Annotated in this window: 44 protein-coding genes, 1 tRNA gene and 1 pseudogene (2 of these 46 running past the window's edge); 22 read left to right on the forward strand and 24 right to left on the reverse strand. The window is 71.2% G+C overall.

All coding sequences use genetic code 11. From position 1 onward, the window contains the following. From ACIOJD_RS02165 to ACIOJD_RS02180, 4 genes are all read right to left on the reverse strand, one after another. Nucleotides 1–27 carry the start of a 7-carboxy-7-deazaguanine synthase QueE gene (locus ACIOJD_RS02165; RefSeq protein ID WP_401907762.1) on the reverse strand. It extends 645 nt beyond the left edge of the window, so only the first 27 of its 672 coding nucleotides appear in the window; the start codon lies at nucleotides 25–27; its stop codon lies off the left edge, out of view. 100 nt (nucleotides 28–127) lie between these two features. Beyond that, nucleotides 128–493 carry a 6-pyruvoyl trahydropterin synthase family protein gene (locus ACIOJD_RS02170; RefSeq protein ID WP_401907763.1) on the reverse strand — a complete coding sequence of 122 codons (366 nt, stop codon included), beginning with the start codon at nucleotides 491–493 and terminating at the stop codon, nucleotides 128–130. 241 nt (nucleotides 494–734) lie between these two features. Then, nucleotides 735–2,003: a helix-turn-helix domain-containing protein gene (locus ACIOJD_RS02175; protein WP_401907764.1), complete on the reverse strand. Its 1,269-nt coding sequence runs from the start codon at nucleotides 2,001–2,003 to the stop codon at nucleotides 735–737. Nucleotides 2,004–2,748: 745 nt separating this feature from the next. After that, nucleotides 2,749–3,135 carry a VOC family protein gene (locus ACIOJD_RS02180; protein ID WP_401907765.1) on the reverse strand — a complete coding sequence of 129 codons (387 nt, stop codon included), beginning with the start codon at nucleotides 3,133–3,135 and terminating at the stop codon, nucleotides 2,749–2,751. Nucleotides 3,136–3,240: 105 nt separating this feature from the next. Between ACIOJD_RS02180 and ACIOJD_RS02185 the strand changes: the two genes are divergently transcribed. Further along, on the forward strand, nucleotides 3,241–4,011 hold the full coding sequence (locus ACIOJD_RS02185; RefSeq protein WP_401907766.1) for a TetR/AcrR family transcriptional regulator: 771 nt from the start codon (nucleotides 3,241–3,243) through the stop codon (nucleotides 4,009–4,011). A 170-nt stretch (nucleotides 4,012–4,181) separates the two neighbouring features. Here ACIOJD_RS02185 and ACIOJD_RS02190 read toward each other — a convergent pair. Beyond that, nucleotides 4,182–4,253: transfer RNA gene (locus ACIOJD_RS02190), tRNA-Arg, on the reverse strand. A 212-nt stretch (nucleotides 4,254–4,465) separates the two neighbouring features. Next, the gene (locus ACIOJD_RS02195) at nucleotides 4,466–5,458 is read right to left on the reverse strand and encodes a Ku protein (RefSeq protein ID WP_401907767.1); all 993 of its coding nucleotides are present in this window, start codon (nucleotides 5,456–5,458) and stop codon (nucleotides 4,466–4,468) included. A 50-nt stretch (nucleotides 5,459–5,508) separates the two neighbouring features. On the opposite strand from ACIOJD_RS02195, the gene ligD reads away from it, so the two are divergent. From ligD to ACIOJD_RS02235, 8 genes are all read left to right on the forward strand, one after another. After that, nucleotides 5,509–6,393: a non-homologous end-joining DNA ligase gene (gene ligD, locus ACIOJD_RS02200; RefSeq protein WP_401907768.1), complete on the forward strand. Its 885-nt coding sequence runs from the start codon at nucleotides 5,509–5,511 to the stop codon at nucleotides 6,391–6,393. Nucleotides 6,394–6,585: 192 nt separating this feature from the next. Continuing rightward, nucleotides 6,586–6,927, forward strand: a complete 342-nt coding sequence (locus tag ACIOJD_RS02205) for a zinc-ribbon domain-containing protein (RefSeq protein ID WP_401907769.1) — start codon at nucleotides 6,586–6,588, stop codon at nucleotides 6,925–6,927. Between the two features lie 78 nt (nucleotides 6,928–7,005). Continuing rightward, nucleotides 7,006–7,815: a hypothetical protein gene (locus ACIOJD_RS02210; RefSeq protein ID WP_401907770.1), complete on the forward strand. Its 810-nt coding sequence runs from the start codon at nucleotides 7,006–7,008 to the stop codon at nucleotides 7,813–7,815. Next, nucleotides 7,812–9,257, forward strand: coding sequence for an ATP-binding protein (locus ACIOJD_RS02215; protein WP_401907771.1), 1,446 nt, complete (start codon nucleotides 7,812–7,814; stop codon nucleotides 9,255–9,257). Before ACIOJD_RS02210 ends, ACIOJD_RS02215 begins: the two co-directional genes overlap by 4 nt. Before the next feature lie 80 nt (nucleotides 9,258–9,337). Further along, a complete protein-coding gene (locus ACIOJD_RS02220; protein WP_401907772.1) occupies nucleotides 9,338–10,828 on the forward strand; it encodes an FtsW/RodA/SpoVE family cell cycle protein in 1,491 nt (496 codons plus the stop codon). Beyond that, nucleotides 10,825–12,282, forward strand: a complete 1,458-nt coding sequence (locus ACIOJD_RS02225) for a penicillin-binding transpeptidase domain-containing protein (RefSeq protein WP_401907773.1) — start codon at nucleotides 10,825–10,827, stop codon at nucleotides 12,280–12,282. Before ACIOJD_RS02220 ends, ACIOJD_RS02225 begins: the two co-directional genes overlap by 4 nt. 16 nt (nucleotides 12,283–12,298) lie before the next feature. After that, nucleotides 12,299–13,408 carry an amidase family protein gene (locus ACIOJD_RS02230; RefSeq protein ID WP_401907774.1) on the forward strand — a complete coding sequence of 370 codons (1,110 nt, stop codon included), beginning with the start codon at nucleotides 12,299–12,301 and terminating at the stop codon, nucleotides 13,406–13,408. A 169-nt stretch (nucleotides 13,409–13,577) separates the two neighbouring features. Then, entirely contained in the window at nucleotides 13,578–14,522 is a 945-nt protein-coding gene (locus tag ACIOJD_RS02235) for an alpha/beta fold hydrolase (RefSeq protein ID WP_401907775.1), read from the forward strand. A 55-nt stretch (nucleotides 14,523–14,577) separates the two neighbouring features. On the opposite strand, the gene ACIOJD_RS02240 is transcribed toward ACIOJD_RS02235, so the two are convergent. After that, nucleotides 14,578–15,210 (reverse strand): TetR/AcrR family transcriptional regulator, encoded by a 633-nt coding sequence (locus ACIOJD_RS02240; protein WP_401907776.1) that lies wholly within the window; start codon nucleotides 15,208–15,210, stop codon nucleotides 14,578–14,580. A gap of 314 nt (nucleotides 15,211–15,524) precedes the next feature. Here ACIOJD_RS02240 and ACIOJD_RS02245 point away from each other — a divergent pair, with 314 nt between their 5' ends. The 4 genes from ACIOJD_RS02245 to ACIOJD_RS02260 all read left to right on the forward strand — a co-directional run bounded on the left by ACIOJD_RS02245 (nucleotide 15,525) and on the right by ACIOJD_RS02260 (nucleotide 20,091). After that, nucleotides 15,525–16,922, forward strand: a complete 1,398-nt coding sequence (locus ACIOJD_RS02245) for an MFS transporter (protein ID WP_401907777.1) — start codon at nucleotides 15,525–15,527, stop codon at nucleotides 16,920–16,922. Further along, nucleotides 16,919–18,139 (forward strand): FAD-dependent monooxygenase, encoded by a 1,221-nt coding sequence (locus ACIOJD_RS02250; RefSeq protein WP_401907778.1) that lies wholly within the window; start codon nucleotides 16,919–16,921, stop codon nucleotides 18,137–18,139. The genes ACIOJD_RS02245 and ACIOJD_RS02250 overlap by 4 nt, the downstream gene beginning before the upstream one ends. A 132-nt stretch (nucleotides 18,140–18,271) precedes the next feature. Beyond that, complete coding sequence (locus ACIOJD_RS02255) at nucleotides 18,272–18,553, forward strand: hypothetical protein (RefSeq protein WP_401907779.1); 282 nt, start codon at nucleotides 18,272–18,274, stop codon at nucleotides 18,551–18,553. A 152-nt stretch (nucleotides 18,554–18,705) separates the two neighbouring features. Continuing rightward, nucleotides 18,706–20,091: an NlpC/P60 family protein gene (locus ACIOJD_RS02260; RefSeq protein WP_401907780.1), complete on the forward strand. Its 1,386-nt coding sequence runs from the start codon at nucleotides 18,706–18,708 to the stop codon at nucleotides 20,089–20,091. Nucleotides 20,092–20,217: 126 nt separating this feature from the next. Here ACIOJD_RS02260 and ACIOJD_RS02265 read toward each other — a convergent pair whose 3' ends face one another. The 5 genes from ACIOJD_RS02265 to ACIOJD_RS02285 all read right to left on the reverse strand — a co-directional run bounded on the left by ACIOJD_RS02265 (nucleotide 20,218) and on the right by ACIOJD_RS02285 (nucleotide 26,395). Then, nucleotides 20,218–21,468, reverse strand: coding sequence for a styrene monooxygenase/indole monooxygenase family protein (locus tag ACIOJD_RS02265; RefSeq protein ID WP_401907781.1), 1,251 nt, complete (start codon nucleotides 21,466–21,468; stop codon nucleotides 20,218–20,220). 101 nt (nucleotides 21,469–21,569) lie between these two features. Then, nucleotides 21,570–22,253 carry a GTP-binding protein gene (locus ACIOJD_RS02270; RefSeq protein ID WP_401908887.1) on the reverse strand — a complete coding sequence of 228 codons (684 nt, stop codon included), beginning with the start codon at nucleotides 22,251–22,253 and terminating at the stop codon, nucleotides 21,570–21,572. A gap of 118 nt (nucleotides 22,254–22,371) precedes the next feature. Then, nucleotides 22,372–22,788, reverse strand: coding sequence for a DUF742 domain-containing protein (locus tag ACIOJD_RS02275; RefSeq protein WP_401907782.1), 417 nt, complete (start codon nucleotides 22,786–22,788; stop codon nucleotides 22,372–22,374). Then, nucleotides 22,788–23,267 carry a roadblock/LC7 domain-containing protein gene (locus tag ACIOJD_RS02280; protein WP_401907783.1) on the reverse strand — a complete coding sequence of 160 codons (480 nt, stop codon included), beginning with the start codon at nucleotides 23,265–23,267 and terminating at the stop codon, nucleotides 22,788–22,790. Before ACIOJD_RS02280 ends, ACIOJD_RS02275 begins: the two co-directional genes overlap by 1 nt. Then, nucleotides 23,264–26,395: a nitrate- and nitrite sensing domain-containing protein gene (locus ACIOJD_RS02285; RefSeq protein WP_401907784.1), complete on the reverse strand. Its 3,132-nt coding sequence runs from the start codon at nucleotides 26,393–26,395 to the stop codon at nucleotides 23,264–23,266. Before ACIOJD_RS02285 ends, ACIOJD_RS02280 begins: the two co-directional genes overlap by 4 nt. A 426-nt stretch (nucleotides 26,396–26,821) precedes the next feature. Here ACIOJD_RS02285 and ACIOJD_RS02290 point away from each other — a divergent pair, with 426 nt between their 5' ends. Next, complete coding sequence (locus tag ACIOJD_RS02290) at nucleotides 26,822–27,604, forward strand: protein phosphatase 2C domain-containing protein (RefSeq protein WP_401907785.1); 783 nt, start codon at nucleotides 26,822–26,824, stop codon at nucleotides 27,602–27,604. 67 nt (nucleotides 27,605–27,671) lie between these two features. On the opposite strand, the gene ACIOJD_RS02295 is transcribed toward ACIOJD_RS02290, so the two are convergent. Continuing rightward, a complete protein-coding gene (locus tag ACIOJD_RS02295; RefSeq protein ID WP_401907786.1) occupies nucleotides 27,672–28,166 on the reverse strand; it encodes a MarR family winged helix-turn-helix transcriptional regulator in 495 nt (164 codons plus the stop codon). A gap of 207 nt (nucleotides 28,167–28,373) precedes the next feature. On the opposite strand from ACIOJD_RS02295, the gene ACIOJD_RS02300 reads away from it, so the two are divergent. Continuing rightward, nucleotides 28,374–29,258 carry a lysozyme gene (locus ACIOJD_RS02300; protein ID WP_401907787.1) on the forward strand — a complete coding sequence of 295 codons (885 nt, stop codon included), beginning with the start codon at nucleotides 28,374–28,376 and terminating at the stop codon, nucleotides 29,256–29,258. 58 nt (nucleotides 29,259–29,316) lie between these two features. On the opposite strand, the gene ACIOJD_RS02305 is transcribed toward ACIOJD_RS02300, so the two are convergent. Continuing rightward, nucleotides 29,317–30,510 carry a methyltransferase domain-containing protein gene (locus tag ACIOJD_RS02305; RefSeq protein WP_401907788.1) on the reverse strand — a complete coding sequence of 398 codons (1,194 nt, stop codon included), beginning with the start codon at nucleotides 30,508–30,510 and terminating at the stop codon, nucleotides 29,317–29,319. A 367-nt stretch (nucleotides 30,511–30,877) separates the two neighbouring features. Beyond that, nucleotides 30,878–33,301, reverse strand: a complete 2,424-nt coding sequence (gene lon, locus ACIOJD_RS02310; RefSeq protein WP_401907789.1) for an endopeptidase La — start codon at nucleotides 33,299–33,301, stop codon at nucleotides 30,878–30,880. 373 nt (nucleotides 33,302–33,674) lie between these two features. On the opposite strand from lon, the gene ACIOJD_RS02315 reads away from it, so the two are divergent. From ACIOJD_RS02315 to ACIOJD_RS02330, 4 genes are all read left to right on the forward strand, one after another. Further along, nucleotides 33,675–34,403, forward strand: a complete 729-nt coding sequence (locus ACIOJD_RS02315) for a spermidine synthase (protein WP_401907790.1) — start codon at nucleotides 33,675–33,677, stop codon at nucleotides 34,401–34,403. Nucleotides 34,404–34,507: 104 nt separating this feature from the next. Further along, on the forward strand, nucleotides 34,508–35,245 hold the full coding sequence (locus ACIOJD_RS02320; protein WP_401907791.1) for a response regulator transcription factor: 738 nt from the start codon (nucleotides 34,508–34,510) through the stop codon (nucleotides 35,243–35,245). A gap of 122 nt (nucleotides 35,246–35,367) precedes the next feature. Then, entirely contained in the window at nucleotides 35,368–36,423 is a 1,056-nt protein-coding gene (locus ACIOJD_RS02325; RefSeq protein ID WP_401908890.1) for an ATP-binding protein, read from the forward strand. Nucleotides 36,424–36,692: 269 nt separating this feature from the next. Further along, nucleotides 36,693–40,490: a multifunctional oxoglutarate decarboxylase/oxoglutarate dehydrogenase thiamine pyrophosphate-binding subunit/dihydrolipoyllysine-residue succinyltransferase subunit gene (locus tag ACIOJD_RS02330; RefSeq protein ID WP_401907792.1), complete on the forward strand. Its 3,798-nt coding sequence runs from the start codon at nucleotides 36,693–36,695 to the stop codon at nucleotides 40,488–40,490. A gap of 105 nt (nucleotides 40,491–40,595) precedes the next feature. On the opposite strand, the gene fxsT is transcribed toward ACIOJD_RS02330, so the two are convergent. The 8 genes and pseudogenes from fxsT to ACIOJD_RS02370 all read right to left on the reverse strand — a co-directional run bounded on the left by fxsT (nucleotide 40,596) and on the right by ACIOJD_RS02370 (nucleotide 55,141). After that, on the reverse strand, nucleotides 40,596–43,628 hold the full coding sequence (fxsT, locus tag ACIOJD_RS02335; RefSeq protein WP_401907793.1) for an FxSxx-COOH system tetratricopeptide repeat protein: 3,033 nt from the start codon (nucleotides 43,626–43,628) through the stop codon (nucleotides 40,596–40,598). 78 nt (nucleotides 43,629–43,706) lie between these two features. After that, nucleotides 43,707–45,146 (reverse strand): aKG-HExxH-type peptide beta-hydroxylase, encoded by a 1,440-nt coding sequence (locus ACIOJD_RS02340; RefSeq protein ID WP_401907794.1) that lies wholly within the window; start codon nucleotides 45,144–45,146, stop codon nucleotides 43,707–43,709. Between the two features lie 323 nt (nucleotides 45,147–45,469). Then, a pseudogene (locus ACIOJD_RS02345) lies at nucleotides 45,470–46,681 on the reverse strand (FxsB family cyclophane-forming radical SAM/SPASM peptide maturase); the annotation flags it as partial. Nucleotides 46,682–47,099: 418 nt separating this feature from the next. Beyond that, a complete protein-coding gene (gene fxsA, locus ACIOJD_RS02350; protein WP_401907795.1) occupies nucleotides 47,100–47,327 on the reverse strand; it encodes an FxSxx-COOH cyclophane-containing RiPP peptide in 228 nt (75 codons plus the stop codon). 127 nt (nucleotides 47,328–47,454) lie between these two features. Beyond that, nucleotides 47,455–51,180 (reverse strand): SAV_2336 N-terminal domain-related protein, encoded by a 3,726-nt coding sequence (locus tag ACIOJD_RS02355; protein ID WP_401907796.1) that lies wholly within the window; start codon nucleotides 51,178–51,180, stop codon nucleotides 47,455–47,457. A gap of 7 nt (nucleotides 51,181–51,187) precedes the next feature. Then, a complete protein-coding gene (locus ACIOJD_RS02360; protein WP_401907797.1) occupies nucleotides 51,188–52,261 on the reverse strand; it encodes an AAA family ATPase in 1,074 nt (357 codons plus the stop codon). Between the two features lie 127 nt (nucleotides 52,262–52,388). Continuing rightward, complete coding sequence (locus ACIOJD_RS02365; RefSeq protein ID WP_401907798.1) at nucleotides 52,389–54,590, reverse strand: serine protease; 2,202 nt, start codon at nucleotides 54,588–54,590, stop codon at nucleotides 52,389–52,391. Beyond that, nucleotides 54,587–55,141 carry a CU044_2847 family protein gene (locus ACIOJD_RS02370; protein WP_401907799.1) on the reverse strand — a complete coding sequence of 185 codons (555 nt, stop codon included), beginning with the start codon at nucleotides 55,139–55,141 and terminating at the stop codon, nucleotides 54,587–54,589. The genes ACIOJD_RS02365 and ACIOJD_RS02370 overlap by 4 nt, the downstream gene beginning before the upstream one ends. A gap of 164 nt (nucleotides 55,142–55,305) precedes the next feature. On the opposite strand from ACIOJD_RS02370, the gene ACIOJD_RS02375 reads away from it, so the two are divergent. Further along, nucleotides 55,306–55,488, forward strand: coding sequence for a DUF6104 family protein (locus tag ACIOJD_RS02375; RefSeq protein WP_266729752.1), 183 nt, complete (start codon nucleotides 55,306–55,308; stop codon nucleotides 55,486–55,488). Between the two features lie 37 nt (nucleotides 55,489–55,525). On the opposite strand, the gene ACIOJD_RS02380 is transcribed toward ACIOJD_RS02375, so the two are convergent. Beyond that, a complete protein-coding gene (locus ACIOJD_RS02380; RefSeq protein WP_401907800.1) occupies nucleotides 55,526–56,326 on the reverse strand; it encodes a hypothetical protein in 801 nt (266 codons plus the stop codon). A gap of 159 nt (nucleotides 56,327–56,485) precedes the next feature. On the opposite strand from ACIOJD_RS02380, the gene ACIOJD_RS02385 reads away from it, so the two are divergent. Together ACIOJD_RS02385 and ACIOJD_RS02390 are read left to right on the forward strand one after the other, a co-directional pair. Further along, nucleotides 56,486–57,391, forward strand: coding sequence for a DUF4097 family beta strand repeat-containing protein (locus tag ACIOJD_RS02385; RefSeq protein WP_401907801.1), 906 nt, complete (start codon nucleotides 56,486–56,488; stop codon nucleotides 57,389–57,391). Nucleotide 57,392: 1 nt separating this feature from the next. Continuing rightward, nucleotides 57,393–57,671 carry the 5' portion of a helix-turn-helix transcriptional regulator gene (locus ACIOJD_RS02390; RefSeq protein ID WP_401907802.1) on the forward strand. The gene runs 723 nt beyond the window's last position, so only the first 279 of its 1,002 coding nucleotides appear in the window; its start codon is at nucleotides 57,393–57,395; its stop codon lies beyond the right edge, outside the window.

A 57,671-nucleotide genomic window follows, 5' to 3' on the forward strand; every position in this document is an offset into this window, starting at 1 on the left:
GCCCGCGGACGGTCCTTCTCCCTGCACGGCCTTCAAGTGGGGCCGAAGATCTCGTTCACGACGAGCTTCGGACCCACTACGGCATCACCTCCCCGAATGCCGGCCTTCCCCGGGGTGGGGCTGGGCGTCACGGCCTGAACTCCGCCCACGTCTTGTTGGTCTCGGAGACCCGCACCGAACTCAGCTCCGGGAACTGCGGCAGCCACCGTTCGTACAGCCACTGCGACAGGTTCTCGGCCGACGGATTACGGTCGGTCAGCACATCGTTGAGGTGCCGGTGGTCGACCTCGGCGTCCAGCCACTGGCTGAACTGCTTGAGCTCGCCGTAGTCGCGTACGAAGCCGGTCTTGTCCAATCCGTCGGTGGGCGCCGAGAGTTCCAGCTCCACCACGTAGTTGTGGCCGTGCATCCGGCCGCACGGGTGGCCGTCGGGCAGGTCGTCCAGCTGGTGGCTGGCGGAGAAGTGGAACTCCTTGCTGATCCGAAAGGTCATGTAACCCTCCTGCTGGGAAGTTCGCCGAACTGGCTGGAGCCATGGTGTGTTCGGCTCCGTCGCAGGCACATCACGGCCACGACCGTGGCCGGGGCGTCGGCGTACCGAGATACGGCGGACACGGCACCGAAGGACCGCCTCCCGGCTCCCGCCGCCCGGTGCGCGGCACACGTAGCTCGCCGCACGTCGCTCACCGCTTCTCCGGATGGTGTGCGCTCCGCGCACGGCCGTGGAGGCGGCCCTATCCCGCCCGCACGGCGAGATGCCCCTCCCGTCGAGCGCACTCACGGGCGAAAGCCTTCACTATTCCCTCGAAGTGGTATTCGTTGCGGGAGGCGAGTTCCAGCAGATGGATATCCGTCAGGGAGTCGAGCACCTTCTGGGCGTTCACGGCATCGATCCCCAGAATCTTCGCCGCCCCGGAAACGGTGACGGTGCTGCCGGGCCTCGAACCGAGCACCCTCAACCCGCGGGCGGCTTCGGGGTGGAGACAGCGGTAGGACCAGGAAAGGACGGTGTACAGGTTGCTGGTCTCGTCATTGATCGTGCACAGATGCTGGAGCAGCGTGTCCGGGTCGCATCGCTCATACATTTCGATGCCGCCGACCGTCTCCATCCGTTCCACGGCGATACGAATCGTCAGGGGCAGATAGCGGTAACCGCATATCGCGTTCACCTTCCCGGGCAGCGCCGGGCCGGCGAGCCGGGCCAGCAGCCCGTCGTATTCGGCCTCGGTCAGAAGCGGCACGGTGACGCGGTACGCGCCGTCCCGCGCGACCAGTCCGGCGAGGCGGCTCCGGCTGGTGACCACCGTCATGCACCCGGAGGAGGCCGGCAGCAGCGGACGGACCTGTTCGGCGCTGAGGGCATTGTCGAGAACGATCAGCAAACGCTTTCCCATCAACATGCTGCGATAACTGGCGGCCAAATGCCCCAACTCCGTCGACAGGGAATCGGACGGGGCACCCAGAGCCCTCAGAAAACTCCGCAATACCTCCTGAATACTGGCGGACCGTTGCCCCGGGCCGAATCCCTGAAGGTCCGCGTACAGCACACCGTCGGGAAAACTCGCCCGGACGCGGTGCCCCCAGTACACAACGGTGGCCGTCTTTCCCACCCCCGCCGCCCCGTCGACCACCGTGACGACGGCTTGACCGTCGTGCTGACGGTCCACCTCGGCGAGTGTGGCGTCCAATTTCTCCAGCACGTCGGCGCGTCCCGTGAAGTCGGCGACACTCCGGGGAAGTTGAGCGGGATTTATTCGCCCCTTCTGCCGCCGGGGCGGCCGTACGAGCAGATCGAGCAGGCCGCCCTCCGCCCCCAGGACTTCGTCGCACCGTCGCGCCAACCCGTCGGTAGCCCGTTTCTTCCCGGTCTCCACCCGGCTCAGGTGGCTTCTGCTGTAATTGACCAGCCGAGCCAAGTCACCCAGGGATAAACCGTGCTCCTTGCGTAAGAGCCGGAGAGACAAGCCGAATGATGCCCTTGTGGAAACTTGTCGCTCCACCATCCACTTACCTCCGCAGTGTGGATCATCGCAACTACGGGACATTTAAGAATAATTCGCCCGCATGCGCCGCCTCAGCATTTGAACACACCGGTCTGGCGGGGAGTAGAACGCGGACGCCGATTGTCCGGATCCGGCGGCTGGCTTCCCGTCGGCGAGCACGGGCGATGAAGAGCCGGAGCTCAGGCGGCATAGGGCCGACGAGGGAAAGCGGACGGGCGGGCGGGGGCTCCGGGGGCCCCCGGATTGGCGCGGAGCGCACGGGTCCGCAACGGCCGCGCCACACGCGGACACGTGTGAGCACGCGTCGGCCGGTCGCGGCCCCCGCCGCCCCCACACAAGTCGGCGCGGGCGACGGGTTCCGGGCGCGAACCCCGTCCGGACGCTCGCCCGTTGAACATGTGGTGCGGTCATCGCGTATCCAAGGACATCCGGCTCCATGGACGGAGATCGCCCCATGGAATGGGATGACCGACGATGCCCGGAGAACTCGATCGGCGTCACGACCGCATACCGGCTGAAGCCGTTCCTGGAAAGGGAGTTCAGGTCAGGGAAATGGGAGCCCTCGGGGTCGACGGGCCGCACGGGACCCGTAAGGCGCCGGAAAGAGGAAAAGGATGTGGACCGGGCGAGAACTCCGCTCATCGATCATGACGACTCGGCCCCGCCCGCCCCGGACTCGCCCGACCAGGACGACGCTTCTCACATCACGGGGCGACCGCCACCTCCGTGATCGGCCTCAAAGCCGTCACTCGTTGCCGGGTGAGGCCCAGGCGACGAGTTGAAGGATCACACCGTTCGGATCGGTGACCTGAAAGAGACGCTCGCCCCAGGGCTCCTCGCGCAGCGGCATGGTGATGGCGACGCCTTCGCCCCGCAGTCGCTCGTATTCGGCGTCCAGGTCCGCCACGGTGAACGCGGTGATCACGCCCGCGGCGTGCTGGTCCCTGACCCCCTCGGGCAGGACCTCGATGCCGCGCTTCAGGAAGATCACGTTGAGGGCGTCCTCGCGGACCAGGGAGGCGAAGCCTTCGGTGGCCATGACCTCCTGGAAACCGAAGTGCCCGGTCAGGAACGCGGCGGAGGCAGGGACGTCGTCGACGGTCAGGGAGACGGCAGTGGAAGTGATCTGCATGGCTTCTCCGAAGGTTCGAGATTCATCTCTGTACGTTGTACGGTATACACCGTACAGAGTTGAGGGGTGCGGCGGCAAAGCCTCCGGTGAACATGGAGCGAGCGCGTGACCAAGGGACGAAGCGGCGCGGGCGACCCGGCCCGCACCCTGGAACTGCTGTGGCGCGAGTCCGGACAGGGCGGCCGCCGACGCGGCCCCAAGCAGGGCTTGTCGGTCGACGCTGTCGTCCGGGCCGCCATCGAACTCGCCGACTCCGGCGGGCTGGACGCCCTGACGATGCGCGGCGTCGCCCAGCAGTTGGGGGTGACACCGATGACGCTCTACACGTACGTCCCGGGCAAGGCGGAGCTGCTTGCCCTGATGCTGGACTCCGCCTATCTGCGGATGCCGCGCACCGATCACTCAGCCGCCCCATGGCGCGCGAGGGTGGAGGCCGTCGCACACGAGAACCGCGACCTGTTCAGGCGCCATCACTGGGTGGCGACTGTGCCCACTACGCGCCCGCCGCTCGGTCCCGGGCTCATGGCCAAGTACGAACACGAACTGGCCGCGTTCGACGGCCTCGGGCTCGACGATGTCGAGATGGACGCGGCCCTCACCTTCCTGCTCGGCTTCGTCCAGTCCGTCGCCCGCGCCGACCTCGACACCCAGGCCGCGGCACGCGACAGCGCCATGTCCGACGAACAGTGGTGGGCCGCCAACGCGCCACTTCTGGCCCGGGTCTTCGACCCCGCCCGGTTCCCCCTCGCGGCCCGGGTCGGAAGTGCGGCGGGCGAAGCCCACCAGGGCGCGTACAACCCCGAACACGCCTTCAGCTTCGGGCTCCAGCGCATCCTGGACGGCCTCACCCAGCTGATCGCGAGCCGTTCCCGATAAACATCGAGGGGCCCGAAATAAACATCGAGGGGCCCGAACCGGGCCGCCGACGAATACGCCGCGACCACCGACGGACAACGGCTCGGCGCCGCGTCCGGCCGCACACAAAAAGAAGGTCCTGCCCTCAGCGTTTCCGCTGAGGCCAGGACCTTCGGACACCTCTTACAAGGTGCCCCCGGCAGGATTCGAACCTGCGCACCCGGCTCCGGAGGCCGATGCTCTATCCCCTGAGCTACGGGGGCGTATCGCTGTGTTGCTCGGCGACGAAGGAAACCTTACCAGCTTCGACGGGGTGGCTGTGAACAGGTATTTCCGGCTCGGGACTCGCATCTCGCGGCAGTCTCGGGCCCGGTCCGCCGGCCGGATGCCCGCTGCCCGGATGCCCGCCGCCCGGATGTCCGCCGCCCGGATGTCCGCCGCCCGGATGTCCGCCGCCCGATGTCCGCGCCCCGGCTCACGCCGACGCGCGCTTCCGCCCTGACGAGGCGGTCTTCTTCGCCGGAGCGGCCTTCTTCGCCGAGGCCGTCTTCTTCGCCGAGGCGGACTTCTTGGCCGTCGCGGCCTTCTTCGCCGGCTGCTTGTCCGTGGCCTGCTTCGCCGTCGTCTTCTTCGCCGCCTGCTTCCGCTTCCGCTCCGGGAGGTGTGTGACCTCCGCGCCCCCTTCCTCCCCGCGCGCCCCCTTCGCCGCGCGCACGCTGTTCTCCAGCGCCGCCATCAGGTCGATGACCTTGCCTCCCCCGGCCTCCGCCGGGGTCCGCTCCGGTGCCGGTTCGCCCTCCGCCTTGGCTGCGATCATCGCCTCGACGGCCTCCCGGTAGTCGTCGTGCAGCGAGGCGAGATCCACCGAGCCGAGAGTGTCCATCAGGGCGTCGGCCAGGTCGAGTTCGGCGTCCCGTACGGTGACGTCCGCCTCCGGCGCGACGCCCTCCGGGGCGCGGATCTCGTCCGGCCAGAGCAGGCCGTGCATGGCGATGACGTCATCGACCACGCGCAGCATCCCGAGCCGCTCCCGCCCCCGTAGCGCGAACTTGGCGACGGCGACCTTGTTGCTGCGCTTCAGCGCCTCGCGCAGCAGGGTGTACGGCTTCGCCGCGGGGACGCCGCTCGCGGAGAGGTAGTACGCCGCGTCCATCTGGAGCGGATCGATCGAGTCCGCCGGGACGAACGCGACGATCTCGATCGTCTTCGCCGTGGGCAGCGGCAGCGCGGCCAGGTCCGCGTCGCTGATCGGGATGACGGACCCGTCCTCGCTCTCGTACGCCTTGCCGATCTCCGCCGCCGTCAGCTCCTGGTCGTCCAGCTCGCAGATCTTGCGGTAGCGGACACGGCCGCCGTCCTCCTTGTGGATCTGCCGGAAGGAGATCGAGTGGTTCTCGGTGGCGTTCACCAGTTTGATCGGGATGCTGACCAGCCCGAAGGAGATCGCACCGTTCCAGATGGATCGCACGTTTCATCCCTTTCATCCGATATCCATGGAATCTATGGGATTCTCATCGTATGACGCCGATCACAGTGGTGGAGGGGCGGCGCCTGTCGCTCAGCAATCTGGACAAGATCCTTTACCCGGCCACCGGCACCACCAAGGGTGAGATCCTGCACTACTACGCCCGGACGGCGGGCCCCCTGCTGGCCCATCTCGCCGACCGCCCCGTCTCCTTCCTGCGCTATCCGGACGGGCCGGACGGCCAGCGTTTCTTCACCAAGAATCCGCCGCCCGGCACCCCCGCCTGGGTACGGATCGCCGAGGTGCCCAGAAAGACCGCCGACACCGGCAAACAGGTGGTGGTGGAGGAGCTGGCGGCGCTGATGTGGGCGGCGAACCTGGTCGTGGAGTTCCACACGCACCAGTGGCGGGCCCGGACGCCGGACCGTGCCGACCGGCTCGTCTTCGATCTGGATCCCGGGGCACCGGCGACCGCCGTGGAGTGCTGCCGCGTGGCGCTCTGGCTGCGGGAGCGGCTGGGCGCGGACGGTCTCGACGCGTACGCGAAGACCTCCGGCTCCAAGGGCCTGCATGTCCTCGTGCCGCTGGTGAGCGCCGACTGCGCCGAGGTCTCCGCGTACGCGAAGGGCCTGGCCGTCGAGGCCGAGGCGGCGCTGCCCGAGCTGGTGGTGCACCGGATGCGCCGTTCACTGCGGCCGGGGAAGGTCTTCGTCGACCACAGCCAGAACGCCGCCGCGAAGACGACGGCGGCGCCCTACACGCTGCGGGCCAGGGCCGAACCGACCGTCTCCACGCCTGTGACCTGGGACGAGATCGAGAGCTGTACGGCCGCCGAGCAGCTGGTCTTCCGCCTGGAGGACATCGCGGGCCGACTGGAGCGGTACGGAGACCTCCTCGGCCCGCTCCTCGATCCCGGCAGTGCCGGGCCGCTGCCCTGATCCGGCACAGGCGCGGGGAGCTGGGCCCAGGCAGGCCGTGCGGACCATCGGAACAAGCACCGGACAGTTCGGCGACAGCGCGGGAATTCCCGCACGGCCCGCCCTCCCGTCACCCCCGTGCGGCACACTCTCCCCAGGGCCCACCGCCCTCCCAGGGCCCCCAGGGTCCCCCTCACGGAAGGAACCCCGCACATGATCATCTTCGGCACCAAGGGCTATCTCTACCAACTGGCGATACTGACGCTGATCTGCGGCCAGTGCGGCAACCCGTCGGCACACACCCTCAAGAAGCGCGTCAGCAAATTCACCCTGTTCTTCGTGCCGCTCTTCCCGTTCTCCACCAAGTACGCGACGCAGTGCACTTTCTGCGGGTCGGAGCAGCAACTGACCAAGGATCAGGCCGACCAGCTGCTCGCCCAGAACGCCGGGCAGAGCGCCGGACAGCAGTACGGGCAGGGGGCTGGACAGGGCCACGGGAACGGACCCGGTTCCGGACCGGGCAACGGGCAGCGGAAAAACCCGTACCAGCACTGAGCCTCGCGGTCCACAAGGCCGAGAAACCGGTTTATCTCCCCATAAGGTGATGGAACGACCGATCGTTCCAGGAGCACCTTGTCCCCTCACCGCGCCGCAGTCGGCACAGCACTGGCGGCCGCCACCGCCACGCTGTCCCTCTCCCTGTCCGCGTGCAGCGACGAGGGCAGACTCAAGAGCGCCGGCCCCACCCCGACCGCCGTCGGCCCCGTACGCCTCTGGCCCGGACTCCCCAGCGTCTCCGCGCCGCCTCTCGACTTCGGGGAGCGCGACACGGCACGCGTCCCCGGCATCGCTGTCACGCCCGGTGCCATCGGCGCGCTGAGTCCCGTCACCGTCGTCCGGGCGGAGGCCGACGCCCACCCGGACGACATCGAGGGACCCGACGGATTCCCCGAGCAGACCGCCGCCCGGCTCGCCGAGTGCGAGGGGGACGGCCCCTGGACACACTCCGGTCGGGAACTCGGAAAGCCGCCGCCCGGCACCTCGTCCCGGCCCCGGCCCCCGGCATCACGGTCCCGGTCCGCGAAGCCCACGTTGTGTCCGGTTCTGAGGGCTTACCGCCACGATCTGACCGGTGATGGCCGGGACGAGCTGATCGTCGGCGTCAGAATGCCCGACCAGCAGCTCGCCGTCCGCTGCTACGCGGCCGAGAACGGCGGCCTCACCCGGATCATGTCCACCTCCGACCAGATCGTCGGCGTCGAACTGGCGGACCGGGATCTGATTGTGCGGGTGGTCTCGGCGGGCATGCCCGGGTACGAGTACCGGACGGCCTGGTCCTGGGACGCGCGGCAGGGCGTGATGCTCCCCGCCCGGGACGAGATCGTCCCCGCCGGAACGGCCCCCACCGGGTCACGCACCCCACCGGCGGCGGGCACCTCATGAGGCGGCACCCCGCGAGGAGACACCCCGGGTCCCGGCTGCCCGCCTGGACCGCACGCCCAGGAGCCCGGCTGCCCGCCTGGACCGCACACCGCGGGGCCCGGCTGCCTGCCTGGACCGCCACCCTCACCTGGAAGGCCGCCGTCTTCATCACGGTGATGTGCTGCGCCCTCGCCGCCCTCCTGGGCGCACTCGTCCATGTCTCGGTGACCCGCCAGACCGTCGACTCCGCGCGCGAGAAGGCCCTGTCCCGGCTGGACAGCGTCGCCGGGCTCTACGAGGCGGGCCAGCCGCTCCCCCGGTTCTCCGGCCTGGACACACACGGCCTGCCGGAGTCGCTGCGCGCGCTCGCGCTGAACGGACGGCGCGGCACGATGGTCGCCGGCTACCAGGGCCGGCCCACGATGTGGGCGGCCGGGCCCGCCGACGGCAGAGTGCTCGCCGTCCGGGTCGACTACACACTCAGCCAGGCGACCATCACCAACCTGGACCGGTCGATCTTCGGCTCCTCCGCACTCGCCATCGGCGCCACCCTTCTCGTCGGCGCGTTCGCCGTCACCCGTGTCACCCGACGGCTGCATCTGACCGCGCAGGTGGCCCGCCGGATCAGCGCCGGCGACCTCGACGCACGTGTCAACGACCCCCGTACGAAGGTTCCTTCACGGCCGCAGGACGAGGTGGCCACGGTCTCCGGAGCCCTGGACACCATGGCCTCCACGCTCCAGGGGAAGCTGCTGAGCGAGCAGCGTTTCACCGCCGATGTGGCCCATGAACTGCGCACCCCGCTGACCGGCCTCACCGCGGCGGCGGAGCTGCTGCCCGAGGGCCGGCCGACCGAGATGGTCCGGGACCGGGTACGGACGATGCGGACGCTGACCGAGGATCTGCTGGAGATCTCGCGTCTCGACGCCCGTACGGAGACGGTCGATCTGGCCGTCCACGCGCTGGCGCCGCTGGCCGAGGGGGTGGTGCGCGCGTCGAACACCGCGATGGACGTGACGACGGAGCTACGGGTCGTCAGGGACGCCTCCGTGGAGACCGACCGGCGGCGGCTGGAGCGGGTCCTGGGCAACCTCGTCGCCAACGCCCACAAGCACGGCCGGCCCCCGGTGGTCCTGACCGTGGACGGCCCGGTCGTGACGGTACGCGATCATGGCGCGGGCTATCCGCCATATCTGCTGGAGCACGGGCCGCAGCGGTTCCGTACGGAGAGCGGCAGCGGCGGCAAGGGGCACGGGCTGGGACTGACCATCGCCGTCGGGCAGTCCGCGGCGATCGGCGCCGAGCTGGTGTTCGGCGATGCCCCGGACGGCGGGGCGCTCGCCCGGGTGACGCTTCCCGAATACGTACCTCCCGCCCGCCTAGGCCCTCCCGCCCCTCCCGTCGCCGCCCACGCGAAGGCCGGTCACACCCTGGCCGGTCACACCGCTGTCCCGCCGGACTGACACCGACCCGGAAGTCGCACCGAGTGCTGCATTGCCATGCATTGCGGACATAACACATGCCGCCTTGCTACGTTCAGCGCATGACCGCACCGAAGGCGGACTCTCCCCCGCCCGAGCTCCGCCTCGCCAAGCGCCGGGGTGTGGAACTCTCGCTCCTCGTCTGCGCCGTCCTCATCTCCGTCTTCGGTTACATCGGCGTCGGTTTCGGCAAGAACGACGCCCTGCCGCCCGACGCCGCCGGATACGGGGCCGGACTGGGCGTGCTCGCCCTCCTCGCGCACATGGCGGTCCGGTTCCGGGCCCCGTACGCGGATCCGCTGCTCCTGCCCATCGCGGTCCTCCTCAACGGACTCGGTCTGGTGCTGATCTACCGGCTCGACCTGGAGACCCCGGACAACCGGGCCGCGTCCACCCAACTGGTGTGGTCCACACTGGGCGTGGCGCTGTTCATCGCCGTCGTCGCGCTCCTGCGTGACCATCGCGTACTCCAGCGGTACGCCTACCTCGCGGTCGCCACCGCGCTGGTCCTGCTGATCGTGCCGATCTTCTTCCCCGCCGTGAACGGGGCCAAGATCTGGATCAGGGTCGGCGGATTCTCCTTCCAGCCGGGCGAGTTCGCCAAGATCCTGCTCGCGGTCTTCTTCGCCGCTTACCTCGCCGCCAACCGCAACGCCCTGGCGTACACCGGCCGTACGGTCTGGCGGCTCCAGCTCCCCACCGGCCGGGTCCTCGGCCCTCTGGTGGCGATCTGGCTGCTCAGCGTCATGGTCCTGGTCCTCGAACGGGACCTGGGCACCTCGCTGCTCTTCTTCGGACTGTTCGTGATCATGCTGTACGTGGCGACCGGGCGCACCGGCTGGATCGCCGTCGGGCTGTTGCTCGCCGCGGTCGGCGCCTTCGCCGTCGGGTCGCTCGAACCCCATGTGAACAGCCGGGTGCAGGACTGGCTGCACCCCTTCGCGTCCATCGACGCGGGCCTCGGCCCCGGCCAACTCGCCCAGTCCCTCTTCGCGTTCGCGGCGGGCGGGATGTTCGGCACCGGCCTCGGGCGGGGCCGTTCGATCCTCATCGGTTTCGCCGCCAAGTCGGACTTCATCCTGGCCACGGCGGGCGAGGAGTTGGGCCTGGTCGGTCTGACGGCCATCTTCATGCTGTACGCGCTGCTGGTCGCCCGCGGGTTCCGTACCGGCCTCTCGCTGTTCGATCCCTTCGGCCGGCTGCTCGCCGTCGGCCTCGCCTCGATCCTCGCCCTCCAGGTCTTCGTCATCGCGGGCGGCGTGATGGGGCTGATCCCGCTCACCGGTATGGCGATGCCCTTCCTCGCCCAGGGCGGCTCGTCCGTGGTCACCAACTGGATCATGGTGGCGCTGCTGATCCGGCTCAGCCACTCGGCCCGCAGCCCCCGACCGGCGGACGTGGAGACAGGAGTCATCGCGCCGACGGCCGGGGCCCCCTGGAGGAGCGGACCCCCCTGGGAGAACGGCGGCCCCGGGAGGCAAGGGCAGTCACGGAGAAACCCGGAGTCCCGAAGAAACCCGGAGTCCCGGAGGAACCGGGAGGACGAGCGGTGACCCGCTACATCCGGCGGACCGCCTTCTTCTGCCTGCTGCTCCTGGCCGCCCTCCTGGTCAACGCGGCCAGGATCCAGGTCATCGAAGCCGACTCCCTCGACAGGAATCCCGCCAACCGCCGTGACACCGTGGCCCGTTACTCCCAGCCGCGCGGCAACATCCTCGTCGGCGGAAGGACCGTCACCGGATCCAAGGACACCGGCCAGCAACTGCGGTACGAGCGTACGTACACACAGGGCCCGCTGTACGCGCCCGTCACCGGTTACGCCTCCCAGACGTACGGCACGACCCTGCTGGAGAGCGCCGAGGACGACGTCCTCTCCGGTACGGCCTCGACGCTCGCCCCGCTGCCCTTCTGGAACGACATCACCCGCAGCCGGCAGCCGGGCGGCCAGGTCTCCACCACCATCGACGCGTCGATGCAGCGCGCCGGGTACGAAGGTCTCGCCGGCCGGCGGGGCGCGGTCGCGGCCGTCGAGCCGTCCAGCGGCAAGATCCTGGCGCTGGTCAGCAGCCCCTCGTACGACCCCGGGCAGCTGTCGGGCACGGGCCCCGGCGTCACCGGTGCCTGGTCCCGGCTGAACGGCGAGAGCGACCAGCCGATGCTCGACCGGGCCATCCGGCAGACCTATCCACCCGGTTCGACCTTCAAGATCGTGACGGCGGCCGCCGCGCTCGACTCCCGGACGGTCACCGATCCCGGCGCCCCGACCGACATCCCTGAGCCGTACGTCCTGCCGGGGACGGACACCACACTCCCCAACGAGGCCGAGGGGTGCGACAAGGCGTCGCTGGAGTACGCCATCACCTGGTCCTGCAACACGGTGATGGCCGGACTCGGCGTACGGACCGGGCTGTCCGGGATGGTGGACACGGTGGAGAAGTTCGGCTTCAACGACACCGGGATCACGATCCCGTCGGGGGTCGCCGCGTCCCATTTCGACACCCGCATGAGCGACGATCAGCTGGCGCTGTCCTCGATCGGGCAGTACGACACGAGGGCCACCCCGCTCCAGATGGCGATGGTCGCGTCGGCGGTCGCCAACGGCGGGGACCTCAAGTACCCCTATCTGGTGGGCCGCATCCTCGCGTCGGACGGCGATGTCGAGTCCCGTACGCACGAGCGGACCTACCAGCGCGCGATGAACCCCGCCACAGCTCAGTGGTTGCGACGGATGATGGTCGATGTCGTCGAGGAGGGTACGGGCACGAGCGCGGCGATCGACGGCGCGACGGTCGGCGGCAAGACGGGGACGGCGCAGCACGGGGTGGGCAACTCCGGTACGCCGTATGCCTGGTTCATCGCCTGGGCGCAGGCGGACGACGCGGTCCGGCCGGCGGTCGCGGTGGCGGTGGTGGTCGAGGACGCCGAGGCCGACAGGGCGGACATCAGCGGCGGGGGCGACGCGGCGCCGATCGCGCGGGCGGTGATGGAGGAGGCGCTGCGAGACTGAGAGCTGGAGGGATCTCTTGGCAGGGACAGCGGGGAAGACGGAAGCGGTGGGTGGCACCGGGGCGGTGGCGCGGGCGCTCGCGCGGATCGAACGGCTCGACCCACGGCTGTGTGCCTTTGTCGAGGTCTGGGGTGAGGAAGCCCTGGAGCGGGCCCGGACGGTGGACCGTCAACTGCCTTTGTCCGGAGTGCCGTTCGGGGTGAAGGGGCCGACCGGCATCCGGTCGTACGCGGCGGAGCGGCTGATCGCGGCCGGGGCGATACCGGTCGGTTCGACGGCGGTGCCGGGGCCCGGCACGTACTGGCAGACCTGGGGGCAGGGCCGGTACGGCCGTACGGTCAACCCGTACCGCGCCGACCGTACTCCTGGTGGTTCCTCGGCGGGGTCGGCGGTGGCGGTCGCGGCGGGCATGGTCCCACTGGCGACCGGCAGCGACGGCGCCGGTTCGGTCCGTATCCCGGCCGCCTGGTGCGGGGTGTTCGGCCTGAAGACGACGAACGGGCTGCTGCCCTCACCGGACCGTACGGGCCTGGCCTCGGCGGGTGTGCTGGCCCGGTCCGCGGCGCAGGCGGCGGCGTATCTGCGGTGTGTCCTCGATTCGGACGAGACACCCGGGCCCGCGCCGGGGCCCGCGCCGGTGCCCGCTGTCTTCTCCCCCGACCTGGGATTCGCCGGGCCGGACCCGGAGGTGGTGGCGGTGGTACGGGCGGCGGTGGAGCGGCTGGTGGCGGCCGGGATCGTACAACTCGTCCGGACACAAAGGCCGTTCACCCTGCTCGACCCCCGCGAGGCGTGGCTGGCGATACGGGGCGGCGCGCCGCCGGGAGACACCGGCACCCCGGCCCTGGCGGTACGGGCGGAGAACGACCGGCGGCTCGACGCGCTGTTCGCCCGCACGCCGCTGCTGCTCACCCCGGTCACACCGAACCGCCCACACGGTCACGAGGGTCCGGGTGAGCGCTACTCCACCGCGCTGACCTGGGCATTCAACCTGAGCGGGCACCCTGCGGCGAGCATTCCGGCCGGCTTCACGGCGGACGGATGCCCGGTGGGGCTACAGCTGGTGGCCGATCGTGGAGCGGAACTCTCGCTGGTGGACATCGCCCTGGCGGCGGAACGCGGGTGAACGCGGATGCGTGTCACCCGCCTTGAACTCCCCGTGGAATCAAGGCCGTCGTGCCTCGCCCGATCCCCGCAGTGTGTTCGGCGTATATCCATTATGGCCCCGCACACGGCCCGATTCCGTCCTCCCGCAGAATGATCTCGTGGCGCGCCGGGCGCCGTAGCGTAGGCGCATGCCCACTCCCAATCCCACCCCTCTGCCCCTGCCTGCCCACGCCCTCCATGTCCGCGACCACGGGGGTGACGGCGACGGCCCGGCCCTCGTCCTCCTCCACGGCTTCGGGCGTTCGCTCGCCGACTGGGAGACCGTCGCGCCGCTGCTCGTCCCCCACCACCGCCGGGTACTCGCCCTGGATCTGCCGGGTCACGGCCGCTCCGAAGGCGGCTCCGGGACCCCTGGACCGTGGTCGTTCGAGGCGACCGTCACCGCGATCGAGCGGGCGCTCCAGCCGTACGGCATCCCGCACGCCGTCCCCGTCGGCCACTCGCTGGGCGGCATGATCGCGCTCCAGTACGCCGTCCAGAACACCGCCCGGCACGGCGGGGCGTGTCCTGGCGCCGTCAATCTCGACGGGTTCTGGTGGGGGCGCCCCGAGCAGTACCCGGACCTCGACCATGCGACCGTCACCGAGGGCCTGGCCCGGATCGGCGAGATGACGCGGTCGACCGCCGGGCTGATCGCGCCCGCCGAGTACGTGGAGCAACAGGCGCTCTACGCGGGCAGGTTCGGCATCCCGTACGCGCGCGCCGAGGCGGCGACGCGCGGCGCGGTCCGCGAACTGCCCGACGGCCGCTTCCAGACGCTGCCCCTACGCGAAGAGGCGCTGGAGACGTTGGACGCGCTGGACGCCCTCGACATCCTCGCGCTGATACGGCGCGTGCCGTGTCCCGTGCTGTGCGTCCGGGGCCGGCGCCCGCAGCCTCCGATGCCGGGGATGGAGTGGTTCGAGGAGCTGATCGAGTCGCATGCGAAGGGACTCGACCGGGATCTGGCGGAACTCGTACGGGAACGGCCGGACTCGGTCACCGTCGAGGACATCGACGCGACGCACGCGATGCTGCTGGAGGAGCCCGAGTCGGTGGCCGAGCGGCTGCTCGCCTTCACCCGCACGCTCTGAACACCCCTGCCGCACACCGCCGTCCGGGGGAATCAGTACATGGTTCCCCCGAGCCCTACCTGGTTCGGTAGGCCCGGAGAAAGGTCCGTACTCCCTCGACGACGAGTGGCCGGACGCGGGTGTCCTCCACGGCGTTCGCGGAACCGAGCCTGTCCAGCGCGACGCCGAAGGTCAGCGCGATGAACTGGTCCGCCGCGAGCCGGGGGTCGGGGACGTCGAGCAGCCCGGCAGACGCGAGGGCGGCGAACCGCTCGGCGAGTGCCTCGTCGGGGGTGTCGGCCATGGAGTTGTAGCCCCGGTGCGGCAGGTGGCCGGACTCCGCCCGGACCAGTCGTTGCAGCGTCGCGTACTCCGCCGAGTCGAGCATGTCGGTCGCGATGCGCATCGAGAACGTGACCAGGGCGTCTTCGAGGTCGACGGCCTCGGTGCGGTCGGTGAGGGTGTCGTCGAGAGTGCGCCGGATCGTGGTGATCAGCGACTGGCCGACGCCGTCGACCACTGCTCGCAGCAGCGTCTGCTTGTCGCCGAAGTAGTCGTAGACCGTCCGCTTGGACACCCCTGCGCGAGCGGCGACCGCGTCGACGCTGGAGCGGTCGAAGCCGTCGGCGAGGAACAGTTCCCGGGCCGCCGCGAGGATGGCGGCCCGCTTCCGCGTGGAGCCCTCGCGCAGTGTCTTCGTGGTCGGCATGAGCACATCCTAACCTTTCTGCACTGCACGGTGTAGTGTAATTTCCGTTCCGAGCGTGCCGCACTCGTGCACCCGCTCGTCCGGCGGAGTGGTGCGTGCGTCAACTCGGTCACCGCTTCCCCGGGTTCGCCCCGCCGGACGGCGTCGGACCTGTCCACGAAGCACCAAGCGCACCGCGCCCGCGTGCGCGTGCATGGCCGCCGTGTCCGCGCCGGGTCCGGCAAGGCGGCAGTGCCACGCGTACGGCCGGCCCCCCTTGCCCGCCCGGCTCGCTCGCCCGGCTTGCTCGCCCGGCAAAGACGGAAAGGACGTCCATGCCCACGACTCTCGATCCCCCGGTCCGCATCGGGAAGGCCGCTGTCGGAGCCCTCGGCGCGCTGGCGGTCGCCACCGGTGCCTTGGAGTCGGTGGTGACGCCGACGCTCCCGCTCCTGCAACGCGAGCTGGACATGAGTCCCGCCGAAGGGGCTCTCCTCAGCGTCATGCTCCTCATCACCGGCGCGCTCATCACACCGGTCGCGGGCAAGTTCGGCGACCGGTACGGCGGTAAACGGGTCCTGATCCGGCTGATGTCAGTGGTCGCGGCCGGTGGCCTGGTGTCCGCCCTGGCGCCCAACCTGCCGGTGCTGCTGCTCGGTCAGGTACTCCAGGGGGCGATGGTGGGCGCCCTGCCCCTGTCGTTCATCCTGGTGCGCGAACACCTCCCCGCGGGAGAGGCGAAGGTGGCCATCGGGGTGGTCAGCGGGTTGTTCGTGGGGGGCGGGATGGCGGGAACGCTGTCGGCCGGGCCTGTGGCGGAACAGCTTTCCCGGCACTGGATGTTCGCGCTGCCGACGATGGCCGTCGTCGGGGCCACCGTGCTGGTGAACAGGCTGATGCCGCATGATCCGCCGGGCCGGTCGGACGAATCCGGGGTCGACTGGCCCGGCCTGGTTCTCCTGAGCGGGACGCTGGTCACGCTCATGCTCGTACTCGCGCTGGCACCCGAGATCGCCTCGCGGCCGCTCGTGCTCGCCGCCCTCCTCGTGGTGCTGGCCGCCTTTGTGTCCGGATGGGTCGCCGTCGAGCGTCGTGCGGCCTCGCCGATGGTCGATCTGCGCATGCTGGCGCGGCCCGCGGTGTGGAAGTCGTGTGTGCTCACGTTCGTGATCTGCGTCGGCACCTCGGTGCCGGTTTATCTCGTCCCGCAGCTGTTCGCGGTGTCCGCCGACGGGTACGGCTTCGGGGCCGGCGCCACCGAGATCGGCTTCTACCTGCTGCCCGGCGCCATTGCCGCGTCGCTGGCCGGGCCGCTCGGCGGGATGGGGGCGCGGCGTTTCGGCTCGCGTGCCGTGGTCACCGCCGGGATCGTCATCATGGTCGCCGCCCTGATCGCCCTGGCAGCCGTGCACACCGAGGTCTGGCACCTCGTCATCGGCAAGACGATGATCGCGCTTGCCAACGGCCTGTGCGTCACGGCGATGGTGACCGGCACCGCCACCTCCGTCGATCGAAGTGACACCGGCATCGCCACCAGCCTGGTCCTGGTGACACGCGTGCTCGGCTTCGCCGTGGGTGTGCAGGCCAGTGGAGCGATCCTCACCGCCGGGACCCCTTCCGGGTCGGATGTCCCGGCCGAATCGGCCTTCGTCACCGGCTTCGTCATAGCCGGCGCCGTCACGGCGTCGGCCCTGCTCGTCGCCCGCACCATGAACAAAGGAGTCAGGGAATGACCGGCACCGATGTGTCGAGGGACATCCGTACCGCGCCGAGGCGCACGGTCCTGATATCCGGGGCCGGCGTCGCGGGGCCCGCCCTCGCGTTCTGGCTGAACCGCTACGGATTCGCGGTCACGGTGGTCGAGAGGGCGGGCGCGCCTCGTGGCGGTGGTTACCCCGTCGACGTACGCGGTACCGCACTCGAGGTCGTCCGGAGAATGGGAATCCTGCCAGGGCTGCGGGACGCGCACATCGACCTGCGCCGGCTGACCTTCCTCGACAGGGACGGCGGCGAGGTGGCCTCGGTCGACCCGCACACCGTCACCGGCGGTGTCGCGGGAGCGGACCTGGAGGTGCGGCGCGGGGATCTGACCGGCGCTCTGTACACGGCGGTCCGTGACGACGTGGAGTTCTTGTTCAACGACCGCATCGACACCCTCGACCAGTCCGGCCACGGAGTCGACGTCACCTTCCTCGGAGGCAGCAGACGTACGTTCGACTTGGTGTGCGGTGCGGACGGACTGCACTCGCGTACCCGCGCGTTCCTGTTCGGCCCCGAAGAACAGTTCCACCGGTACCTCGGCTACTGCTTCGCCGGATTCACCCTGCGCGACACCTTCGGGCTCTCCCACGAGACCATCATGTGGAACACCCCGGGCAGGGCCGCGGCGCTCTACGCCCCGGGGGACAACGACGAGGTGCACGCCCTCCTGAACTTCGCCCATCCGGAACCGCCGTTCGAAGCGTTCCGGAACCCCCAGGCCCAACGGGACCTGGTCACCGCGGTGTTCGCCGACGCGGGATGGGAGGTCCCGGGCCTGCTCGCCGCCATGCGCGACGCGGACGACCTGTTCTTCGACGCGGTCAGCCAGATCCGGATGCCCCGCTGGTCCAGCGGCAGGGTCGCGCTGGTGGGCGACGCCGCGTACGCACCCTCGTTCCTCACCGGACAGGGCTCCAGCCTCGCGCTCGTCGGCGCGTACATGCTCGCCTCTTCCCTGGCCGACCGGGACCACGCCGCCGGCTTCGCCGCCTACGAACACAGCACCCGCGAGTTCGTGACCGTGAACCAGGACCAGGTCGGCGAGGGCGACGCCACACTCTTCCCGACCACCGCTCGGGCCCTGGAGCAGCGCAACGACATGCTGCGCAATCTCGGCGCCATGCCTCCCGGGGAGGGACGACCGGCCCACTCGGCCCTCACCCTGCCCGCCTTCACGCCCATGACGTGAGGGGGCGGCATGGCCGCTCGACTATCGTCGTCAGGGCGCCTGGACTGCCAGGTGTACCGGGCGTACCGGGCCTGGACGACAGCTCGTACATGATCAGGGTTCGTCCGGCCGGACCCCGTCGTGAGTGGAGTCATGAACAGCACGGAGACCCCCTTTGTCGGCGGGCCGATGGACGGGCGCGTCCTGCCCGTCCTGACCGGTCCGACCGGGCAGCCGCCCAAGTGGTACGAGATCCCCGTGCCCGACGCGGACGGCGGACCGGCCACCGTGCTGACCTACCGGCGCGCACCGGCCGGGTACACCAAGCGGCTCGGAATCCAGCGCGGCTGGATGTACGAGTACGTCCCCGAGGGCCGCGAGCGCCGCACGCTGAGGTGGCCCTGGTCCAAGCCGGGCGGCGGCTCCGCGCCGTAACGGAGGCCGCCCGCCCGTCCCTCCGAGGGGTGATGCTGTTGCGCCAGCTTGCCCCTTAATGCGGTATTCACTTCTCATATCACTCCATCATCACCTAGTGCTGGCGGCCCAGGGCCGACTGGACGGCCCTTCCCGCGACCGGAGGTGATGGTGTGTCAGGCAGAGTGCTGCGATCCGCCTGTACGGCGGCACTGGCGACGGTGACGGTACTGGCGGCGGTGCCGTTCGCCTCGTACGCCGCCGCGGAGCCGGGCGACGACAGGGGCCCCGGTACGTCAACGGCCGGGACATCGACGCCCGGTACGGCCGTGCCCGGTACGGCCGTACCCGGTACGGCCGTACCCGGTACGTCGGCATCCGCCGCTACGACGCCCGCCACTTCGACGCCCGGCGAGGGCGCGGCCGGCAGCGGTGCCGCGCCCGCCGCCTCGCCGCCCGTCACCGTCGCCGGGATGCTGACCGAGCTACAACGGCTCTACCGCGAGGCCGAAGAGGCCACCGAGGCGTACAACGCGACCAAGACCGAACTGATCCGGCAGCGCGCCGAGGTCAAGAGGCTCTCCACCGGGCTCACCCAGGCCCGTACCGCACTGGCGCGCAGCCACGACGATGTCGGCCGGCTGGCACGTGAGCAGTACCAGGGGCAGTCCGAACTCTCCGGCTATCTAAGGCTGTTGCTCGCCCGCGACCCTCAGCACGCCCTGGACGAGGGGTATCTGCTGGAGCACGCCGCGCGTGGCCGGGCTGCGACGGTGTCCCGGCTCGCGGGCGGGGAGAAGCGTGCCGACGCTCTGGCGGCGGCGTCCCGGGAGGCCCTCGACGCCCAGCAGAAGCTCGCCGTCAAGCAGCAGAGGCAGCGGGACATGGTCAGGTCCCGGCTCCAGGAGGTCGAGAAACTGCTCGCCTCCCTCAGCGCCGAGCAGATCGCCGCGGTGGCCGCGCTGGAGAAGGCCGGTACGGCCAGAGCCCAGCGGGAACTGCTCTCCTCCGGGGCCCTCGGGGAGCAGCCGGCCGGCGCGGCCGGGCCGCAGGCCGATGCGCAGGCGGGCGCGGAGCCCGGGACGCCGCCCAGGACGCCCTCCCAGGACGGCGGCGAAGCCCTCGACTTCGCCGTCGACCAGCTCGGCAAACCGTACGAGTGGGGCGCCGAGGGGCCCGATTCCTTCGACTGTTCGGGGCTGACCCAACAGGCCTGGGCGCACGCCGGCCTGACCATCCCCCGTACCAGCCAGGAGCAGTGGAGCGAACTCCCCCGGGTCTCACTGCGCGAACTGCGCCCCGGTGACCTGGTGATCTACTTCCCCAAGGCCACACATGTGGCGATCTATCTGGGCGACGGAATGGTGATCCAGGCGCCCCGCCCCGGAACCCGCGTCAAGGTCTCCCCCATCGCGGCGAACCCGCTGCTCGGCGCCGTACGACCGGACCCGGGCGCCGCGTCCCTGGCTCCGGCGGCGTACGAACCGCCGGAGCTGCCCCCGGGTGCCAAGGACGGTTCGGACACGGGCTACAGCCAGACTTCCGGCCCGGAGAGCTGAGGGCTGAGGGCTGAGGGCTGAGGGCTGGGAGCTGACGGCTGAGAGCACTTCCGATCCGAAGAGCTGAGGGCCGAGGGCCGAGGGCCGAGAGCGATCGGTCGCGGCGAGCCGCGCCGGCCGGCCGCGTCAGGCCGCGCCCGCTGCCTCCGCCTCGGCCTGCGCCAGGTACGCGTACGTCTTCTCCGGCTCGTAGAAGAAGTTCTCGAAGTCGGAGGGGTCGTTGAAGCCGTTCACGAACCGGCGGGCGACCGCCGGGAACCGGCCCGCCGTGCCGATCAGTGCCAGGACATGCTCCGGCGGGACACCCAGCATGGCGTTCGTCCACTTGGTGACATGCCGCGCGATGTCCCAGTAACCGTCGAACGTCGACCGCATCCACGCCTCGTCGAACGGCCGGTCGCCGTGCGCCACGATCGAGTCCAGATACGAAGCGGCGCATTTGGAGGCCGAGTTGGAGCCCTGGCCGGTGATCGGGTCGTTGGCGACAACGACGTCGGCGACCCCGAGGACGAGACCGCCGCCGGGCAGCCGCCCTATCGGGTTCCGTACGGTCGGCGCGTACCGGCCTGCCAGAGTGCCGCCCGCGTCCGTCAGTTCGACCTTCCGGGCGCGCTCGTACTCCCAGGGCGTGAAGCGCTCCATCAGCTCCAGCGTGAGCGAGAGATGCTCGGCCGGGTCCTTGACGCCCTGGAACACATCGAGCGGCCCGCCGGGTATCCCCTCCCAGAAGAGGATGTCGGCGCGGCCGGAGGTGGTGAGGGTGGGCATCATGAACAGTTCGCCGACGCCCGGCACCAGGTTGCAGCGGACCGCGTCGAAGTCCGGGTGCTCCGGGCGCGGGCCGAGTCCGTGGACGTAGGAGACGGCGAGCGCGCGCTGCGGGGCGTCGTACGGGGAGCGGGAGGCGTCGCGGCCGAACATCGAGACCAGTTCGCCCTTGCCCGCCGCGACCATGACAAGGTCGTATGTACGGGCGAAGAAGTCCAGGTCGGAGACCGCCGCGCCGTGGATCACCAACTGGCCACCGCGCTGAGCGAAGGTCTCCATCCAGCCCGCCATCTTGACCCGCTGGTCGACGGACTGGCCGTACCCGTCGAGCTTGCCGACCCAGTCGACGGCGCGGCTGGAGTCCGGGGCGGCCACCGAGACGCCGAGCCCGTCGATCGTCGGCGCCTGGGTCTCCCAGAAGTCCAGGCGCAGATCGCGCTCGTGCTGGAGCGCGGTGTCGAACATGGCTTGCGTGGACATGACCCGGCCGGAGCGGATCTCGTCCGACGTACGGTTGGACATGAGGGTGACCTCGTACCCCCGTGACTGGAGTCCGAGGGCGAGCTGAAGCCCGGACTGGCCGGCTCCGACGATGAGTATCTTCCGCATGGCGGGTTCTCCGTTGCGTACGTGGTGCGGCTTGGCGCGCGCGGCTGACAACTGGCGTTGACCGAAGACCAACGCAGGCAGACGCTACCCCGGCTCCCCGGCTACTCGGCGGAAACCGCCAGCGCGTGACGTACCAGAGCGAGCAAGGAGTCGACCGCCGTCTGCCGCCGGCGCGCGTCCATGATCTGTACGGGGACGCTCGGCGGTATCGACAGGGCGTCCCGCACATCCGCCGGCTCGAACGCCTGGGTGCCATCGAAGTGGTTGACGGCGACGACGTACGGCAGTCCGCAGCTCTCGAAGTAGTCGAGCGCGGGGAAGCAGTCGGGCAGCCGCCGGGTGTCGGCCAGGACGACCGCGCCGATCGCGCCGCGCACCAGGTCGTCCCACATGAACCAGAAGCGCTGCTGGCCCGGCGTACCGAACAGGTACAGCACAAGGTCGTCGTCGAGGGTGATGCGTCCGTAGTCCATCGCGACGGTCGTGGTGACCTTGTCGGGCGTGGCGCTGAGATCGTCGGTCTCCGCGCTGGCCTGGGTCATCATGGCCTCGGTCTGGAGCGGGGGTATCTCCGAGACCGCGCCGACGAAGGTCGTCTTGCCGACGCCGAAGCCGCCGGCGATCACTATCTTGGTGGAGATCGGCGCGCGGGTACGGTCCAACTGCCAGGCCTGGAGCGCCTCTTCGGGTTCCGGCTCGGGGGCGGCGGCGCTTTCCGGCCCGGCGGCACGCGCCGGCGCGGCGGCTCGCTCGGGCTCGGCGGCGTGCTCCGGCGCGGGAGCCACCGTCGAGGTCGAGAAGCCGGACGCGCCGGACACGCGTGAGGATTCGGAGGTACGAGAAGCCTCAGGGGTAGTGCGAGAGGTCCCTGTGAGGCCGGAGGCCTCGGTTACACCTGTGGCGTCAGAGACGGCGGAGTCCACTCAGTACCCTTTCCAGCAGCGCGTGATCGGGCTGGCCGGTGCCGTGCCCGGTTCCATATACACGGATCTTTCCCTGGTCGGCCAGGTCGCTGATCAGCACCCGGACCACCCCCAGCGGCATCTTGAGCAGCGCCGACACCTCGGCGACGGTCCGCATGCGCCGGCACAGCTCGACGATGGCCAGCATCTCCGGCATCAGGCGGGACGCTCCCCCACCGTTGGACAGCTCTCTGCGTTCGTCGGCCGCTTCGAGCGCGGCGACGAACGTCTCGACCAGCAGGACGTGCCCGAAGCGGGTACGTCCGCCGGTGAGCGAATACGGACGGACCCGCGCCGGGCGGCGGTCGCCGCCGCGCATGGGCAGCTTGCGCGGGGCAGACCCCGCGGCGGCCGTCATCAGGCACTCTCCATCGATTTGCGCAGCTCGTCGCGGAGTTCAGGGGTCAGCACATGGCCGGCCCGTCCCACGAAGAGCGCCATGTGGTAGGCCACCACACTCATGTCGCAGTCCGGTGTGGCATGCACCCCGAGCAGCGAACCGTCGCTGATCGCCATGACGAAGACGCTGCCCGACTCCATGGCGACCATGGTCTGCTTGACCCCGCCGCCGTCCATCAGCTTCGCCGCCCCGATGGTGAGGCTGCCGATGCCGGAGACGATGGTGGCCAGGTCGGCGCTGGAACCGCGCGGCCCCTTCCGCCGCTCGGTGGTGGCCGCCTCGGCGTTCTGCTCCGCGTCCGAGGAGAGCAGGAGGAGTCCGTCGGACGAGACGACGGCGACCGAACGTGCTCCTGGTACCTCCTCGACGAGGTTCTTCAACAGCCAATGCAGGTTACGGGCTTCACTGCTCAGTCCGAATGTGCCGGTCGCAGTCAACTGCGTGCCTCCTCGACTGTCTCCCCCGTCGCTTCGGTTGGTACATCAGTCTGCTCTGTCGACGCTGTGTGCTGCGTAAGGCCGGACCGGTCGGTGAGTTCGGTCTGCCCCGTGGTCCCGGTCCGGTCGGTCTGGTCGATCCGATCGGTCTGGTCTGTCCGATCGGCCTGGTCTGTCCGGTCTGGCTGATCGGCCTGGTCCGTCTGGTCCGTCAGTTCGGCCTCGACGTCGCGCCGGCCTTCCTTGGCCCCCTGGTGGAAGCCACCGAGCCTGCGGCGCAGCGCCTCGGCGTCGACACCGCCGCTGCGCCCGGTGGGCGCGGTGGCGGGTTCGACGATCTTGGGGGTCCGCTTGGGCAGACCCTTGTCGGTGACGCGTCCCTCCGCGCCCACGGCGTCCGGTCCCGCGCCCGCGTCCGTACCCGTGTCCGGTGCCACCTCGGTGGTTCCGGCCGGGGGCGGGGTGTCGCGGGGCTGCGAGGGCAGCCGCATGGCGAAGGTGTCCTGGTCGGTACCGGTGGTCTCCGGTTCGCCGTCGGGGACGCGCGCGTGGCTGTCGGGGCCGATCGCGTACGGGCCGGGCCGGGCCTCGGACTCCTCGACCGGCTCGGACGACGCCTCGGCGGCGACTTCCGGTGCCTGCGCCGCTTGCGTCACCGCCGCCGCTTGCGTCTCCGCCGCTTCGGCCGCCTTCGCCTCAGCCGCCGCCTTCGCCTCCGACCTGCGGATCGCCGCCTCGGCGGCCGCCACCAGCGGGTCGGACGCCGAACGCTTCGGAAGGGCGTCGGCTCCGGCCTCGGGCGCGGCGGGCGCGGGCGCGGGTGCGGCGGGCAGGGGGTTCGCCGTCGGGGCCGGGGGCGGCACGGCGGCCGACGGCGGTTCCGGGAGGAGGGCCTGCGGCAGTACGACAACCGCGGCCACACCGCCCTTGTGGTGCTCGCGCAGTTCGACCCGTACGCCATGACGCGCCGCGAGCAGCGCGGCGACGCGCAGTCCGAGCCCCTCGCCCTCGGCCCCGTCGTTCCCCTGAGTGTCCGGGTCGGCGAGCCGTGCGTTGAGGGCGGTGAGCCGGTCGCCGGACATGCCGATGCCCTGGTCCTGTACGGAGAGCATCACTTCGCCGCTCTCCATCAGCCAGCCGGAGAGCCGCACCTCGGCGTCCGGCGGCGAGAAGGCGGTGGCGTTCTCCAGCAGTTCGGCGACGAGATGGCTGAGGTCGTCCGCGGCGAAGCCGACCACCTGCGCGTGCGGCGGCAGGGACTGGATCGTGACGCGCTCGTACCGCTCGATCTCGCTCACGGACGCGCGCAGGACGTCCACGAGCGGGACGGGACCCGTGGGGCCGTGGCCGTGGTCGTGGCCCGCGAGCACCAGCAGGTTCTCGCTGTGCCGGCGCATGACCGTGGCCATGTGGTCGAGCTTGAAGAGGGTGGCGAGCCGCTCCGGGTCCTGCTCGCGGTCCTCCAGCCCCTCGATGACCCCGAGCTGGCGCTCCACCAGGCCGAGCGTGCGCAGCGAGAGGTTCACGAAGGTGTGGTGGACGGTGTGCCGCAACTGGCCGAGCCGGGTGGTGAGTTCGGCCACCTGCTCCTGGAGTTCGGCACGCTGGTCGGCGACCTTCTGCCGCGCGCCGATCAGGTCGGTGCGGTCGCTGTCCAGCTTCTCGGTACGGGTGGAGAGTTCGGCGAGCGTGCCGTGCAGGCTGTTGACGGACCGTACGACCTGGGCGAACTCGTCGTTGCGCCCGGTGAAGCGGATCGGCTCCTCGGTCCCGGGCGCCCCGGCGAGCCGGGCGGCTCCGATCCGTACGACGGCGAGCGGCCTGGTGAGCGTACGGGCGACGGCGGCGGACACCCCGACGGCGATCAGCAGACACCCGCCGAGCAGCGCGATCCGCAGCTCCAGGCCGGTGACGGCGTCGTCGCGCAGCTTCTCCAGCCGCTCCACCTGGCCGGAGCCGAGGCCGGACTCGACGCCGCGCATGTGGTCGATCCGGGCGGAGAGCGCGGCCTCGACCTTCTCCTGGTTGGCGCCGCGGTCGGACGCGGAGAGTTCGGGGCGGTCGGTGAGCTGCGTCAGATATGCCTCGGCGGTCTTGACGTCGGGCCCGGTGACCGTGGCCGAGAGGGAGTCGCGCGCCGTGGTGTTGGCGGTCTGGTCGAAGTCGGCGAGCGCGGCGAGTTCACGGACGCGCGACTTCTGGGCGTCGGCGCTGAGTTCGTCGCGGAGCTGGTCCTTCTTCTTGCTGTCCGCGCTGTCGGCGGGTGTCACGGGGAGCCCGGTGACCGGGTCGAACGTCGGCGTCCCGGCGGTGCCGGAGGGCACGGCGAGCGCGGCCAGCAGCAGCCCGCGGGTGGCGGACGCCTGCTCGACGGCACGGCCGAGGGCGCCGGCGGCGCGGCTGCCGTCGGCGGCTTCGGCCGGGGTGTTCTCGGCCAGCTCGTCGGCGAGCGTCTGGAGCTTGGCGATGACCTCGGAGTACGCGCGGTACGCCTCCATCGCCGAGCCCTTGCCGGTGAGGGCGGTGCGGCGGATGGAGGGGACGGTGGAGAGGTCGTGCAGCAGGCCGGGCGAGACGGAGGCGGCGTCGCGGATCTCGTCGATCTTCCGGTCGACGCGGGCGCTGCGGGTCTCCGAGAGCTGGTACTTGCCCTTGCTCCGCCCGCCCGGCTGCTCGTCGCGGCCGGCGGCGATGTAGACGATGACCTCGTCGCGCTCGTCCGCGAGGGACTGGGTGAGCGTCACGGCCTGCCGGTTGAGTTCGGCGAGGTTGACCAGGCTCTGGGCGTCGTTCAGCTCGGTGGAGGCGCTCAGTACGGCGGGAGAGCCCGCCGCGACGACGGTGACGCCCAGGACGGCCACACCGGCGACGAGCCGGTTGCGTACCCGCACCCGCCGTCCGCCCGGGACGTTGCCGGACCCGGCACCGGCAGTGCCCGCACCGGGTGCGCCCGCCCGGGGCGTGCCTGTTCCGACCGCGCCTGTCCCGTCCGTGCCCGTCCCGGCAGCCGTACCTGTCCCGGTCGTGCCCGCCTGGCTCGTGTCTGCCTCGCCGGTCCCGGCCGTGGTGGCCTCCCCGTGCGTGACACCGTTACCCCGAGGCCGCTTTTTCTGCACCGGTGCTCGCATTCTCGACTCGTCCGCCCATGAAGCAGAGGTGACGGCCGGTCACAACGAGAGAACCCCACCTCTGGCCACCCCTGGCACGGCCTCAGACCATTCCAGCGCCATTCGGAGGGAGACGCGCATCGACCGCCCCGCCACCTGAACGAGTGAACATCACGGAGGAGTTGACCAACAAGTCTTCCCCGCTCCCGCCCCACCCGAACCTGGCGTGCCGGGTGGACCTTCCGCCGAGGCTTTGGCAGGATGCCCGCCCGCAGCTCCCCGGAACGGCCCGTTCGGGCCCCGCGCGCCCTTCGCCCCCGCGCCGCGCCGCGCCCACTGTGACCGAATGACATCGGTTGACCTGGCCGTACGGCTTGCGCGACACGGGGTGGAGGCCCCGTGAAGGATTCATGCGGGCCGCCGGTGGGGTCGTGCAGACTGGTCGGCATGCGCATCGAACTCGCCACTGCCCCCGGCACGGCCGTACGGCCCAATGAGGACTGGACGACCGTGTCCGTACCAGCGGGCGGCGAGGGTGGTGCGCTGGTCGTGCTGGACGGAGTCACGCCACCGGCGGGCGACGACGGATGTGTGCACGGGGTCCCGTGGTTCACCGCGAGGCTCGGCGGGGCGCTCGCGGAACTGTCCGGTTCACGTCGGGATCTGACTCTGGCGGAGGTCCTGTCCGCGTCGATCGCCCGTACCGCGGAGGCCCATCGCGAAACCTGTGACCTTTCTCACGTGCGTACACCGCAGGCGACGGTCGTCCTGGCGCGCTGGGACCGGGGCACCGTCGAACACCTGGTCCTGTCCGATTCCACCCTGCTGCTGGAGACGCCGGACGGTGACGTACGGGCGGTGCTGGACGACCGGCTGGACCACATCCCGCGCGAGCGGCTGCGCACGGTCGGCTCGGCGGACGCGCTGCGCAACGCGGAGGGCGGGTTCTTCACGGCGGCGGCGGACCCGGCGGTCGCGGTGAAGGCGGTGACGGGCCGCACACCGGCCTCGGAGGTCCGTTCACTGCTCGCGATGACCGACGGCGCGACCCGCTGGGTGGAGATCTTCCGCGAGGGCGACTGGGCGGACTGCCCGACCCTGGTGCGCAAGAGCGGCGCGCAGGAGCTGATCGACCGGGTCAGGGCGGCGGAGGCGGCGGACCCGGAGGGGCTGAGGTTTCGCAGGGGGAAGAGGAACGACGACGCGACGGTGACGTACGTGGAGCTGTGAGGCGGGGCCGATCGCACCCGCCGCCCTCCGGACCGAAGCCCCTCCCCCGCCCTTCCGTCCCCGCCCGTCAGCTCTCCGCGCTGGCGTTCAGCTGGTGGAGGAGGCGGGCCAGTTCGGCGATCTCGGCACGGTCCCAGTTGGCGAGCTTCTGTACGTACGACGCACGGCGCGCGTCCCGGACCCGCCGGAACCGGGCCCGGCCCTCGTCGGTGATCCGGATGAGCGAGGCCCGCCCGTCGGCCGGGTCGGGCTCACGGGTCACCAGCCCCAGAGCTTCCAGAGCGCGCAGCTGACGGCTCATCGTGGCTTTGCCGATCCCGAAGTAACCCGCGAGTTCCGTGCCGCGCTGACCGCCGGTCTCCTCCAGCCGTACGAGCAGCCCGTAGGCGGCGGGCTCCAGTTCGGGGTGGACCTCGCGCGCCATCTCGCCGGAGTTGGCGCGGGCGCGGCGCAGAAAGACCGCCAGTTCCCGCTCCAGCGCCAGGAATTCGTGGTCCACACCATTCCCCCGACCGGCGGAAGGTTCATTTTCCGTATCGCTCCTGTGCACGTCAGCACCCATCGCGCGCTTTTCCGCTCCTGAAGGTTTCTTTCTGCCGCGGCCGTTGCCGCAGCTCTGCAAGTATTTCGCAGGTTTATACCAACGGCAGCAGCGTGGCTGCCTTCCGTCGGACGGGTCTACGTGCGTAGCGTCAACGCTGGTATGCGTATCCCCACCGCATGCCGACCCGTCAGGAGTTCCCCCCACCCAGGTCTTCGGAGGCACGCAATGCCCGTGCGCAGATCCGGAACGACCGGCCGCTCGTACGCCGCGGCGACCGGCGCTCTCCTCGCAACTCTCGCACTTCTCCTCACTCACCCGGGCACGGCGAACGCCGCCGCCCCGGCCGACCCACCCGCGGACCCGGCCACCAGTGGGTCCGCGGGCCCGCTCGCCGGCCCGCAGCCGCACCGAGGCTCGGCCTACATGGGCATGGGCGTCATCGCACACGACGGCCAGGGCGGTGTCCCCTCCTCCGGCCGCGCCGTCCAGACGGAAGGCGTGGACGTCTCCGGCCACCAGGGCAGCGTCGACTGGCCGGCCCTGTGGAACACCAGCGTGAAGTGGGCCTATGTGAAGGCCACCGAGGGGAACTACTACAAGAACCCCTCCTTCACCCAGCAGTACAACGGCTCGTACAACGTAGGCATGATCCGCGGCGCCTACCACTTCGCCACCCCCAACGACTCCAGCGGCGCCAACCAGGCCAACTACTTCGCGGACGGCGGTGGCGGCTGGTCACGCGACGGCAAGACGCTGCCGGGCGTCCTGGACATCGAGTGGAATCCGTACGGAGCGTCCTGCTACGGCAAGTCGCAGAGCGAGATGGTGGCCTGGATCCGCGACTTCCTCACCACGTACAAGGCCCGCACCAGCCGAGACGCCGTCATCTACACGGCCACCAGCTGGTGGAAGACCTGCACGGGCAACTACGCGGGCTTCGGCTCCACCAACCCGCTCTGGATCGCCCGCTACAACACCTCGGTGGGCGAGCTGCCGGCGGGCTGGGGCGTCCAGACGATCTGGCAGTACACCTCGACGGGCCCGATCGTCGGCGACCACGACCGGTTCAACGGCGCCCTGGACCGCGTCCAGGCCCTGGCGAACGGCTGATCCCTCACCGGCCGCGCGCGGCCCCGACCGGACGGAACGCCCGGACGGGGCCGCGTCGTCATGTGCGAGGCCGCCAGCCGAACGGCAGCGCTTTCGCCGGGTCCTCGAACCACGGGTGGGCGCTTCCGTCCGGAGCGACCGTGAGGCCGAAGCGGTCGACGCCCGGCCTGCCGTGCTCGGTCCACCAGGTCAGGGCTCGCTCCACCTCGTCCCACAGGCGACGCGTCCCGCACTGGTGGACCGTGGCGTCCGGCTCGCCATCGCGGAACTCGACGGCGGCCCATGACCGGCTCAGCAGGTCGAAGAACCACGCCTTCCCGGCATCCTTGCCGGTCCGGTTGACGACATGGGCGCAGTGGGGCACACAAAGCCCTGTCACGAACCGGACGGACCCGTAGCGGTCCCCCAGATCCGCCATCGTGGCCTGCGTGCTGGACTCGTCGGCATCGCCGGGGAACTCCGGGACGTGCGCACGGAAGCGGTTCCAGTCGAGGCGCTGGTCCCGTAGCTTCATGAACTCGACCATCCGGAGGAACGGCCCGGTCGCATGGCCGTCGTCCCCCACGGTCAGCCGGACGAGCGCGTCCTGGTCGCTGTAGTGGGTGCCCCACGGGGCGAGGATGATCCCGCCCGGCCGTGTCTGCTCCAGCCAGCGCTTGGGGACGGCTCGCACTCCCGCCGTGACGATCACGCGGTCGTACGGCGCCCCGTCCGGCCAGCCGTCCCGGCCGTCCCCGTGGACCACCTCGGGGCTGAGTCCGGCGCGCTTCAGCGCGCCCCGGGCCTGCTCGACCACCGCCGGGTCGATCTCGACGCTGACCACGTTGGAGCCGCCCAGGCGGCGGGCGATCAGTCCGGCGTTCCAACCGGTACCGGTGCCGATTTCGAGCACCCGCGTGCCGTCGCTCACCTCCAGGTCGCGCAGCATGGCGGCCACGACCGACGGCATGCTCGCCGAACTGGTCGGCACGTTCCCCGGGTTGGTGCCGGTGTGCGCTCCGTCGTCCCACTGCGTGACGAGCGGGACGTTCGCGTACGCGGCGCGTTCCCACCCCTCGGGGTCGCCGTTTCGCGAGACGGGCACGCTGCGGCCGGTGGCCATGTCGTGCGACCAGAGAAGATCCGGCAGGAACAGCGATCGCGGCACGGCCCTGAACACATCCGCCCATGCGGGCGTCAGGGCTCCGGCTTCGAGGAGGGACCGCGCCGGCTCGTCGCCGGCGCGGCCGTCCCGCTCAGAGCTGAGCGTCACTTGCGGTGGCTTCCGTCGCCGGGCGGCATCTCACCGTCCGGGGGCGGCGGCGGGGGCGGCGTCCAGGGCTGGCCGGGGTGACCGTCCCCGCCGTCCCCGTCACCCCCGTTCCGGCACATCGGTCCAACCATCGTCAGGCCCTCCGATCATGGAAATGTGCGGCCCCATCAGGCGGAGCGCCAAGCAGGGCCTTGCGGCCCGACTCCGAGCGTCAAGCCACCTGCCACACACAGCAGTTGGCCACACAGAGTACGCGAGTCAATACATTGCGTGGCGCCGATCGTCGAACCGGGACGCCGCCCGGACACACGGACTCGGGCCCACCGCCTGAGCGTATGGACCCGAGTCGCCGCCTGTCCGTACCGGCTCACGCCGCCGCCGACATCCTCACCTCCGCCGGGGACAGGGCGATCTCCAGGACCTGGCGGACGTCCGTCACCGGGTGGACCTCCAGCTTCTCCAGGATCTCGGCCGGGACGTCGTCCAGGTCGGCCTCGTTCCGCTTCGGGATCACGACCGTCGTGATGCCCGCGCGGTGGGCGGCCAGGAGCTTCTGCTTGAGGCCGCCGATGGGCAGGACGCGGCCGGTCAGGGAGACCTCGCCGGTCATGGCGACGTCCGTCCGGACCAGGCGGCCGCTCAGCAGCGACGCCAGTGCCGTCGTCATCGTGATGCCCGCGCTCGGGCCGTCCTTCGGCACCGCGCCCGCCGGGAAGTGGATGTGCACGCCCCGGTCCTTCAGGTCGGCCACCGGCAGCTCCGCCTCGGCGCCCCGCGAGCGGAGGAAGGAGAGCGCGATCTGCGCCGACTCCTTCATCACGTCGCCGAGTTGACCGGTCAGGGTCAGGCCGGAGCCGCCCGTCTCCGGGTCGGCCAGCGACGCCTCGACGAAGAGGACGTCTCCGCCCGCGCCCGTGACCGCGAGGCCCGTGGCCACGCCCGGGACCGCCGTGCGGCGCTCGGACGGGTCCTGGGCGGACTCGGGCACGTGGTGCGGACGGCCGATCAGCCCTCGCAGGTGCTCGGCGCCGAGCGTGAACGGCAGCTCCCGCTCGCCCAGTTCGTGCTCGGCCGCGACCTTGCGGAGCAGCCGGGCGATGGACCGTTCCAGGTTCCGTACGCCCGCCTCGCGGGTGTATTCGCCGGCCAGCCTGCGCAGCGCGTCGTCCTCCAGGGTGACCTCGCCGGACTCCAGGCCCGCGCGCTCCAGCTGCCTGGGCAGCAGGTGGTCCCTGGCGATGACGACCTTCTCGTCCTCCGTGTAACCGTCGAGCGTGACCAGCTCCATACGGTCGAGCAGCGCCTCCGGGATGGCCTCCAGGACGTTCGCCGTGGCGAGGAACACCACGTCGGAGAGGTCCAGTTCGACTTCCAGGTAGTGGTCGCGGAAGGTGTGGTTCTGCGCCGGGTCGAGGACTTCGAGCAGCGCCGCGGCCGGGTCGCCGCGGAAGTCGGAGCCGACCTTGTCTATCTCGTCCAGCAGGACGACCGGGTTCATCGAACCGGCCTCCTTGATCGCCCGGACGATACGGCCCGGCAGGGCGCCGACGTACGTACGCCGGTGGCCGCGGATCTCCGCCTCGTCCCGTACGCCACCGAGCGCGACGCGGACGAACTTCCGTCCCATGGAGTGCGCGACGGACTCGCCGAGCGAGGTCTTGCCGACGCCGGGCGGGCCGACCAGGGCCAGCACGGCGCCGCCGCGACGGCCGCCGACGACGCCCAGGCCGCGGTCCGCGCGGCGCTTGCGCACGGCCAGGTACTCGGTGATGCGCTCCTTCACGTCCTCCAGTCCGGCGTGCTCGGCGTCGAGGACGGACCGGGCGCCCCGGATGTCGTACTCGTCCTCGGTCCGCTCGTTCCACGGCAGTTCGAGGACGGTGTCCAGCCAGGTGCGGATCCAGGAGCCCTCCGGGCTCTGGTCGGACGAGCGCTCCAGCTTGTCGACCTCCTTGAGCGCGGCTTCCCGCACCTTCCCGGGGAGGTCGGCGGCCTCGACGCGCGTCCGGTAGTCGTCGGACTCGTCCTCGCCGTCCTCGCCGTTGATCTCGCGCAGCTCCTTGCGTACGGCGTCGAGCTGGCGCCGGAGCAGGAATTCGCGCTGCTGCTTGTCGACGCCCTCCTGGACGTCCTTGGCGATGGACTCGGCGACATCCTGCTCGGCGAGGTGTTCGCGCAGCTGGTCGGTGGCGAGCTTCAGCCGGGCCACCGGGTCGGCGGTCTCCAGCAGCTCCACCTTCTGAGGGAGGGAGAGGAACGGTGAGTAGCCGGAATTGTCGGCGAGCGCGGACACGTCGTCGATCTGCTGCACCCGGTCGACCACCTGCCAGGCGCCGCGCTTCTTGAGCCAGTCGGTGGCGAGCGCCTTGTACTCCTTGACCAGCTCGGTCACCGAGCCGGGCAGCGGATCGGGAGTGATCTCCTCGATGGCGAGGCCCTCGATCCAGAGAGCCGCGCCGGGCCCGCTCGTACCGGCGCCGACCCGCACCCGGCCCCGGCCGCGGATGAGCGCGCCGGGGTCGCCGTCGGAGAGCCGGCCGACCTGCTCGACGGTGCCCAGCACGCCGGTGCCCGCATAGGTTCCGTCGATACGCGGCACCAGCAGCACCTGCGGCTTGCCCGCTCCCTTGCCAGTGCCGCCGTCGCCGACGCGGGCAGCCGCCTGCGCGGCCTCCACGGCGGCGCGGACCTCGCTGTCGGACAGGTCCAGCGGCACCACCATGCCGGGCAGGACGACCTCGTCGTCGAGCGGCAGCACGGGAAGCGTGAGCGGTGTGGAAGTGGCAGCCATGATCTCCCCTTCGGCAGTCAAGTTGAGCTATACCGACTCAATGCTTGTGAGTCCGAAGATGTTCCCCCGGTCGCGTTCGCTCTGAGCGATCACATCCGGGGAGGTCCCGCGCCCCTCCGCCTCGCGCGCGGGGGCCCTCGGCGGGCGACGGCGATCACCTCAGGAGGACCGGACAGCGGCACGGTCCACCGCCCTACCGGCACAGGGTCACCGGCGAGCATCACCGAGCATGTGAAGTCCGACACATCGCTCAACCATGACGACCTCGAAGGCGTCCGGCCCTCCACCGTCACGGCCGAAACGAATTGTCCCCATCCGCCCCGCCCCGACAGGATGTCCGCGACAGCAGCCGCCGACCGAGGAGGTCCCACCCGTGCACGCACCCGCACCCACACCCGCGCCCGGCCCCGACGCGGACAGGGGGCCCGTCACACTGGACCGTCGTAACGGACCGTACGGCGAAATCGTCCTGCGGCAGCACGGCGAACGGCTGGAAATCATCGCCAACGGTTGCTTCCTGATGGACACGTCCGACGGCCGCTCGGAGCGTCTGCTCATCGACGCGGCACTGGCCGCGCTCCCCCCGGAGCGCACCACCGGGCACCCCGGACAGCGCCCGTCCGTCCTCGTCGGCGGCCTGGGCGTGGGCTTCTCGCTCGCGCATGCCGCCGCCGATCCGCGCTGGGGCCGGATCGTTGTCATAGAGCGGGAACAGGCCGTCATCGACTGGCATCACGACGGGCCGCTCGCCCGGATCTCGGGCGACGCGCTCGCCGATCCGCGCACCGAGATCGTCCACGCCGACCTCGTGACGTATGTACGAACGGCCACGGACAGTTACGACGCGCTCTGCCTCGACATCGACAACGGACCCGGCTGGACGGTCACCGAAGGCAACGGAAATCTGTACGCGCCGGAGGGTCTCGCCGCGTGCCGAGAGCGACTGAAACCAGGCGGTGTCCTGGCCGTTTGGTCGGCCCGGCCATCCACCGCATTTGGTGACGCATTGCGGCATGCCGGATTCACCGGAGTAAGGACGGAAGAGATCCGGGTTGCCCGGGGCGTACCCGACGTGGTCCATCTCGCCGTTCGCACTGCGTAGCCGGGAGCCTCTCGCTGCCTCTACGCTGCTCCCGACACACAGATCTGCAAACTTCATGCAGATCGCGGAACAAGGATCGCGGAACGCGTACCAGGGGCGGGGCTATGGAGCAGACACATACCAGCCACAACGGCGTCGCGGCCACACCCGGCGCCCAGCGCCGGGTACTGGTCGTCGAGGACGATGCGACGATCGTCGACGCCATCGCCGCACGGCTGCGGGCCGAGGGCTTTCTCGTACAGACGGCGGTGGACGGCCCGGCGGCCGTCGACGCCGCCGAGGCGTGGCAACCGGACCTGATGGTCCTCGACATCATGCTGCCCGGCTTCGACGGACTGGAGGTGTGCCGCCGTGTGCAGGCGGCACGTCCGGTGCCGGTGCTGATGCTGACGGCCCGGGACGACGAGACGGACATGCTGGTCGGGCTCGGGGTCGGCGCCGACGACTACATGACCAAGCCGTTCTCCATGCGGGAGCTGACGGCCCGCGTGCACGTGCTGCTGCGCCGAGTGGAGCGCGCGGCGCTCGCCGCGGTGACGCCGCGCAGCGGCATCCTGCGGCTGGGCGAGCTGGAGGTCGACCACGCGCAGCGCCGGGTGCGGGTGCGCGGCGACGACGTCCATCTGACGCCCACCGAGTTCGACCTGCTGGTCTGCCTGGCGAACACCCCGCGCGCGGTGCTCTCCCGGGAGCAGCTGCTCGCCGAGGTGTGGGACTGGGCGGACGCCTCGGGCACCCGTACGGTCGACAGCCACATCAAGGCGCTGCGCCGGAAGATCGGCGCCGAGCGGATCCGTACGGTCCATGGCGTCGGCTACGCGCTGGAGACCCCCGCTCCATGACCCGGCCGGGGGGCGGCGACAGCCAGGAAGAAGGACACCGCGGGTACGAGGGCGACCACCGCGGATACGAGGACGACAGGGAGCCCTGGTTCTTCGGGACCGGTGGCTCGGACGGGACCGGGATCCGGCCCTTCTCCATCAAGGCCAAGCTCGGGACCCTGGTCGTCGTCTCCGTCTTCATCACCACCGGCCTGCTGATGGTGGCCGTGCGCACGGAGACGGAGCTGCGCTTCATCACGGTCTTCTCGGTGATCGCCACCCTGCTGATCACCCAGTTCGTCGCCCACGGCCTGACCGCCCCGCTCGACGAGATGAACACCGTCGCCAAGGGCATCTCGCACGGCGACTACACCCGCCGGGTGAGCGGGGCGGACCGCAGGGACGAGCTGGGCGACCTGGCCTCCACGATCAATCGCATGGCCGACGATCTGGAGGCCGTGGACCGGCACCGCAAGGAGCTGGTGGCCAATGTCTCGCACGAACTGCGGACGCCCATCGCGGCGCTGCGCGCCGTCCTGGAGAACGTCGTGGACGGGGTGTCCGCGGCCGACCCCGAGATGATGCTGACGGCCCTGAGACAGACGGAGCGGCTCGGCCGGCTCACCGAGACGCTGCTCGACCTGTCCCGGCTCGACAACGGCGTCGTACCGCTCAAGGCGCGGCGCTTCGAGGTGTGGCCGTATCTGTCGGGTGTGCTCAAGGAGGCCAATCTGGCGTCCTCGCAGCGAGGCGCGGTCTCCGGCTCCGGCAATCACACCCGTACGGATGTCCATCTGCACCTGGATGTCTCACCGCCCGAGCTGACCGCGCACGCGGACGCGGAGCGGCTGCACCAGGTGGTGGCGAATCTCATCGACAACGCGGTCAAGCACAGCCCGCCGCACGGCCGGGTCACCGTCCGCGCGCGGTGCGGCAGCCATCCCGAGTCGCTGCTGCTGGAGATCCAGGACGAGGGCCCCGGGATCCCCGAGCAGGAGCGGCACCGCGTCTTCGAGCGGTTCAACCGGGGTACGGCGCCCTCCCCGCACGGCCCCGGCAGCGACGGCGGTACGGGACTGGGCCTGGCGATCGCGCGCTGGGCGGTCGACCTGCACGGCGGGCGGATCGGCGTGGCCGAATCAACACACGGTTGCCTGATCCGGGTCAGCCTTCCGGGAATCCCGTACGCGCACGGTTGACGTAGAGTTCGAACCGTAAGCGCACGATCTCCGGGTACGGAGTCGGGGAGGGCGGGCATCAAGCCGCGGACCGGGGCGCTGCCGGCGCTTTGTGGGTGCCGGGCACCGCGGAACCCGGCTAATTTCCCGCCATTTCATACGCTGAAACCCGCCGTCAGATGTGACGTGCATGACGATGGCATGCCCGGCCTGCACCTCTCGGCCTCGTAGGCGTAGCCTTGATTCCCGCTGTCCATCACCTTGTGAAGCGGAAGAGGGCGGTTCACGCCGTGTCGTCTCAGTCCCCCAGTAACGCGAGCATCTCGACCGACGAAGACGGGCAGGGGAAGAACCCTGCCGCTGCCTTCGGTGCCAATGAATGGCTCGTCGACGAGATCTACCAGCAGTACCTCCAGGATCCGAATTCGGTCGACCGTGCCTGGTGGGACTTCTTCGCCGACTACAAGCCGGGTACGCCCGGTACGGCGGACAAGCCCGCAGGACCCGCAGCCGCGGGGGCTGCGGTGCCCGCGAGCCCGGCCGCACCCGCCGCACCGGCCCCGGCCGCGCAGGCGAAGCCCGCGGCTCAGGCTCCGGCCGCACCGGTCAAGCCCGCGGCCGCCGCTCCGGCGCCCGCGCAGCCGGCGGCTCCGGCCAAGCCCGCCGCGGCCCCGGCCGCTGCCAAGGCCAAGCCCGCCGCGAACGGTGGCGAGGCCCCCGCGGGCCCGGAGTACGTGACGCTGCGCGGCCCGTCCGCCGCCGTCGCGAAGAACATGCACGCCTCGCTGGAGCTGCCCACGGCCACGTCCGTGCGCGCGGTCCCGGTGAAGCTGCTCTTCGACAACCGCATCGTCATCAACAACCACCTGAAGCGGGCGCGGGGCGGCAAGATCTCCTTCACGCACCTCATCGGGTACGCGATGGTGCAGGCGATCAAGGCCATGCCGTCGATGAACTACTCCTTCGCGGAGAAGGACGGCAAGCCGACGCTCGTCAAGCCCGAGCACATCAACTTCGGCCTCGCCATCGACCTGGTGAAGCCCAACGGTGACCGCCAGCTGGTCGTCGCGGGCATCAAGAAGGCCGAGACGCTCAACTTCTTCGAGTTCTGGCAGGCGTACGAGGACATCGTCCGCCGCGCCCGCAACAACAAGCTGACGATGGACGACTTCACCGGCGTCACCGTCTCGCTGACCAACCCCGGCGGCCTGGGCACCGTCCACTCCGTGCCGCGCCTGATGCCCGGTCAGTCGGTCATCATGGGCGTCGGCTCGATGGACTACCCGGCGGAGTTCCAGGGCACCTCGCAGGACACCCTGAACAAGCTCGGTATCTCGAAGGTCATGACGCTGACCTCGACGTACGACCACCGGGTCATCCAGGGCGCCGCCTCCGGCGAGTTCCTGCGGATCGTGGCGAACCTGCTCCTCGGCGAGAACGACTTCTACGACGAGATCTTCAAGTCGCTGCGCATCCCGTACGAGCCGGTCCGCTGGCTCAAGGACATCGATGCCTCGCACGACGAGGACGTCACGAAGCCCGCGCGGGTCTTCGAGCTGATCCACTCCTACCGGGTCCGGGGCCATGTCATGGCCGACACCGACCCGTTGGAGTACCGCCAGCGCAAGCACCCCGACCTGGACATCACCGAGCACGGGCTCACGCTGTGGGACCTGGAGCGGGAGTTCGCGGTCGGCGGCTTCGCCGGCAAGTCGATGATGAAGCTGCGCGACATCCTGGGCGTGCTGCGCGAGTCGTACTGCCGCACCACCGGCGTCGAGTTCATGCACATCCAGGACCCGAAGCAGCGCAAGTGGCTCCAGGACCGCATCGAGCGTCCGCGCCCCAAGCCGGAGCGCGAGGAGCAGCTGCGGATCCTGCGCCGGCTCAACGCGGCCGAGGCGTTCGAGACGTTCCTGCAGACCAAGTACGTCGGCCAGAAGCGCTTCTCGCTGGAGGGCGGCGAGTCCGTCATCCCGCTGCTCGACGCGGTCATCGACGCCGCCGCCGAGTCGCGGCTGGACGAGGTCGTCATCGGCATGGCCCACCGCGGCCGGCTGAACGTCCTCGCGAACATCGTGGGCAAGTCGTACGCGCAGATCTTCCGGGAGTTCGAGGGCAACCTCGACCCGAAGTCGATGCACGGCTCCGGCGACGTGAAGTACCACCTGGGCGCCGAGGGCACCTTCACCGGTCTGGACGGCGAGCAGATCAAGGTCTCGCTGGCCGCGAACCCCTCGCACCTGGAGGCGGTCGACCCGATCCTGGAAGGCGTCGTCCGCGCCAAGCAGGACATCATCAACAAGGGCGGCACGGACTTCACGGTCCTGCCCCTCGCGCTCCACGGTGACGCGGCCTTCGCCGGCCAGGGTGTCGTCGCCGAGACGCTCAACATGTCGCAGCTGCGCGGCTACCGCACCGGCGGCACGGTCCACATCGTGATCAACAACCAGGTCGGCTTCACCGCCGCCCCGGAGTCGTCGCGTTCCTCCATGTACGCGACCGATGTGGCCCGCATGATCGAGGCGCCGATCATCCATGTGAACGGTGACGACCCGGAGGCCGTGGTCCGTGTCGCGCGGCTCGCCTTCGAGTTCCGCCAGACGTTCAACAAGGACGTCGTGATCGACCTCATCTGCTACCGCCGCCGCGGTCACAACGAGGGCGACAACCCGCAGTTCACCAACCCGCAGATGTACACGCTGATCGACAAGAAGCGCTCGGTGCGCAAGCTCTACACCGAGTCGCTCATCGGTCGCGGCGACATCACGCTGGAAGAGGCGGAGCAGGCGCTCCAGGACTTCCAGGGCCAGCTGGAGAAGGTCTTCGCGGAGGTCCGCGAGGCCACCTCGCACCCGGCCCCGGCGCATGTCCCGGACGCCCAGGCCGAGTTCCCGGTGACGGTCACGACGGCGGTCTCCCAGGAGGTCGTCAAGCGGATCGCCGAATCGCAGGTCAGCATCCCGGACACGGTCACCGTCCACTCGCGTCTGATGCCGCAGCTCCAGCGCCGCGCGTCCTCGGTCGACGACGGCACGATCGACTGGGGCATGGGCGAGACCCTCGCCATCGGCTCGCTGCTGATGGAGGGCACCCCGGTCCGGCTCTCCGGCCAGGACACCCGGCGCGGCACGTTCGGCCAGCGCCACGCGGTGCTGGTCGACCAGGAGACCGGCGAGGACTACACCCCGCTCCAGTACCTGGGCGAGGACCAGGGCCGCTACAACGTCTACGACTCGCTGCTCAGCGAGTACGCGGCGATGGGCTTCGAGTACGGCTACTCCCTCGCCCGGCCGGACGCGCTGGTCATGTGGGAGGCCCAGTTCGGTGACTTCGTCAACGGCGCGCAGACCGTCGTGGACGAGTTCATCTCCTCGGCCGAGCAGAAGTGGGGCCAGACCTCCGGCGTCACGCTGCTGCTGCCGCACGGCTACGAGGGCCAGGGCCCGGACCACTCGTCCGCCCGCCCCGAGCGTTTCCTCCAGATGTGCGCGCAGAACAACATGACGGTCGCCATGCCGACCCTGCCGTCGAACTACTTCCATCTGCTGCGGTGGCAGGTCCACAACCCGCACCACAAGCCGCTGGTCGTCTTCACCCCGAAGCTGCTGCTGCGGCTCAAGGCGGCGGCGTCCAGGGCGGAGGAGTTCACCACCGGCGGCTTCCGCCCGGTGATCGGCGACGCGAGCGTGGACCCGAGCGCGGTCCGCAAGGTCGTCTTCTGCACCGGCAAGGTCTACTACGACCTGGAGGCCGAGCGGGCGAAGCGCGGCGTCACGGACACCGCGATCCTGCGTCTGGAGCGCCTGTACCCCCTGCCGGGTGCCGAACTCCAGGCGGAGATCGCGAAGTTCCCGAACGCCGAGAAGTACCTGTGGGCCCAGGAGGAGCCGGCGAACCAGGGTGCCTGGCCGTTCATCGCGCTCAACCTGATCGACCACCTGGACCTGGCGGTCGGCGCCGACCTCCCGCATGACGAGCGTCTGCGGCGGATCTCGCGGCCGCACTCGTCGTCCCCGGCGGTCGGTTCCAAGAAGCGCCACGAGCAGGAGCAGGCGCAGCTGGTCAGCGAGGTCTTCGACGCCTGACGTCGGACGACTGTACGGCCCGGAGGGCCCGGTACCGCGAAGGTTCGCGGTACCGGGCCCTCCGGCATGTCTCTCCTGCGTACGGCTGCCCGGACGGGCACCGGCTCAGATGATCGGCGGCTCGAAGTCCCAGTAGGGGCGGTTACGGGACCGGGCCGCGACGGTGTGGACGTGCTGCGCGCCCAGCGTCGCCGCCAGGTCGTCCAGCGCCTCCCCCTCCACCTTCTCGGCGCGCTGGCCGTGCCGCAGCGCCCGCAGGTCCGCCGCGTAGGCGATGCGCGCCGAGATCGTCAACGGGTGCGTACGGCCCAGGACCTCGGTGGCCCGGACGATCGTCTCGTTGGTCAGCTCGGCGGCGCCCTCCGCGTCGCCCACGATGTTGCGCAGCGCGGAGGCGTTGATGGCGCAGCCCAGCGTCCAGGGGTGGGTCTCGCCCACGGCCCGCTCCATGTCGACGAGGGAGTCCTCGATCAGCACATGGGCCTGCTCCCGCTCCCCCACGTTGCGCAGGATCAGGGCGTGGTTGGCGCGGGTGCCCGCGACGTAGGGGTGGCTCTCCCCCAGCATGGCCAGATAGCCCTCGACGACCTGCACGCTTATGTCCGTGGCCTGGTCGATGTCGCCGTGTTCGCGGGCGAAGCAGCTCTGGCCGGCCGCGAACATCATGGTGAGCGGGTCCCGTTCGCCCAGGACGCGTTCGCAGCTCTCCAGGACCTGGGTGAACAGGGCGGCGGCCCGGCCGCGTTCGCCCGAGCGGTACAGGCAGAGCGCGAGGTTGTGTTCGGCACGCAGCGTCTGCGGGTTGTCCCGGCCCAGCACGATGCGGTGCACGCGCACGCTCTGCGACTGGAGCGACTCGGCCTCGCTGTAGCGGCCCAGGAGCCGCAGATCGGTGGCGTAGTTGATCTCCGAGTAGAGGGTCCAGCTGTGCCGGGGGCGCAGCAGTTGCCGCCGGGCCTCCAGCGTGCGCCGGTTGAGGTCCAGGGAGTCTTCGTACCGGCCGAGCAGCCGCAGTGAGATGGCCAGGTTGTTCTGGGCGTTGAGGGTGCGGGAGTCCTGGTCGCCGAGGAGTTCGCGGTAGCAGCCCAGGATCCAGCCGGAGACCTCGTACGCCTCCTCGTACCGGCCGAGTCCGCGCAGATCGGCGGCGAGGCCGCCGCAGGCCCGCAGGTGCTCCAGGTCCTTGGGGCCGCGCTCGGCGCGCAGATGCTGGACGGCGGCACGCTCGATGGCCTCGGTGCCCGCGTAGTCGCCGACGGCCCGCATGAGATTGGCGTAGTGGTAGCTCACGTCCCAGATCCTGGGATGGGTGTCGCCGAGGAGCAGCTTCCAGGCGTCCAGCGCGCGCCGGCCGAGCTTGATGCCCGCCTGGTACTCGCCGGAAAGGTACATGTAGCGCAGGCAGTTGAGGACGAGGGTGTGCATCGCCGGTTCGGTGCTCTGGAGCACGTCGGCCCACTTCAGGTGCGGGGCGATCTCCGCGTACCGGGGCCACAGCCGGGTGTCGGTCGGACGCCCGGGGTCCGCGGCCGTGAGCGCCCGGCGCACCACCTCGATGAAGTCCTTGTGGTCCTCGTCCGGCATGTCCTGGTGGACGATCTGGTGGACCATGCGGTGCATGTAGAGGGTGTCGCCGGCCGTGCCGGAGGCGCCGGTGTCGCCCACCGAGTCATGGACCTCGCGCTCGCCGACCCCGGCCGCGCGCACCACCGCGTACTGCCGCAGCTTGTTGATCGCCCGCGCCCACCGCACCGGGTCGTCGACCAGGCCGCGCAACTTCTCCGGCAGAGTGTCGGCGGGCAGGTCGCGCACCAGTCGTACGGGGATGGCGCCGGGCGCGAAGAAGGTGCACAGCCGGAGCAGGTCGACGGCCTCGGGGACGGTCTCGCGGAGCTTGTTCAGCAGTATCGACCAGCCGGTCTGGAAGGCGAGCGGGAAGTCCGCGGAGACCTTGACGACGTCCTGGTCGATCCCGTCCTCGAGAAGCTCGATGTACTGCTCGACCGACATGTCCGAGTCGTTGAGCCAGCCGGCGGTCTGGTCCAGCAGCAGCGGGAGGTCTTCGAGCGCCTCGGCGAGCTGGTCCGCCTCCGTGTGGGTCAGGCGCGGCGCACGGCGGCGGACGAACGCCACCGACTCGTCGCGGTCGTAGACCGGCACCTCCAGCAGGATGCTGTTGTGCTCGCCCCACTCCGGATTGCGCGCGGTGATCAGCACATGGCCGGGCCCGGTCGGCACCAGGTCCCAGATCTGGTCGGGTTCGTCGGCTCCGTCGAGGACCAGCAGCCAGCGGGAGTACGGGTCGCCCCGGCGCAGCGAGTCGCGTGCGGCGCGCAGCCGCTCGCCGTACTCCACACCGGTGGACAGGCCCAGGGCCGGGGCCAGTTCGGCGAGTTTCTGCCGGCAGGTGACCCGCTTGTCGGCGGAGACCCACCACACCACGTCGTACTCCGCGCCGAAGCGGTACACATACTCCGCGGCCAGCTGCGTCTTGCCCACCCCGGACATGCCGTGCAGGGTCACGACACCGGCGCCGCGGCCGGCCGCGAGGAGCGCGTGGTACGCGTCGTTGAGGAGGGGCTCCCGGCCCGTGAAGCGGGTGTTGCGGCGGGGAACCCCGCCCCACACATCAGGGGTGTCGGCCGGATAGCGGGGGCCGCGCCGGGTGTCGCCGGGGTCGGACAGCGGGTCGGCGGGCAGGCCGAGCCGGATGAGCAGGCGCCGCTCGGCCTCGGCCTCGCCGACCGTCGTCAGATCGGCGGCGGCGAGCACGGCGGTGGCGCCGGGCAGCGCCGATGTGGTGACCGTGACACCGGCGAACCGGTCGGCGTGGGTGGCCACCACCCCGCGCAGCGCCCTGTTCCATTCGTCGTGGCTGCGTGGGCCGAGCTGGAAGTACCAGTCGCTCAGCACGATGAGGACGGGTCCGGGAGCGAGCAGCAGATCGTGCAGGGACTCCTCCAGCGGCATCTCCACGGGAGGGTCCCACCGCTGGTAGACGACCGTATGTCCGCGCCGCTCCAGCCGGTCCCCGATCCAGGCGGCCCAGGCCCGGTTGAAACCGGCGAAGCTGATGGTGACGGCTCGCGGCCCGGTCGCTGCAACTGGCTGAGCAACTGGCTTACGCTCTGCGGGCATTAGACGGTCTCCCTGCGTCGTCATACGCCCTTTTAACATACCCGTGGGCCTCGCGAATCCATCCTGGCGCGCGCCGCTTTACGTTCCGTTCCTTTGGCGCCAGATCATCCGTGCGGTGCGTACGTACGCCCCCGCCCGCGCCAGGTGTCCGGCCGGGGGCGGGCTGTCGGCCAGCCGGTGATACACCGCGATCATCTCGTTGACGAGGACGCGGCCTTCGGGGGTGAGTTCGCCGGAGCCCGCGAGCACCGGCAGGACCGCGCCGACCTGCTCACGGCAGCGTGCGTGTTCGGCCCAGGCGTGGTCGCGGTGCGAGAGCCGCTCGGCGCCGAGGGCGAAACGCTGCCAGTAGTCGGCGAGGGCGAGATGCGAATAGGCGCCCTGGAGCAGCCCGTCGAAGGGCCTGGGGTCGGAGCGCCAGGGGGCGAAGTGCCGTGGTGTCGCGTCCTCGTGGTGCATCGGCGCGAGGGCGGCGAGCGCCGCGAGTTTGGTGTGCTGGAGTTCGTGTACGAGGGTCGAGGCGAGGAAGGCCGGGGTGGCGGGCTGGCTGCTGAGGACCGCGCCGAAGGCCTCGCGCCGCGTACCGCTGCAATGTGCCGCGCCCTCGCCGGTGGGCGCGGATCCCGGCGGCCGGGAGAGCGGGACGAGGCAGTGCAGCAGGGCCGCCGTTTCGGCGGGACGGTGCGCGCCGCCGATACGGAGCAGGGGCTCGACCTGTGCCCAGGACTGTGCCCAGGCTGCGCGTTCGCCGTCGTCGAGGCGGCTGACGCCGGACAGCCCGTGCCGTTCCAGACCGCTGCCCGCGGTGCGGTACGGGTGGAGGTCGTCCACCGGTACGGACATGGCGCCGGCCCGCAGAGGCGGGAGGGTGAGTACGGGCAGCCAGCGCGGGTCGGCGGACCACGCCCCGTCCGGGCCCGGCTGTACGGTGACGGGCGCCGTATCTGTCTGACGTAACGTCAGGTTGCTGTCGTGGTAGGTGATTTCGACGCCCGCGAGGTCGCCTCTTGCGGCGCCGGTGCGAAGGGCGCCCAGGGTGGGCAGGACGAGCAGTCCGTCGTGTGCCGTGAGGCGCCCGGTGAAGGGCAGCCGGGCGCGGATGGCGGCGGTGGCGGCCAGTGCGCCGAAGTGGGCCAGATCCGCGGCGAGTTCGAGGCGGAGTTCGCCTCGGTACGCGCTGTGAGGCCGGGCCGTGAGGCTGCGCAGGCAGCGTTCGGCCCAGGGGCCGGTCAGCGGGTAGAGCAGGACGGCGCGCGCGGCGGCCCGGTCGGCGCGTTCCGCGGCCTCCAGCAACGCCCAGTCGGTGCGCAGGCGTTCGCGCGCGTGAGGCGGGCAGATGGCCGCCGGTGCGGCTTCGGCGGCGTCGAGCAGGGCCCGCAGCAGGATGAGACGGCGGGTGTACTGGTCGCGCACGAGCAGGGCCAGGGCGTCGGGTCCGCCTTCGGTGCGGCCGAGTTCACGCAGGATCGCCTCGGGGACGGCGGGACGCGGGAAGGCCGGTGGGGGCGCCGATTGCATGGAGGGGATCGAGGAGGTGAAGGAGGTAGAGGAGGTAGTGGGCAGGAAGGGCACTGACGTCACCGGGCACCTCCCGTGGCCGTCGTGGCTGCGGTTGTTGTGGTCGCGGTCGTGACTGCGGTTGGTGCGGTTGGTGCGGTTGCCGTCGTGACCGCGGGTGGTGTGACTGTGGGTGGTGTGCTCACGGGTGGTGTGGTCGCGGGTGGTGTGGTCGCGGGTGGTGTGGTTGCGGGTGTCCTGCCTGTGGCCGTCGTCGCGGGCGTCTTGCCTGTGGTCGCCGTGGCTGTGGGTGTCTTGCCTGTCGTCGCCGTCCCCGTGGTCGCCGCCGTGGCCGCTTCGGCGAGCGCGGCGGCCACATGGCGGACCAGCCGGTCGAGGTCGGCGCAGTACACGGACGGGTGGGCGAAGCCGTGTCCGGCGCGGTAGCGGTGGGCGTAGTGGCCGCCGCCGCAGACCGTGAGCAGCGGGCAGGCGCGGCAGACGGCGGCGAGCGCCCCCGCGCCGGCCTGCCGGGCGGCGACCCCCGGATGGCGCAGGGCGTCGTCGAAGGTGTGCCGGAAGATGTCGAGACCGGTGGCGGCGGCCGTGTCGTAGGCGGACTTGAGGGAGTCGACCTGTTCGATGGCGCCGTCGGTCTCGACCACGATCGCGTTGACGGGGTCGAGACCGAGGGACTCGGTGGCCCCGGGCAGCCCCAGCAGCAGCGCGACGCACTCCTCGAAGAGCCGGATCCGGGTCTCCCGGCGGCCCGCCCGCCACCAGCGGCCGAAGACCGCGCACAGCCAATCGCCGTACGGGGTGGGGTGGTTGGCGCCCGGGGTCCGGCCGTCGGGGACGCCGCCGGGCAGGCCGGGGGGCGGGGTGGTCCAGTTGCCGTGCGGCAGCAGCAGATCGAGGGCGGGGGGCCGCAGCGCCAGCAGCGACTCGTACATCTCGACCGGGTCGGTCCTCGGGTCGACGACGGTGAGGATGCCCGCGTACGCCTCGGGGCGGTGCGCGGCGAGCAGCCGGGCGCCGCGTGCGGCGGCGGGCCAGGAGGGGCGTCCGGCGTGGTCGACCCGGAGGGTGTTGTGGGCGGGCAGACCGCCGTCGAGGCTGATGCCGACACGTATGGAGTGCCGGGCGAGGGTGGCGATCCGGGCCTCGGTGAGCAGGGTGGCGTTGGTCTGCACGGTCGCGTGGACCGTACGGCCGGGCCCCACCCTCTCGCGTACGCGCCCGGCGAAGGCGGCCAGTCGGCCGGCGCCCGCGAGCAGGGGTTCCCCGCCGTGCAGGACGAGGGAGATCTCGCTCAGGGAGTGGGCGGTGGTGTGTTCGGCGATGCGGTCCGCCGTGCGGTCCAGGACGGCGGGCGACGCGGCGGCGGGGCGCTCGCGCCAGGTGCGGTCGGGCCCGGCGTACAGATAGCAGTAACGGCACGCGAGGTTGCACCGGCCGTGTACCTTGACGATGAACTGCCCGAAGGGAACGGGCCGTTCACCGATGGCGAGATAGGCTTCCGGCACCGTTCGCGGGCCACCTGTCGCCACCGGCATATGCTGCGGTCCCGCGATTCCCGGTGCCACCGGACCACGCGGTACCGCCCGTCGAGACACTGCGAACCCCCATGCTGTACGGCGTCGCCGGCTGGGGCCCTGTCTGACGGAACGCGGACAACTCGCCCTAGCCGAGGGCGTGTTTCCCGGTAGCACCGGGGCGACAAACCCGTGTCGGGCCAGGTTGTCCTGTTCGACGGCGCCTTGGACCGAAACCGTGTACTACGAAGCCGTACAGCCGTGTACCGCACGGCCGTACGCCCCCGTGTACCACGAAGGCGTACCACCGTGTGCCGCGCCGCCGTACACCCCCGTAAAAGCCCCCCCGTACACCCCCATGCACCACGAAGCCGTACGGCAGTGAACCGCGCGGCCCGGCACCCCCGCGTGCACGACGAAGCCGTACCGCCTTCCCGTGTCAGAAGGCGTTGTTGAAACCCCAGAGCATTTCCCGGGGCTGCTCGGAGCGGCCACGGAGATCCGCCACCACCTCCGTCAGCACCGGGTGGTCCAGGGTCCGCAGCGTCGCCAGATCCAGCTCCAGCAGATCCGGCAGCTGACCGGGGCCGCCGGTCCCCTCAGCCGCGCCGCCCCCGACGGGACCGTCCCGCCCGTCGTCTTCCTCGTTGTACGCCACGTCGCTCATCACGTCTCACGTCTCCCCGCTGCCGTCGTGCCCGGTCCTCGTGCCCGATTGATCCGCGTTGCCGCGCCCGCCCCTCACGCCCGCCCCCTCGCTCCCGGTCGTTCAACTCTCTGCCCGGCGCTCCCGTTCAGCGCTCCAGCTCGGCGAGCCGGTCCGCCGTCGACCGGGCCGCCTCGCCACCGCCGTCGGGCAGTTTGCGCCATTCCGCACGGGCCGCCCGGTACGCCTCGCGCGCGGCCCGGGGCCGTCCCGCGCCCTCGTAGGTCGTGCCCCGCCAGTGGTTCGCCTCGGCCCGTAGCGCGACCGCTTCCAGCTGCTGCCCGGCATTGTCGGCCTCCGCCTCCGCCACCCTGGCCGCGTCCGCCGCGTCCCGGAACGCCTCGGCCGCGTCGTCCAGCCGGGCCGGCCGGTGGAACGTCCGGGACGCGTCGAGATGCGAGCGGCCCAGCTCCAGCCAGCAGCGGGCCTCGGTCAGCGGTTCGCGCGCCTCCTGCGCCGCGAGCCCGAAGAGATGCTCGGCCTCCCGCAGATCCACCCGGTCACCGCTCAACCGGTGCCGCAGCATGAGAGCCTGACCGAGCATCAGCAGCCGTTCGGCCTGCCGCGCGGTGCCAGTGGCCGTTTCCGTACGGCAGTCGCGCAGCACCCGGACCGCCGCGCCCGTGAACTCGGCTCCGTCCGGCAGCTCCGCGCGCACCAGCAGTGTCCTGCCCCATTCGGCGAGCAGATCCGCGTGGGCCCGGGAGTCGCGCGCGGTGCCGCGCGCCGCCCGGCCGAAGTACTCGGCGGCCTCTTCGAGATCGGCCGGGTCCCCGGAGCGTTCGTACCGGGCGAGCCGCACCCGCGCCGCCCGGCTCCTGAGCGAGGCCAGCAGCCGCTCGTCGCGTACGGTCGCCAGCGCCTGCTCGACCAGCGTCCCCGCCTCGTCCAGACCTTCGCCGGACCGCAGCAAGGCGTCCACCAGGTCGAGCAGGATCCGGGCGTGGGTGCCCACCGTGTGCTGGCCGCCGCCGGGCGCCATCGCCTTGCGCAGCGACCGCGCGGCCTGTCCCGCGTACACCTGGGCCTGTTCGACATCGCTGGTCGCGCCGGAGAGCCGGAGCAGGGTACGGCCGTGGGCCAGGGGCAGTCCGGCGGGACGGTTCTCCTGGTCGGGCCAGACGTCGGCGAACGCCTCCAGCATGCCGATCGCGCCCTGGAGCAGCGCGCTGTCACCGCCGAGCAGCCACTGCGCCTCCAGGGCCCGCACCCGCTCCAGGGTGAGCCGCAGCGCCTCGCCGGGCTCCAGCCCCGGCGCCGCGCAGGCGACGGTGTACTCGCGGTCGGCGCGGCGCAGCAGTTCCAGAGCCCCGCGCCGGTCTCCGTGCCTGCGCCGGTCGTCGGCGGCGGCGTGCAACACCTGGGCCAGCACGGCCCGTTCACGTACCGCCCGGGGATGCGCGGCGGAGCGCTCGGCCGCGCGCTGGGCGTCGTGCAGCAGGTCGCCGCCGCCCTGGACCTCCCACAGCCGCAGCAGACAGCGGGCGTACTCCGCCCACAGCTCGGGGTCGGAGCCGGAACCGGCGGCCGATTCCTCGCGTTCGGTGGCGCTCCGCAGCAGCTGGACGGCGTCGATCAGGTACTGCACCATGCTGTCCGACTCGAACTGGCGGAGCAGTCCGCGCGCGCTCTCCACCGCGGCGTTCGTGGTCGAGGTGTGGGCGTCGGGTCCGCCGTTGTTGCCGTAGAGCGCGAACTGTTCCGGCAGCGGCATGAAGCGCTCCAGAACCCGGGCGGCGACCTCCGCGAAGGGGTGCGGGACCCGCGGACCGCCGCCGCCCGGACCGCCGCTGCGCCCGTTCTCGCCCTCCTCGCCCTCTTCTCTCTCGCCGCCGAACGCGTCGTCCTCGTCGAGACCGCGCGGGTAGAGGGGGCCGTGGCTGCCGTCGCCCAACTGCGCGAGGGCCAGGGCGGGGAAGTTCGGTCCGCCCCTGCCGAATCTCTGCTCTATGTACTCCGAGCAGTGCTTGAGGACCAGCAGCGCCTCGTCCCGCCCCAGGGGCCCCAGCAGCGCCTCCTGCACGCCCGGCGCGAACTCGTACCAGGGGCCGTCGTCCGTGCCGTCGCCCTTGCTGCGCGTGAGCAGCCCGCTGAGCAGCACCTCCGCGAGTTCCGAGGGTCCCGAGTCGGGCAGCATCGTCCGCTGCACCAGCTGCATCACCGGCAGGTACAGGGGCGCCGCCGCGAGATAGACCGCCAGCTGCCCGGCCACCGGGGAGGCCGCCGAGCGGAACCGGCTGACCATCTGGAGCGAGGACATCCGGGCGCCGGCCCGGGGCGCGGGCGCCGCCGGCTGGTCGGAGCGCACCCAGCCGACCGCGCCGGAGATCCGGCCCGCGCCGGTGCCGGAGAGCAGCCGGGCCCAGGCGCCGAGAGCGCCCGCGACCGGTGGCAGGACGGGGATCGCGACGGCTCCCGGACTCGCGGCGGGCGCCGAGGCGGCCTCGCCGCTCACTTTCAGTACGGTGGCCCCGGTCAGCCCTTCGCCACGGGCCAGCACACCGTAGGTGACGGGCAGCCGGGTGCGGTTCCACATGCGCTGCGGCAGCGGTTGCAGTACGGCGGTGGGCCCCTGGCGGCCGAGCTGGTGCAGCAGCCGGTGGGCGCGCCCGCTGTGCCAGAGCGGCCCGGCGCAGTCGCTGACGACGACCGTGACGCGGCGCCCGGTCGGATCGCTGAGCCGGTCGGCGGAGTTCAGCGGCGCGGCGGCCGGGTCGGGGCTCCTGCTGACGGCCGGCGCGCCGTCGGGCGCCTGGTGCAAATAGCGCACCTGCACGTCCCTGAAGGCCCCCAACTGGCCGAAAATCTCATGGAGTTCGGTGAAGAGCCGCTCCCAGACGCGCATGGACGACGAGGCATCCATGACCAACTGGAGAACCGCCTCGCCCCGGGACGCCCCGCGGAAGACCGGGATGATCAGCCCGCCGGCCCGCGCGCTCAGCTCAACTGTCGCCACCTCATCGAGGGTACGTCGCAGCGGCGGCGCGGCCGGGCAGTAACGCTGAATGGGACGTAGAGCACGCTGGAATTCGAGCGGGGCGGGCAGCGCGGGAGCCGCGGGTACCCCGAGGGTGACAGCGGTGGCGCCCCCGGCCCCGACCCGCCGGGTGTGGTGGCGCGGTACGGGATGGAGGGCGATCCGGCGGTCGGCACGCCCCAGGTCCGGCTTCTCTGCTGGCTCGTCCACCGGGCCGGTCTCCTGAGTACGGTCGGGACCGACGGCCGGTGCGACGGCCGGCCGGCCGGGACCCTTCAGCTGCGTATCGGTGCGCGGCTCCGCGTCGCTGTCCTCGCCGGACGGCCGCTGCTCCTGTCCCCGGCCGGTCCATCGGGCCAGCCAGAGAGCGTCGCAGAGCTGTTCGGTGTCGGGGTCGAGTCCGGCCTCGCGCAGCCGGACGACGAGTGCGGTCAGCAGAGCACTGTCGTACGGTAACGGCCCGACCGCGCTCTTGCCGCCGTCGACGACGTTGTTCGGCCGAGTCGGCCCGTCCGCGCGAACCTGATCCGGTGCCCCGGTGGCACCGAGTGTCCCGGCGGGACCGGGTGTCCCGGCGGGACCGGGTGTCCCGGCGGGACCGGGTGCGGCGGCAGGATCGCCTGCCCCGGTGGGACCGCCTGCCCCGGCTGTCGCGGCTGTCGCGGCTGTCGCGGAAGAACCGCCGACGCCGTCCCGGTCATCTGTCCACATCCGATCACCTGTCCGACCGTCCTCGGGGCCGCCCGCCGCGCCGTCCGCCTGCCCCTCCGGCACGGCATGCCCACGTCCCGGTTCCGGCTCGCCGTCCGGGTCCCGCCCTGCCGCGACGTCGGACATCAGCGCATCACCTCGGCCGGTCCAGTCGCTGGATGAGCAGGTCGGCGAGCCGGTCACGGCCCGCCGGGGCGGCCGCACCCGTGAGATAGATGGCGTTCAACAGCTGGTCGGTGGAGATCAGTTCGCTGCGCGAACGCTCCAGGAAGTGGACGATCAGGTCGTCGCCCGCGCGCGCGGCCTCGTCGCCGAGGTGCGCCCGTACGAACGTCGCGAGCCGCTGACGGTCGGGGCGGCCCAGCTCCAGGTGGATACAGCGGCGCATCAGCGGCGCCGGGAAGTCACGCTCCCCGTTGCTGGTGAGGACGACGAAGGGGAAGGCCTTGCACTGCACCCTGCCGCCCTTGACGGTCACCTTCCTGCCGTCGTGCGTGAGCACCTCGGCCTCGCCGTCCGGCAGCCGGTCGGCGATCCGTTCCAGCTCGGGAATGCTGAACTCGCCCTCCTCCAGCACATTGAGGAGGTCGTTGGGCAGGTCGATGTCGCTCTTGTCCATCTCGTCGATGAGCAGGACGCGCGGCTGTTCCGTGGGCAGCAGGGCCGTGCCCAGCGGGCCGAGGCGGATATAGCTGCCGATACCGGCCGACGGGTCCTGGACCTCCGCGCCGGCCCCGGTGCTGTGCGCGGCGATCTGTACGTCCTGGAGCCGGGCGATCGCGTCGTAGTGGTAGAGGCCGTCCTGGAGGGTGGAGCGGCTGACGACGGGCCAGCGCAGCACCCGGCCGAGCCCCAGCTCGTGTGCGACGGAGTGCGCGAGGGTGCTCTTGCCCGCGCCGGGGCTGCCCGTGACCAGGAGCGGACGCCTCAGGTAGAGCGCCGCGTTGACCATCTCCAGCTCTTCGGCGCCCGGCCGGTGCAGCTCCGCCTCATGCCGGTAGCCGCCGAGCCGCCGGTCGGCCGAGGCATCGCCGTCGACCCCGCCACCGCCGCCCGCGCCCTTGCCGTCGCGCTCACCCTCGCCGTCGCACGCGCCGTCGCCGATGCCGCCGAAATCCCGCCAGGGCGGCGGCGGAGGGAGCTGGGTGATGCCGTCGTGCGGTTCGCCGGCCCCTCGGTAGATGAGCCACTCGCTGGATTCACTCATAGCGCGTTCCTCGTCATCACTCGTCCGCTGGGAACCGCCGAACGTGCCTCACCGTAGCGATCCGACGGGGCCCCGGTAAGGGGCCGGCCGGCCCCCGTGGGAAGACGGCGGACAGAACCTGAGCGGCTCACGGCGCCTCCAGCAACTGGCCGGAACCGGGCAGCGGATGGTGCGGATCGTCGTAGAACAGCGCGACCCCGTCCGACCAGTACGTCTCCGTACGGCCCGCGCGCACCCCCTGTCTCAGCTCCTGGATCTTCCGTGGCAGCTGATCCGCGGTCCTGGCCTCGGCGACGGTGTCGGCGGCGCGGCGGTGGAAGTCCGCGCAGACCACGTCCGGCCGGTCCTTGCCCCGGCGCAGCAGGGCGATGTGGAAGCCGCCGCGCACCACCCTCGCCAGGCCGGCGGTGGTCTCGCCGTCGGGCCGGTCGGCGTACCGGCAGAGCACGGGCACGGTCTCGTACGCCAGCGAGCGCAGGTGCTCCTCGGTCGCGACCGGCACCCGCAGTCCGTCGTCGCAGTCGACGATCTCGGCCCGCATCGCCTCGTTCATCGTGCGGCTCCAGCGCGCCCGGCGCTCCCGGGTCTCGGCCTCCGTCAGCGGCGGCTCGTGGTCCGAGCGGCGGACGACCACCGGGCGGGTGACACCGAGCGGCGGCTCGTCGGGCGACAACTGCCAGCAGTCGACCTCCAGTCCGAGCAGCGACTGGACGACGGCGACCTGGAGGACCGCGGGGCTGTCCGGCTCGTCGCACCGCCGGAACGCCTCGGTCAGCGAGGCGGTGAGCCGGGCCGGCAGGGCATGGCCCGGGGTGCCCCTGCTGTCCTCGCCGACCGGCTGCACCTCGCCGGTGTGCCGGGCGACGCCGACCCGCCAGTCGTAACTGTCGCGCTCCCAGCCGCGCGGCTCCAGCTCCAGCAGGACGAAGGGGCTCTCGCCGTCCAGGGGCCGGTCCCCGTACGCCGGTGCCGCGCGCCGCTGTTCACGGTCCGTACGGTGGCGGGCGGCGGACCAGAGCAGGGTGATCTCGTTACGGAACTCCCGGGAGAGCCGGTCGTCGGCGACCCATCTCACCCAGCTCCACAGCGCCTCCTCGGCGGCGACGGTGGACTGGGTGACGTAGGGGCGCTCGGCGGAGATGACGCTCATGCAGTAGCGCAGGAGGAGTTCGAGCGCGGCCTCGCCGCCCCGGGTCTCGTACAGCGCGCCGAGCCCGTCCCGCCAGCTGCGCGGCGCGGGATAGCGGTCGACGGAGTGCACACCGGGCAGCCGTACGAGCAGATCGAGAAGGCCTCGGGTGGAGACGGGGGGCGGCAACTCGGCGAGGCGGCCGAGGAGGTTGACGCGCTGCTGGGGGCTGAGGGCCCGGTCGATGCCCGCTTCGAGGGCGCTCTGCACATCGGCCCAGGTCCGGCCCGTGCCGACCCGGTTGATGTGCCGGTCGGCGTGGTAGCGGTCATGGGCGTGGAACACCGCTTGGTAGTCGTCGTCGGACTCGGCCCCGGCCATCGCGGCGGGCACCGGGAGCGAGCGCAGCCGCTCGATGCCGATGGACGTCCCGCCCATGCCGCCGACCAGCTGCGACTTGAGCACACCGACCACTTCGCCACGGGCCACGTCGACGGTGGGCCCGCCGGACACCCCCGGTGGCAGCACGTCCCCGCCGAGCCGCATCTGCTCGTCGGAATCGGCCCAGCCGCCGAGCGTGCCCTGCACCGAGCACTGCCCGTTGAGCCGCTTCAGCCGGCCTCCCACCTCGGTCCAGCCGGAGTAGAAGACCTCGCCGCCGCCGAAGAAGGCCGCGGGGCGCTCGGTGACGTACACACAGGCGTGGTCGACGGGCCTGCCGAGCCGGATCAGCGCGAGATCGGGGGCGGGCCAACTGCCCGTCGTACGGAATGAGCCGGCCTGACTCGCCGGACCCGCTTGTCCGGCCTGACCATCCTGACCGGCCGAATAACCCGTGGAGCCGTACGAACCGGTGGAGGCGGTGAAGCCGGTGGAGCCGGCGTCCAGGGCGCCGCCCGGCCGCTCGGGAAGCGCCGCGACCACGGTGCCCGTCACCGATGACTCGCCGCTGCCGGGACCGGTTTCGAAGATCACTGTCACGTCCCGCCCCTCCCCCTGCATCGCCACATGGGCGCAGGTGAGCACCCAGCTCGGGGCGATGAAGAAGCCGCTCCCCAGGAAAGCCCCACCCGGCCCATCAGGGACATACCCGCCCTCCGGGCCATGGATGCGCACGGTGGCCGCCATGACGAGGTCCATGAGCGCACGCCGGGTCTCGCCCGAGCCTCCGGGCGCCCCTCTGCCCAGCCCGTCGATCATGGCGCGCTCCCGGCCGGAGGCGTGAGCCCGTCAGGATGCGCCGGTGCGCCGGGGGATGCGCCCCCGGACGACGGCGGGGACGAGGGGGGTGGCGGTGGGGGCGGCGGAGGCGGGGTCGGGGGTACGGCGGTGGGGCGGGGCGGAACGCCCGGCGAGGTCGCGGCCTGCGGGGGCAGCAGCGGCGGCGCCAGCAGGTCGGCGGGCGGCCCGCCGCCGTTCCAGGTGAGGGTGACCTTGATCGCCCCCTTGGCCTCTCCGTCCGCGAGCAGCCCGACGACCTTGCCGGACTTGGCGGTGAGTTCGATGCCGAACTCGATGCTGACCTCGTCGGGCCGTACCGCGCGTAAGGGCACCACGAGGGAGCGCGCGACGCTGGTCACCACGCCTTGCAGACTCTCCACCCGGGCCTGCACCTGCTCGGCGAATCCGGTGTCCGAATACACCAGACCCCCGGAGGGCCGCGCCAGCTCTTCGGCGCCGGAAATCCGTGCCCATACGGGCGTGCCGTCCGGCATTTCGATGCGTGTGATGCGGACCTCGTCCTCACCCATACCATCCCCCGTTCCCCCAATTCCCCGCAGGCTAGCGCCAGTACGGTGCGGATGCGAGGTTCATGGCGGAGGACGGTGATTCGCGCCCGTACGGTTCTGCGCTCCCGGTACGGCCCTCGTTACCGTCGGCCACACGGCCGTCACCAGGCCTTAAGCTGATTCCCATGTACTTCACCGACCGCGGTATCGAGGAACTGGAGAAGCGGCGCGGCGAGGAGGAGGTCACTTTCGAGTGGCTGGCCGAACAGCTGCGTACGTTTGTTGACCTGAACCCCGACTTCGAGGTCCCGGTCGAGCGCCTGGCGACCTGGCTGGCACGGCTGGACGACGACGAGGACGAGGACTGACTGACGGCGGACACGTGTTCCAGGGCTGGTCCGGCGGTCAGGCGCGCAGGCGGTCGTACGCGAGGCCCAGCGCGCCGTGGGCGATCAGCAGGGCGCCCGCGAAGGCCCAGCCGCCACTGCGCCGGCGTGCCGCCCAGAGCGTCAGCGGGACCCCGGCCCCGACCTGGCAGGCACCGAGCAGCCGGGCCCGGGGGCCTCGGAGCCACGGGCCGAGAGGACCGTCCTCCACCACGTCCAGCTCGGCCCGTACGGCATCGCGCCAGCCCGCCCACTCGATCTGCACGGCCCCCGGCTGGACGCGCGCCACCTCGCGCAGCCGGTCGGCCGGCTCCCCCGGGGTGAGACCGGCCGGAAGCATGAGGCCGGTACGGGCGAGGAACCCGGCCAGTGCGAGGAGCCGGGCCCGGGAGTCGGACTCCGGGTCCTGACGGGTCAGCGGATCCAGCGCCTGGAGATCCAGTACGGGATCGAGGCTCAGGCGGGCCGCGAACGTACGCATCGCCTCGTCCTCGCCGACCGGCGTACCGTCCGCCAGCCAGACGTAACCGACGGTACGGCGGAAGCCGGCCGCCAGAGTGCAGCCGGACCGGTCCGCATCCCACCACAGCGCGAGAACCGGCCAGTTGGCGCCGACGGCGAGTGCGCCGGCCCAGCCCGTGACCACCCGGTCGACCGGTTCGCTGCCGTACAGCCAGGGCTTGCCCTCGGGAACGAGCACGCTCCAGCCCTCGCCCGCCGGGGCGATCAGCAGCCGTTCGCGGAGCAGATGGGCGGCGGGCCGTACCACCGCGGGCTCGGCGCGGCAGAGCAGCAGAGCCCCCACGGATGTCGCGTTCATGTCCCTCACAGTAGGCCGCTTCACCCGGATACGAGCGCTATGTCCGCCAGGTGACCCATCAGTTGAGCCCCCCGGCCTTGACTTCGGGAAACCGCGATATATCGTGTTCTGGAGAAGACGCGATATGTTGCGTCACGGCCGACCTAGGAGGTCAGCACCATGGCGAAGTCGACGTGGGAAGTCGCCGAGCCGGAGAAGCTCACCTTCGACGAACCGCTGAAGGCGCTCCAGGTGCGCGTCGTCAACGGGACGGTCAATGTCGTCGGCACGGACGAAGCCGCCCTGACCGAACAGGGCGGCGCTCGCCTGGAGATCTCCCGCATCGAGGGCCCGCCGCTGGTGGTGACCCTGGACGACGGCACGCTCACGGTCGCCTACGAGGACCTGCCCTGGAAGGGCTTCCTCACGTGGCTCGACCACCGGCTCGACCGCAAGGGCCGGCACCGCAGCGCGGTCGTCTCCCTCACCGTCCCGGCCGGGACGCCTGTCGAGGTCGCGGTGGTCGGCGCCGGCGCCGTGCTCTCCGGGCTGCGGGGGCGTACGGACGTCTGCGGGGTCACCGGCGACACGACACTCGTGGGCCTGTCCGGCACGGTCCGCGCCGACACCGTCTCCGGCAGCCTGGAAGCCCAGGCCGTCACCGGCGATCTGCGCTTCAACTCGGTCTCGGGCGACCTGACGGTCATGGAGGGCGCGGGCTCGTCCGTACGGGCCGATTCGGTCACCGGCGACATGGTCGTCGACCTCGAACCGACGAGCAGGCCCACGGACGTCCGACTGGCCACGATCGCCGGCCAGATCGCGGTCCGGCTGCCGCATCCGGCGGACGCGCGGGTCGAGGCGAACACGGCGAGCGGCTCCGTCTCCAACGCGTTCGAGGATCTGCGGGTCGGCGGGCAGTGGGGCGCGAAGAGGATCACCGGCACGCTGGGTGCGGGCACGGGCACGCTCAAGGCGTCGACGGTGTCCGGACCGATCGCGCTGCTCAGGAGGCCACCCTCGGAGGACGCCCCGCACGAGCGGGTTCCGGCCGACGCGACCGTGACCGACACGAAGGAGTTCTGACATGCCTGCGGTCTTCGCCCACGGCCGACTGCGCCTCTACCTGCTGGGGCTCCTGGACGAGGCCCCACGCCACGGCTACGAGGTGATCCGCCTCCTGGAGGAACGTTTCCAGGGCCTGTACGCACCGTCCGCCGGCACCGTCTATCCGCGCCTGTCCAAGCTGGAGGCCGAAGGCCTGGTCACCCACGCCACCGAGGGCGGCCGCAAGGTCTACTCGATCACCGACGCGGGCCGCGCCGAACTGGCCGGGCGCAGCGGCGAGCTGGCCGATCTGGAGCTG

This window comes from Streptomyces sp. NPDC088116 (genome assembly GCF_044741745.1).
GTDB lineage: Bacteria > Actinomycetota > Actinomycetes > Streptomycetales > Streptomycetaceae > Streptomyces.

Excerpts from the sequence above, each read along its gene's own strand:
- ACIOJD_RS02245 (WP_401907777.1), top strand. The coding sequence starts at position 15,525 with ATGCCCACGACTCTCGATCCCCCGGTCCGCATCGGGAAGGCCGCTGTC.
- ACIOJD_RS02360 (WP_401907797.1), bottom strand. The coding sequence starts at position 52,261 with ATGAGTGAATCCAGCGAGTGGCTCATCTACCGAGGGGCCGGCGAACCG.
- ACIOJD_RS02295 (WP_401907786.1), bottom strand. The coding sequence starts at position 28,166 with ATGGGTGCTGACGTGCACAGGAGCGATACGGAAAATGAACCTTCCGCC.
- ACIOJD_RS02290 (WP_401907785.1), top strand. The coding sequence starts at position 26,822 with ATGCGCATCGAACTCGCCACTGCCCCCGGCACGGCCGTACGGCCCAAT.
- ACIOJD_RS02265 (WP_401907781.1), bottom strand. The coding sequence starts at position 21,468 with ATGCGGAAGATACTCATCGTCGGAGCCGGCCAGTCCGGGCTTCAGCTC.
- ACIOJD_RS02365 (WP_401907798.1), bottom strand. The coding sequence starts at position 54,590 with ATGATCGACGGGCTGGGCAGAGGGGCGCCCGGAGGCTCGGGCGAGACC.
- ACIOJD_RS02180 (WP_401907765.1), bottom strand. The coding sequence starts at position 3,135 with ATGCAGATCACTTCCACTGCCGTCTCCCTGACCGTCGACGACGTCCCT.
- ACIOJD_RS02215 (WP_401907771.1), top strand. The coding sequence starts at position 7,812 with ATGAGGCGGCACCCCGCGAGGAGACACCCCGGGTCCCGGCTGCCCGCC.
- ACIOJD_RS02275 (WP_401907782.1), bottom strand. The coding sequence starts at position 22,788 with ATGACGGCCGCCGCGGGGTCTGCCCCGCGCAAGCTGCCCATGCGCGGC.
- ACIOJD_RS02300 (WP_401907787.1), top strand. The coding sequence starts at position 28,374 with ATGCCCGTGCGCAGATCCGGAACGACCGGCCGCTCGTACGCCGCGGCG.
- lon (WP_401907789.1), bottom strand. The coding sequence starts at position 33,301 with ATGGCTGCCACTTCCACACCGCTCACGCTTCCCGTGCTGCCGCTCGAC.
- ACIOJD_RS02385 (WP_401907801.1), top strand. The coding sequence starts at position 56,486 with ATGGCGAAGTCGACGTGGGAAGTCGCCGAGCCGGAGAAGCTCACCTTC.
- ACIOJD_RS02355 (WP_401907796.1), bottom strand. The coding sequence starts at position 51,180 with ATGTCCGACGTCGCGGCAGGGCGGGACCCGGACGGCGAGCCGGAACCG.
- ACIOJD_RS02380 (WP_401907800.1), bottom strand. The coding sequence starts at position 56,326 with ATGAACGCGACATCCGTGGGGGCTCTGCTGCTCTGCCGCGCCGAGCCC.
- fxsT (WP_401907793.1), bottom strand. The coding sequence starts at position 43,628 with ATGCCCGCAGAGCGTAAGCCAGTTGCTCAGCCAGTTGCAGCGACCGGG.
- ACIOJD_RS02320 (WP_401907791.1), top strand. The coding sequence starts at position 34,508 with ATGGAGCAGACACATACCAGCCACAACGGCGTCGCGGCCACACCCGGC.
- ACIOJD_RS02175 (WP_401907764.1), bottom strand. The coding sequence starts at position 2,003 with ATGGTGGAGCGACAAGTTTCCACAAGGGCATCATTCGGCTTGTCTCTC.
- fxsA (WP_401907795.1), bottom strand. The coding sequence starts at position 47,327 with ATGAGCGACGTGGCGTACAACGAGGAAGACGACGGGCGGGACGGTCCC.
- ACIOJD_RS02370 (WP_401907799.1), bottom strand. The coding sequence starts at position 55,141 with ATGGGTGAGGACGAGGTCCGCATCACACGCATCGAAATGCCGGACGGC.
- ACIOJD_RS02250 (WP_401907778.1), top strand. The coding sequence starts at position 16,919 with ATGACCGGCACCGATGTGTCGAGGGACATCCGTACCGCGCCGAGGCGC.
- ACIOJD_RS02235 (WP_401907775.1), top strand. The coding sequence starts at position 13,578 with ATGCCCACTCCCAATCCCACCCCTCTGCCCCTGCCTGCCCACGCCCTC.
- ACIOJD_RS02255 (WP_401907779.1), top strand. The coding sequence starts at position 18,272 with ATGAACAGCACGGAGACCCCCTTTGTCGGCGGGCCGATGGACGGGCGC.
- ACIOJD_RS02375 (WP_266729752.1), top strand. The coding sequence starts at position 55,306 with ATGTACTTCACCGACCGCGGTATCGAGGAACTGGAGAAGCGGCGCGGC.
- ACIOJD_RS02220 (WP_401907772.1), top strand. The coding sequence starts at position 9,338 with ATGACCGCACCGAAGGCGGACTCTCCCCCGCCCGAGCTCCGCCTCGCC.
- ligD (WP_401907768.1), top strand. The coding sequence starts at position 5,509 with ATGACGCCGATCACAGTGGTGGAGGGGCGGCGCCTGTCGCTCAGCAAT.
- ACIOJD_RS02170 (WP_401907763.1), bottom strand. The coding sequence starts at position 493 with ATGACCTTTCGGATCAGCAAGGAGTTCCACTTCTCCGCCAGCCACCAG.
- ACIOJD_RS02240 (WP_401907776.1), bottom strand. The coding sequence starts at position 15,210 with ATGCCGACCACGAAGACACTGCGCGAGGGCTCCACGCGGAAGCGGGCC.
- ACIOJD_RS02285 (WP_401907784.1), bottom strand. The coding sequence starts at position 26,395 with ATGCGAGCACCGGTGCAGAAAAAGCGGCCTCGGGGTAACGGTGTCACG.
- ACIOJD_RS02340 (WP_401907794.1), bottom strand. The coding sequence starts at position 45,146 with ATGCAATCGGCGCCCCCACCGGCCTTCCCGCGTCCCGCCGTCCCCGAG.
- ACIOJD_RS02205 (WP_401907769.1), top strand. The coding sequence starts at position 6,586 with ATGATCATCTTCGGCACCAAGGGCTATCTCTACCAACTGGCGATACTG.